The sequence below is a fragment of the Phocaeicola paurosaccharolyticus JCM 15092 genome (genome assembly GCF_000613805.1).
GTDB classification, from domain to species: Bacteria; Bacteroidota; Bacteroidia; order Bacteroidales; family Bacteroidaceae; genus Phocaeicola; species Phocaeicola paurosaccharolyticus.
This window is the reverse complement of sequence record NZ_BAJR01000027.1, coordinates 1-45514: the sequence shown is the minus strand read 5'-3', so window position 1 is coordinate 45514 and position 45514 is coordinate 1. Positions and strand designations below refer to the sequence as shown.

General features: G+C 35.8%; 45 protein-coding genes, 3 tRNA genes and 2 pseudogenes. 45 read left to right on the top strand and 5 right to left on the bottom strand.

Going from position 1 to position 45514, the window contains the following annotated elements:
- Positions 1–109: 109 nt before the first annotated feature.
- A tRNA-Thr gene (locus JCM15092_RS10975) sits at positions 110–183 on the bottom strand.
- A gap of 255 nt (positions 184–438) precedes the next feature.
- Between JCM15092_RS10975 and JCM15092_RS15845 the strand changes: the two genes are divergently transcribed.
- The 6 genes and pseudogenes from JCM15092_RS15845 (at position 439) to JCM15092_RS10945 (ending at position 4719) form a co-directional block, all read left to right on the top strand.
- Positions 439–966 (top strand): DUF4199 domain-containing protein, encoded by a 528-nt coding sequence (locus JCM15092_RS15845; protein WP_034541927.1) that lies wholly within the window; start codon positions 439–441, stop codon positions 964–966.
- Positions 967–977: 11 nt separating this feature from the next.
- Positions 978–1931 (top strand): glycosyltransferase family 2 protein, encoded by a 954-nt coding sequence (locus JCM15092_RS10965; protein WP_024994705.1) that lies wholly within the window; start codon positions 978–980, stop codon positions 1929–1931.
- A complete protein-coding gene (locus JCM15092_RS10960; RefSeq protein WP_235782341.1) occupies positions 1931–2470 on the top strand; it encodes a DUF6452 family protein in 540 nt (179 codons plus the stop codon). The genes JCM15092_RS10965 and JCM15092_RS10960 overlap by 1 nt, the downstream gene beginning before the upstream one ends.
- Positions 2427–3127, top strand: a pseudogene (locus tag JCM15092_RS17940) (DUF6048 family protein). The gene JCM15092_RS10960 and the pseudogene JCM15092_RS17940 overlap by 44 nt, the downstream one beginning before the upstream one ends.
- On the top strand, positions 3124–3693 hold the full coding sequence (locus JCM15092_RS10950; RefSeq protein WP_024994703.1) for a manganese efflux pump MntP: 570 nt from the start codon (positions 3124–3126) through the stop codon (positions 3691–3693). Before JCM15092_RS17940 ends, JCM15092_RS10950 begins: the two are co-directional and overlap by 4 nt.
- A 12-nt stretch (positions 3694–3705) precedes the next feature.
- Positions 3706–4719 (top strand): FAD:protein FMN transferase, encoded by a 1014-nt coding sequence (locus tag JCM15092_RS10945; RefSeq protein WP_024994702.1) that lies wholly within the window; start codon positions 3706–3708, stop codon positions 4717–4719.
- Between the two features lie 52 nt (positions 4720–4771).
- Here the strand turns inward: JCM15092_RS10945 and JCM15092_RS10940 are convergent, their stop codons facing one another.
- Entirely contained in the window at positions 4772–5371 is a 600-nt protein-coding gene (locus JCM15092_RS10940; protein WP_024994701.1) for a MarC family protein, read from the bottom strand.
- Positions 5372–5548: 177 nt separating this feature from the next.
- On the opposite strand from JCM15092_RS10940, the gene JCM15092_RS10935 reads away from it, so the two are divergent.
- From JCM15092_RS10935 to JCM15092_RS10910, 6 genes and pseudogenes are all read left to right on the top strand, one after another.
- Positions 5549–6226 (top strand): Crp/Fnr family transcriptional regulator, encoded by a 678-nt coding sequence (locus JCM15092_RS10935; RefSeq protein ID WP_024994700.1) that lies wholly within the window; start codon positions 5549–5551, stop codon positions 6224–6226.
- A gap of 96 nt (positions 6227–6322) precedes the next feature.
- Positions 6323–8364 (top strand): annotated as a pseudogene (locus JCM15092_RS15835) (M3 family metallopeptidase).
- Positions 8365–8375: 11 nt separating this feature from the next.
- Positions 8376–8858 (top strand): DUF4847 family protein, encoded by a 483-nt coding sequence (locus tag JCM15092_RS10925; RefSeq protein ID WP_024994699.1) that lies wholly within the window; start codon positions 8376–8378, stop codon positions 8856–8858.
- On the top strand, positions 8858–9292 hold the full coding sequence (locus JCM15092_RS10920) for a deoxycytidylate deaminase (RefSeq protein ID WP_024994698.1): 435 nt from the start codon (positions 8858–8860) through the stop codon (positions 9290–9292). The genes JCM15092_RS10925 and JCM15092_RS10920 overlap by 1 nt, the downstream gene beginning before the upstream one ends.
- Before the next feature lie 14 nt (positions 9293–9306).
- Entirely contained in the window at positions 9307–11049 is a 1743-nt protein-coding gene (locus JCM15092_RS10915) for a S41 family peptidase (RefSeq protein ID WP_024994697.1), read from the top strand.
- Positions 10970–11503 carry a 5-formyltetrahydrofolate cyclo-ligase gene (locus tag JCM15092_RS10910; protein ID WP_235782338.1) on the top strand — a complete coding sequence of 178 codons (534 nt, stop codon included), beginning with the start codon at positions 10970–10972 and terminating at the stop codon, positions 11501–11503. Before JCM15092_RS10915 ends, JCM15092_RS10910 begins: the two co-directional genes overlap by 80 nt.
- Here JCM15092_RS10910 and JCM15092_RS10905 read toward each other — a convergent pair whose 3' ends face one another.
- On the bottom strand, positions 11504–11794 hold the full coding sequence (locus JCM15092_RS10905; RefSeq protein WP_024994695.1) for a DciA family protein: 291 nt from the start codon (positions 11792–11794) through the stop codon (positions 11504–11506).
- A gap of 2 nt (positions 11795–11796) precedes the next feature.
- Positions 11797–12906, bottom strand: a complete 1110-nt coding sequence (gene recF, locus JCM15092_RS10900) for a DNA replication/repair protein RecF (protein ID WP_024994694.1) — start codon at positions 12904–12906, stop codon at positions 11797–11799.
- Between the two features lie 141 nt (positions 12907–13047).
- On the opposite strand from recF, the gene JCM15092_RS10895 reads away from it, so the two are divergent.
- The 4 genes from JCM15092_RS10895 to JCM15092_RS10880 all read left to right on the top strand — a co-directional run bounded on the left by JCM15092_RS10895 (position 13048) and on the right by JCM15092_RS10880 (position 14540).
- A complete protein-coding gene (locus JCM15092_RS10895; protein ID WP_024994693.1) occupies positions 13048–13725 on the top strand; it encodes a tetratricopeptide repeat protein in 678 nt (225 codons plus the stop codon).
- Between the two features lie 84 nt (positions 13726–13809).
- A complete protein-coding gene (gene ribH / locus JCM15092_RS10890; RefSeq protein ID WP_024994692.1) occupies positions 13810–14304 on the top strand; it encodes a 6,7-dimethyl-8-ribityllumazine synthase in 495 nt (164 codons plus the stop codon).
- Positions 14305–14376: 72 nt separating this feature from the next.
- Positions 14377–14459: transfer RNA gene (locus tag JCM15092_RS10885), tRNA-Tyr, on the top strand.
- A gap of 8 nt (positions 14460–14467) precedes the next feature.
- Positions 14468–14540 (top strand) — tRNA-Gly (locus JCM15092_RS10880).
- A 186-nt stretch (positions 14541–14726) separates the two neighbouring features.
- Here JCM15092_RS10880 and JCM15092_RS10870 read toward each other — a convergent pair.
- Positions 14727–14990: a GNAT family N-acetyltransferase gene (locus JCM15092_RS10870; RefSeq protein WP_024994691.1), complete on the bottom strand. Its 264-nt coding sequence runs from the start codon at positions 14988–14990 to the stop codon at positions 14727–14729.
- Between the two features lie 139 nt (positions 14991–15129).
- On the opposite strand from JCM15092_RS10870, the gene JCM15092_RS10865 reads away from it, so the two are divergent.
- The 29 genes from JCM15092_RS10865 (at position 15130) to JCM15092_RS10730 (ending at position 45319) form a co-directional block, all read left to right on the top strand.
- Positions 15130–16323, top strand: a complete 1194-nt coding sequence (locus JCM15092_RS10865; protein WP_235782337.1) for a site-specific integrase — start codon at positions 15130–15132, stop codon at positions 16321–16323.
- A gap of 28 nt (positions 16324–16351) precedes the next feature.
- Positions 16352–17509, top strand: coding sequence for a site-specific integrase (locus tag JCM15092_RS10860; RefSeq protein ID WP_024994689.1), 1158 nt, complete (start codon positions 16352–16354; stop codon positions 17507–17509).
- Between the two features lie 180 nt (positions 17510–17689).
- Entirely contained in the window at positions 17690–18493 is an 804-nt protein-coding gene (locus tag JCM15092_RS10855) for a type IV toxin-antitoxin system AbiEi family antitoxin domain-containing protein (RefSeq protein WP_024994688.1), read from the top strand.
- Complete coding sequence (locus tag JCM15092_RS10850; protein ID WP_024994687.1) at positions 18490–19287, top strand: nucleotidyl transferase AbiEii/AbiGii toxin family protein; 798 nt, start codon at positions 18490–18492, stop codon at positions 19285–19287. The genes JCM15092_RS10855 and JCM15092_RS10850 overlap by 4 nt, the downstream gene beginning before the upstream one ends.
- Positions 19288–19303: 16 nt before the next feature.
- Complete coding sequence (locus JCM15092_RS10845; protein ID WP_024994686.1) at positions 19304–19942, top strand: hypothetical protein; 639 nt, start codon at positions 19304–19306, stop codon at positions 19940–19942.
- On the top strand, positions 19939–20340 hold the full coding sequence (locus JCM15092_RS10840; protein ID WP_024994685.1) for a hypothetical protein: 402 nt from the start codon (positions 19939–19941) through the stop codon (positions 20338–20340). The genes JCM15092_RS10845 and JCM15092_RS10840 overlap by 4 nt, the downstream gene beginning before the upstream one ends.
- Positions 20341–20586: 246 nt before the next feature.
- On the top strand, positions 20587–20823 hold the full coding sequence (locus JCM15092_RS10835; RefSeq protein WP_024994684.1) for a helix-turn-helix domain-containing protein: 237 nt from the start codon (positions 20587–20589) through the stop codon (positions 20821–20823).
- A gap of 7 nt (positions 20824–20830) precedes the next feature.
- Entirely contained in the window at positions 20831–21586 is a 756-nt protein-coding gene (locus tag JCM15092_RS10830) for a DUF7833 domain-containing protein (RefSeq protein ID WP_024994683.1), read from the top strand.
- The gene (locus JCM15092_RS10825; protein ID WP_235782336.1) at positions 21498–22172 is read left to right on the top strand and encodes a P-loop NTPase family protein; all 675 of its coding nucleotides are present in this window, start codon (positions 21498–21500) and stop codon (positions 22170–22172) included. The genes JCM15092_RS10830 and JCM15092_RS10825 overlap by 89 nt, the downstream gene beginning before the upstream one ends.
- A gap of 122 nt (positions 22173–22294) precedes the next feature.
- Positions 22295–22900, top strand: coding sequence for a hypothetical protein (locus JCM15092_RS10820; protein ID WP_024994681.1), 606 nt, complete (start codon positions 22295–22297; stop codon positions 22898–22900).
- A 269-nt stretch (positions 22901–23169) separates the two neighbouring features.
- Positions 23170–23619, top strand: coding sequence for a hypothetical protein (locus tag JCM15092_RS10815; protein ID WP_024994680.1), 450 nt, complete (start codon positions 23170–23172; stop codon positions 23617–23619).
- Between the two features lie 72 nt (positions 23620–23691).
- Entirely contained in the window at positions 23692–24060 is a 369-nt protein-coding gene (locus tag JCM15092_RS10810; protein WP_024994679.1) for a hypothetical protein, read from the top strand.
- Between the two features lie 189 nt (positions 24061–24249).
- Positions 24250–24618: a plasmid mobilization protein gene (locus JCM15092_RS10805; RefSeq protein ID WP_024994678.1), complete on the top strand. Its 369-nt coding sequence runs from the start codon at positions 24250–24252 to the stop codon at positions 24616–24618.
- Between the two features lie 15 nt (positions 24619–24633).
- Positions 24634–25881, top strand: a complete 1248-nt coding sequence (locus JCM15092_RS10800; RefSeq protein ID WP_024994677.1) for a relaxase family protein — start codon at positions 24634–24636, stop codon at positions 25879–25881.
- 23 nt (positions 25882–25904) lie between these two features.
- A complete protein-coding gene (locus tag JCM15092_RS10795) occupies positions 25905–26552 on the top strand; it encodes a hypothetical protein (protein ID WP_024994676.1) in 648 nt (215 codons plus the stop codon).
- 72 nt (positions 26553–26624) lie between these two features.
- Positions 26625–27830 carry a site-specific integrase gene (locus tag JCM15092_RS10790; RefSeq protein ID WP_034541922.1) on the top strand — a complete coding sequence of 402 codons (1206 nt, stop codon included), beginning with the start codon at positions 26625–26627 and terminating at the stop codon, positions 27828–27830.
- A gap of 381 nt (positions 27831–28211) precedes the next feature.
- Positions 28212–31289 (top strand): virulence factor SrfB, encoded by a 3078-nt coding sequence (locus JCM15092_RS10785; protein ID WP_024994674.1) that lies wholly within the window; start codon positions 28212–28214, stop codon positions 31287–31289.
- The gene (locus tag JCM15092_RS10780) at positions 31249–34116 is read left to right on the top strand and encodes a virulence factor SrfC family protein (protein ID WP_235782335.1); all 2868 of its coding nucleotides are present in this window, start codon (positions 31249–31251) and stop codon (positions 34114–34116) included. The genes JCM15092_RS10785 and JCM15092_RS10780 overlap by 41 nt, the downstream gene beginning before the upstream one ends.
- Positions 34117–34118: 2 nt before the next feature.
- Complete coding sequence (locus JCM15092_RS17605; protein WP_235782334.1) at positions 34119–34652, top strand: hypothetical protein; 534 nt, start codon at positions 34119–34121, stop codon at positions 34650–34652.
- Between the two features lie 74 nt (positions 34653–34726).
- Entirely contained in the window at positions 34727–36820 is a 2094-nt protein-coding gene (locus JCM15092_RS15830) for a S8 family serine peptidase (RefSeq protein ID WP_235782333.1), read from the top strand.
- Between the two features lie 10 nt (positions 36821–36830).
- Positions 36831–37892 (top strand): hypothetical protein, encoded by a 1062-nt coding sequence (locus JCM15092_RS10770; protein ID WP_024994672.1) that lies wholly within the window; start codon positions 36831–36833, stop codon positions 37890–37892.
- Positions 37893–38493: 601 nt separating this feature from the next.
- Positions 38494–38607: a DUF805 domain-containing protein gene (locus JCM15092_RS18080; RefSeq protein WP_369384656.1), complete on the top strand. Its 114-nt coding sequence runs from the start codon at positions 38494–38496 to the stop codon at positions 38605–38607.
- Between the two features lie 11 nt (positions 38608–38618).
- On the top strand, positions 38619–40061 hold the full coding sequence (locus tag JCM15092_RS10760; RefSeq protein WP_024994671.1) for an outer membrane protein assembly factor BamD: 1443 nt from the start codon (positions 38619–38621) through the stop codon (positions 40059–40061).
- A gap of 11 nt (positions 40062–40072) precedes the next feature.
- Positions 40073–40231: a hypothetical protein gene (locus JCM15092_RS17235; RefSeq protein ID WP_159101391.1), complete on the top strand. Its 159-nt coding sequence runs from the start codon at positions 40073–40075 to the stop codon at positions 40229–40231.
- A gap of 2 nt (positions 40232–40233) precedes the next feature.
- Positions 40234–42111, top strand: coding sequence for a hypothetical protein (locus tag JCM15092_RS10750; protein WP_024994670.1), 1878 nt, complete (start codon positions 40234–40236; stop codon positions 42109–42111).
- A 15-nt stretch (positions 42112–42126) separates the two neighbouring features.
- Entirely contained in the window at positions 42127–42999 is an 873-nt protein-coding gene (locus tag JCM15092_RS10745) for a hypothetical protein (protein ID WP_148296649.1), read from the top strand.
- A 7-nt stretch (positions 43000–43006) separates the two neighbouring features.
- Entirely contained in the window at positions 43007–43738 is a 732-nt protein-coding gene (locus JCM15092_RS10740; protein WP_148296648.1) for a hypothetical protein, read from the top strand.
- Positions 43735–45114 carry a hypothetical protein gene (locus tag JCM15092_RS10735; protein WP_024994667.1) on the top strand — a complete coding sequence of 460 codons (1380 nt, stop codon included), beginning with the start codon at positions 43735–43737 and terminating at the stop codon, positions 45112–45114. The genes JCM15092_RS10740 and JCM15092_RS10735 overlap by 4 nt, the downstream gene beginning before the upstream one ends.
- Before the next feature lie 4 nt (positions 45115–45118).
- Complete coding sequence (locus JCM15092_RS10730; RefSeq protein WP_034541919.1) at positions 45119–45319, top strand: helix-turn-helix transcriptional regulator; 201 nt, start codon at positions 45119–45121, stop codon at positions 45317–45319.
- Positions 45320–45514 lie beyond the last annotated feature (195 nt).

Here is a 45514-nt window from a genome sequence, read left to right as displayed (position 1 = left end):
TCTACAGTTTAAATCATTCTAGTAAAGGAATATTACCATCTGAAAAGAGGAATATTTCGGGTTAAAATAAAAATAGAGACATCCAATAATTTGGATGTCTCTATTTTTGAGCCTCTTGTCGGATTCGAACCAACGACCCCGAGATTACAAATCACGTGCTCTGGCCAACTGAGCTAAAGAGGCGGGTGGGTAAGCTTACTATATCGCGCCGCTACAACCAACTACCTTTGCTGCGATCAAGCCCTGGAGGATTCGAAGGGAGCTGGCCGTATAGGACTTACCCATTTTTCATTTGCGAGTGCAAAGGTAACGATAATTTTCAATTATGCAATATTGTACATATTTTTTTTAAAAATTAATCAAGCTTTCATAATTCCACATCAATAGTTTGAGGAATTACTACAAAATAATGTATTTTTGTATCCTTATTAAATGATAATGGACGATACAAAACCAACATTACAGGAAAGCGCGATGCGCTATGGCACAATAATGGGACTTTTTTGGGCTTTTAAATTTGTTTTAATCCCTATTGGATTTAAAATACCGATTATACATATTGTGTTTTTTATTTTGACAATTTTTGTTCCAATACTTGGATATATTTTTGCTAAACGCTATCGTACAAACTGTTGTGAGAATAGAATAAGCTTTGTAACAGCTCTCTCTTTTACACTTTTCATGTATATGTTTGCCTCACTATTAGTGGCAGTAGTACATTACATCTATTTTCAGTATATAGACAACGGATTTATCTTTAGTCAATGGCTGAATCTAATAAATCAGTCGGCTAGCATGACAGATTCACAGGAGTATCTTCAGACTATAAATCAGTTGAAAGATGCCATGAAAGTAGTTATGTCCCTGTCTCCTATTGAATTGACTTTTCAACTTATAACTCAAAATGTATTTTATGGCTTGCTCATGGCTCTACCCACAGCAGCACTTATTATGCGTAAAAAATAAAATTGTTAATCATGGATATATCTGTTGTAGTACCTTTGTTCAATGAAGAAGAATCTCTTCCTGAATTATTTGAGTGGATAAAAAGAGTCATGAACGAAAATCATTTCAGCTATGAAGTGATATTTGTAAATGATGGAAGCACTGATAATTCATGGAAAGTTATTGAAAATTTGCGACAGGCCAATCCTGCTGAGGTAAAAGGTATAAAATTCCGTAGAAATTATGGAAAATCACCTGCTCTATATTGCGGCTTTGACAAAGCTGAGGGAGATGTTGTAGTTACCATGGATGCAGACCTTCAGGACAGCCCTGATGAGATTCCATCACTATATAGTATGATTATGAACGACGGGTACGACCTTGTATCCGGATACAAACAAAAAAGATACGATCCGCTCTCTAAAACCTTGCCTACAAAACTGTTCAATGCAACAGCTCGTGCAGTATCTGGGATAAAGAACTTACACGACTTCAACTGCGGTTTGAAAGCGTACAAGAGAGATGTGGTAAAGAACATCGAGGTATATGGAGAAATGCACAGATATATACCTTATCTTGCAAAAAATGCAGGATTCAAAAAAATTGGTGAAAAAGTAGTACAACATCAAGCAAGGAAATATGGAACAACAAAGTTCGGTCTGAATCGTTTTGTAAACGGATATCTTGACCTACTAAGTTTGTGGTTTCTCTCCAAATTCGGGATAAAACCTATGCATATGTTCGGATTCCTTGGCTCATTGATGTTCATCTTCGGTTTCCTTGCAGTAGCAGCAATAGGTATTAACAAGCTATACGATATGTCACATGGTCTGCCATATATACTTGTCACCGACTCACCATATTTCTATCTGTCGTTGACACTGATGATAATCGGTACCCAACTATTTCTTGCAGGATTTATTGGAGAACTCATAGCTCGTAATGCTCCTGAGAGAAACAACTATAAAATAGAGAAAGAACTTTGATGATGAGAAGATTTCCTTTTTTAATGATATTATTGCTTTCATTAGTTTTCATGCTTAATGGATGCAATAGTAACAACTGCCCATTGACAACAGTCTCATTTGCTCATTTTGAATTTCTGAACAGTACTGACAGCAAACAACATACTATGGGTGACAGCGTTGTTATTACAGGATTTACTGTAGCTGATGTGACTGTAAACGATACTCTGAAAGATGGCACTGTGACAACACGCATAGTCAAAGATTCACTGCTTAATGAGATTCTTTATAACAAGCCAACAACAAGCATGAGTCTGCCTTTGAGCTATAAATCGACTACAACTTATGTAATCCACTACAGCAAAAAAATGAGAGACACCATTGTTGTTGAACATAAAAACATTCCATATATTGAGAGTATTGACTGTGGAACTATGATGTTCTATAAGGTCAACAATATAAGGTATACAACTAATGCACTAGATTCAATCGAAACGGTAAATCCGGATATTAATAATGAAGAAAAAATTAATTTTAATATTTATTTTCCTACTAATTAGCATATTGCCATCTATAAAGTTAATGGCACAGGATGTTAAGAAACTGGTAGATACTCCTAAGGAGGAAGAGCCTCTTTTTAAAAGCATCGAAATTGGTGTTGATGTAGGCGGTCTTGCACAGAAAGTATTCGGAAGCGACTATACTTCAGTATCTGCAAGCATCACTGCAAATATCAAGAACCGTTATATGCCGGTTATTGAAATTGGATACGGTAAGATTAATACAATCAATGAAAGCAATTCTGTAGCATACGATACAAAGGCTCCATTTATCAAGGTGGGAGCCGATTATAATTTTTTCTATAAGAAGCCATACCTTCCAGGATTCCTATATGGCGGCATAAGAATCTGCACTCCTCTTTTTCATACAATATATCTGCACCAGAGATGGGAGATCCTGTATGGGGAAATATCACAATTCCGTACTCTTACAGCGGTGTAAGTGGAAGTTCTACATGGTCAGAATTTGTAGTAGGCGTAAAAGCTAAGATTTTTAAGAACTTCCATATGGGCTGGTCTGCTAGATACAGAGCAATAATAAGCAATAAGAAGACAGAAAACAGTGAACCATTATACATTCCTGGATATGGAATGAGCAACTCATCTAAATTCGGGTTCACCTATAACTTAATATATAATCTTCCGTTTAAAAAATGAACAATTTTGACATTTGGCTGCTTGCTATAGGACTTGCAATGGACTGTACTACAGTATCAATAACTAGTGGAATAATACAAAAAAAGATAGTTTGGCGATCAATACTTAGAATGGCATTTTTCTTTGGACTATTCCAAGCTATTATGCCACTTATAGGATGGTTATCAACAAATTACTTTAACAGACAGATAGAATCTTTCGATCATTGGATTGCCTTCTTCCTGCTTGCCTTAGTAGGTGGCAAAATGTTAAAAGATGCCTTCAGTAAAGAAGAAGAATGTAATTCATTCAATCCCAACAGCATTAAGGTTATAATAACATTGGCAATAGCTACAAGCATAGATGCTTTGGCAATAGGTATATCATTTTCATGTCTCGGTATGAACATGATATCCGACATACTCTACCCTATTGCAGTTATAGGATTTGTTTCTTTTGCACTGTCCATTGTAGGTAATATCTTAGGAGTATTTTTTGGGTCTAAAATAAATCTTAGAGCTGAGCTACTTGGTGGAATAGTACTATTAGCTATAGGTATTAAAATTCTTATTCAACATCTAAACTAACAACTGAGAGAAATGAATAAAAAGAAACTTATTTGGCAATTGCCATTTCTAGCTTTTCTTATTATTGGAACAATATTGATTATTAAGAATCAAGCTCCATATCAAACTGACCAAGGATTGGCTTTCGGTACTGTCTATAAAGTGACATACCAGTCTGATGATAATCTGAAAAATGATATAGAAGATGCACTAAAAAATGTAGATTCGAACTTTTCAATGTTCAATAAAAGTTCTATAATATCTAAAGTAAACCTTAACGAGGATATAAAAGTTAATGAGGAATTTATTAAGGTCTTCAACCTGGCTCAAAAGGTATCAAAAGAGACTGACGGTGCTTACGATATCACTGTAGCTCCTTTGGTTAATATTTGGGGGTTTGGTTTTAAGAGCTCTAAAGGTGTTGACTCAGCAAGTATTGATTCTATACTTAAGTTTGTAGGAAATGACAAGGTGGTAATCAAAAATGCTAAGGTGATAAAAAAAGATAGCCGTGCAATGCTTGACTTCAGCTCTATAGCAAAAGGTTATGGAGTAGACGCAGTAGCAATGGCCTTGGAGAGAAAAGGTGTAAAAAACTATATGATTGACATAGGCGGCGAGGTAGTAGTAAAAGGTAAGAATCCAAAGATGAAAAGTTGGAGAATTGGTATCAACAAACCTATAGATGACTCACTTTCAGTAAATCAGGAGTTACAAACCATACTTGAAATTAGTGATATAGGAATGGCAACCTCGGGCAACTACAGAAACTTCTATTACAAAGGAGGAAAGAAATATGCCCATACCATAGACCCAAGAAATGGATATCCTGTTCAGCACTCAATATTATCCGCTACTGTGATAGCCAAAGACTGTGCTACTGCAGATGCTTACGCAACAGCATTTATGGTAATTGGAAAAGAGAAGGCAATAAAGCTATGCGATGCACACCCTGAACTTGATGCATACTTCATTTGTGATAACCATAAAGGAGGGTACGAAATTGTGATGACTGACGGAATGAAACGATACATAGTAAACGAATAAAAAAAGTGGAATACTATAGAAGTATTCCACTTTTTTAAAACCATATATTTATTTATAGATTTTTCTGGAACTGTTCTATTAACTGCGTTACATTTGCTGTAAAAAGACGGGCAGAAATAGCTAACAATATTATACCAAAGAACTTTCTCAATACATAAATGCCACCTTTCCCTAAAAAGTGTTCAATCTTGGTAGTAAGTTTGAGAACTATATAAACCCATACCATATTAAAAACAAGAGCTAAGATGATATTTATAGGAGCATACTCTGCTCGTAGAGATAGAAGTGTGGTAAAAGCTCCTGCTCCAGCTAAAAGAGGAAATACCAACGGAACAAGCGTTGCCTCCTTTATAGGTCCGGAATTCTTAAAAATCTCTACATCCAAAATCATCTCAAGAGACATCAGGAAAATTACAAAAGCACCTGCTATAGCAAATGAAGCAATATCTACTTGAAAAAGTTTCAACATCATATCTCCGGCATAGAAAAAGCCTAGTAATAAAGCAAAAGATAAAATAGTAGCTTTAGTTGCATTCACGTTCCTACCATTCTGCTTTAAGTTTAGTATAATAGGAATTGAACCTATTATATCTATCACTGCAAATAATACAATAAATGCACTGACAAACTCTTGAATATTAAATGATCCCATCTTGTATATAAAAATTTTATGCAAATATATTCATAATTTATTCACCGCACAAACAGATAATCAAACTTTGTAATTATAAAATAAATAATAAAAATCTAAAAGTGTCATAAACTTTTAAGATATAATTTAACTAAACTGATTATTTTTGTGTTATCTTTAAAAACAGGAATAAAAGATATGAGAATAACAATGTATGACACACTCTTGCAGCTGCCTTTATTTCAAGGATTAAGCAAAAACGACTTTACTGAAATTATTGGTAAGACTAAATTTCATTTTACTAAATATTATGATAATAAGTTGATAGCAAACCAAGGTGATGTGTGTAACAAACTGATGTTTCTTTTAAATGGAAAAATAAAATCTCTTACTGTTGACTATGATAATGTATACTCATTAAGTGAAACCCTTAATGGTCCAACAGTTATAGAGCCATACTCACTATTTGGTATGAAGCCATGTTATCAGGCAACGTATACGACTGCAGGAAATGTAGAGATGGTAAGCATCAGTAAAACTGCTATTCTTTTCGAACTTAACAACTATGATATATTCAGAATAAATTATCTCAACATATTAAGTAACCGCTCTCAGATTACTTTCGACAGATTATGGAATACTCATATCGGAAATACAAGAGAAAAAATTGTCAATTTCATTCTTATAAGATGCAATAGAGCTGACGGCGAGAAACTTCTAAATATAAAAATGAATGATTTTGCACATCTAATCAATGATACAAGAATAAATGTATCACGCGTATTAAACGAGATGCAAAGTGAAGGGTTGGTTGAACTTAGCAGAAAAGAGATTTATATTCCTGAACTCAGCAAACTTACCATCGATCTTTTTTGATTAACAATCTTATATATTATTTGTTAAATATGTAAATGAGATAATAAGAAAAATACTTTTTTTTCTCATTTTTGTATTTAAAAGCAATATAGAAACATGCGAGATAATCCTTTTATAGCTGAATATAATACAATACATAATACTACTCCATTTAAATTAATAGAGACTGAGGATTATGAGCCGCTATACTTGAGGGAATAAGAAAGCAGAACGAAGCAATACTGCAAATTACCGATAATATAGAGAAACCCTCTTTTGATAATACCATAGTAGCATTAGAGCGTTCAGGTGAACTTCTTGACAGAGTAATTACTGTTTTTTCAAATCTTCTTAGTGCAGAAACTAATGATAAATTACAGGAATTGGCAGAGAGATTAATGCCAATGGTTTCTGAACACAGTAACAATATTCTTCTAAATGAAAAGCTTTATGCAAGAATAAAAGAGGTATACAACTCTGACGCAAGTAGCAATTTGAACTACGAGCAGACAATGCTACTCAATAAGACTTATGATAGTTTTGTACGCCACGGAGCTAACCTAAGTAATTCTGAAAAGGATATATACCGTAGTCTGACATCTAAGCTTACCACACTGACTCTTAAGTTCTCACAGAATATTTTAAAGGAGACAAACAACTTCCAATTGGTTATTGACAATGATGATGACCTTCAGGGACTTCCTGAATACAGTATTAGAGCTGCAAAAGAGCTAGCAGAAAAAAAAGGCAAAACTGATAGTTGGATTTTCACACTTCATGCTCCTAGCATGGTTCCTTTTTTGAAATATTGCAATAAACGGGAATTAAGAGAGACAATATATAAGAGTTACAATACTATTTGTACTCATGGTAATGAATACAATAACCTTACTATTGTAAAGGATATTGTAAACACTCGCTTTGAGATAGCAAAAGTTTTAGGATACGAAAGCTTCGCCGATTATGTTCTAAAAAATAGAATGGCTAAGAGTTGTGAAGATGTTTACAAACTACTTGATGAACTTTATGACGCTTATATGCCTGTTGCTAAGAAAGAGGTCAAAGAGGTCGAAGATTTGGCTAAATCGTTGGAAGGTGACGACTTCGTACTTATGCCGTGGGATTGGTCATTTTACTCAGAGAAACTGAAGAAGAACAGATTTGACATAAATGAAGAGGTTCTTCGCCCATATTTTGAGCTCAGTAAGGTGATAGATGGCGTATTCGGTCTTGCCAGCACACTTTATGGCATTCAGTTCAGAGAGAATAATTATATACAGGTATATAATGAGGATGTGAAAGCATACGAAGTATTCGACAATGATGGAAAATTATTATCTGTGCTCTATACTGACTTCCACCCTAGAGATGGGAAACGTTCGGGAGCATGGATGACTAACTATAAAGAACAATGGAAAGATAAAAGCGGAGACAGTCGTCCTCACGTTACTATCACCATGAACTTTACAAAACGAATTGGAGATAGTCCTGCTTTACTAAGCCACTCAGAAGTAAATACATTCCTTCATGAGTTCGGGCACGCCCTTCATGGAATTTTTGCTGATTCAACTTACCAAAGTTTGAGTGGAACAAATGTTTATTGGGATTTTGTTGAGTTGCCTTCTCAAATAATGGAAAATTACGCTAATGAGAAGGATTTTTTGAATACATTTGCTAATCATTACAAAACAGGTGAACAAATACCTTCTGAAATTATTCAGAATTTGATAGATGCTTCAAATTTCAATGCTGGATATCTTTGTATACGCCAGCTGAGTCTTGGGTATCTTGATATGGCATGGTACGGGAGGAGAAGTAAATTCGAAGGAGATGTGATGGTATACGAGAAAGAGGTATTCGAGAAGACAAAGCTTCTGCCATCGGTTGATGGATGCTGCATGTCTGCACAGTTTTCACACATTATGAGTGGAGGCTATTCTGCAGGATATTACAGTTATAAATGGGCTGAGGTACTTGAGGCTGATGCATTCTCTGTTTTCAAGAATAATGGAATATTCAATAAATCAGTTGCAGCATCTTTCAGAGAAAACATCCTATCTAAAGGAGGAACGAAAAATCCTATTGAGCTATATAAATCATTCAAAGGTAGCGAACCTACTATTGATGCTCTATTAAGGCGCAACAATATTATTAATTAACCTTTTGTAATATGAAACTTAAGTATCTCTTAGCTCTTATATGTATGCTCCCTTTTATTACGGCATGTAACAATGAGGATGATGTAAACGCTATATTCTGTAGTGGAACGTGGACTCTGTTGAATTTTTATGAGACAACTGACTGGGAAGGCCAAACGCCCAAAAATACGGGAACAACATATAACCCTAGTATTAATCCTACTGATGCAGCAAAAATTCAAGAGTTACAGAAGTTTACAATACTTTTCAAACAAGATGGTTCATTTACAGCCATAGCAAACAGCAGTACTTTATCGGGTACATGGAGTGCTGACGGAAAGAATAGATATATTACTATAGGCTATCAAAGTCAACCAACCGGTTCTACAATGGCAAAGCTCTTTTTTGAGACTTTGAAAAACGCAAAATATTATAGAGGAACGGGAGGAGCGAATGGATTCTTACAGTTGGCTCCAGAAGGTAAAAATACTTTTATACAGTTTAAACACGAATAATGAGTATACAGGAAGATAAACAATATAATCTAGACAAGCGATATATACGTATGGCTGCTATATGGGCTGAAAATTCATATTGTCTGCGTAGACATGTCGGAGCATTGATTGTAAAGGATAAAATGATAATCTCGGATGGTTACAATGGCACTCCGGTTGGATTTGAGAATATTTGTGAAGACAGTGACGGCTTGACAAAGCCATATGTGTTACATGCAGAGGCTAATGCTATAACAAAGATTGCCCGTTCCAACAACAGTAGCAACGGGGCAACTATGTATGTTACCGCTTCACCTTGTATAGAATGTGCAAAGCTGATTATACAGGCGGGCATCAAGCGTGTAGTCTACTCAGAAAAATATAGACTGGAAGATGGACTAAATCTCTTGAGAAAAGCCAATATTGAGGTGGTATATATTAATTTGAATGAATAATATTATATAAAGAAATGAGTAATAATCATAGATCGCGTTTCATTCCTATCATTACAGCAATAAGCATTGTGATTGGTATTTTGATTGGAACTTTTTATGCAAACCATTTTTCAGGCAACAGACTGGGAATTATTAACACATCATCTAATAAGCTCAATGCTCTTCTGAGAATCATTGATGACCAATATGTAGATACTGTGAATATTGCTAATCTAGTGGAAGATGCCATGCCACAAATTCTTGCTGAGCTTGACCCCCACTCTTCATACATAGCTGCAAAGGATGTGGAAGCTGCAAATGCAGAACTTAAAGGTAGTTTCAGTGGAATAGGTATACAGTTTACAATACAAGAAGATACCATACATATTAATAGTGTCATACCAGGAGGACCTTCTGAGAAGGTTGGATTGATGGCTGGCGACAGAATTATTTCTGTTGAGGGAAAGCCTTTTGTTGGAAAGATTGTTACCAATCAGGAAGCGATGAGCAGACTGAAAGGTCCTAAAGGAAGTGAAGTTAAGATAGGAGTCTTGAGACCTTACGGGAATGAGTTACTATCTTTCTCAATCACTCGTGGCGATATTCCTGTAAAGAGCATAAACGCTTCGTATATGCTTAATGAAAACTTCGGATATATTAAAGTCGACAAGTTTGGAGAGACTACATACCCTGAACTTCTTATTGCTCTTGCTAAGCTTAACCAGCAAGGCTGTAAAGGTCTTGTACTCGACCTAAGAGGAAATACAGGAGGATATATGGCTGCAGCTATACAGATGGTAAATGAGTTCCTTCCTAAGAACAGACTTATAGTATATACAGAAGGAAGAAAACAACCTCGCGAAAACTTCTCGTCTAATGGTACAGGTAGTAGTCAGAGTATGCCAATAGTAGTGCTTGTTGATGAAGGATCAGCTTCTGCTAGTGAAATCTTTGCCGGCGCTATTCAGGATAACGACAGAGGACTTATCATAGGAAGAAGATCTTTTGGAAAGGGACTTGTACAACAGCCTATAGACTTTAGTGATGGATCTTCAATACACCTCACAATAGCTCGTTACTACACTCCTTCTGGCAGATGTATACAAAAACCTTATGTAAAAGGTAATGATACAAGCTATGAAATGGATCTTATTACAAGATATCAACATGGAGAGTTCTTCTCACAAGATAGTATAAAACTTAATAAATCTCTTGTATATCACACAAGCTTAGGGCGTACTGTATATGGTGGCGGTGGTATTATGCCTGACATTTTTGTTCCTCAGGATACGCTTGGTGCAACTTCATATTACACCACAGCAGCTAACAAAGGGCTGATATTACAGTTTACATTCTATTATACTGATGCTAACAGACAAAAACTCTTGAATTACGAGAATGAAGATGAACTGCTGAATTATATTAAGAAACAGAATCTTCTTGATAAATTTGCTTCTTTTGCAGATAAGAAAGGATTGAAGAGAAGAAATATACTTATGCATAAATCACATAAGTTGTTCGAAAAAAATATCTATGGCAATATAATATACAATATGCTGGGCACTGAGCCATATTTGAAATATCTCAATCAAAGTGACCCTACTATTTTTAAGGCTATAGAGATGCTCGATCAAGGCAAATCATTCCCACAACCTCCGGCAAAAGTCAAAAAAGATGCAAAAAAAAGATCAAAAGCAATTGCTCAGACAACAGATAAAAGATCGGAAAAGGTGTCACCAAAAGGAACAACTTTCGATCTGGTCATTAGAACTGCTTAAGAAAATAGAGACTATTGCTGCCTTCAAAGAGGCAGCAACAGTTTTATTATATTACTCCATTGCTGATGAGGTGCAAACTGCCGAGTTCATAAAGAGATGGTGCAAGGAGAAATGTATACTTCTTCCTGTAATCTGCGGAGATGAACTTGTACTTAGGAAGTATGTAAATGAAGAGAAGTTAACTGACCAAAACAGTTTCCGGATAAAAGAGCCAAGCGGAAATGATTTTACAGAATTTGATAAAATAGACATCGCAATAATTCCAGGTATGGCTTTCGATAGAAATCACAATAGATTGGGACGTGGCAAAGGATTCTACGACAGACTGCTACCAAAGATTAAGGCCCCCAAAATAGGAATATGTTTCTCTTTTCAGGTTGTTGACGAAGTACCTGTAGATGAACTCGACATACCTCTGGATGAGGTATGGACTGAAAACGGCAAACTGCTATAATTATCGGAAAATGATATTAACTATAACCTGAGCACCTACCTTATTATTAAGATTTTTCACCAACAGCTCTCTACCCATCATTAGCTCCTGACGCAATACAGAGGAGGTGAGATGTACATATAGTATCTGATTCTTTATATACATATCACCAGTATAGCGAGCTATGGCAGGACCAACAACTTCGTTCCATGACTGGATAAGCCTATACTCGTTCAAGGGTGACTCCATTCCGTTCTGCCTCATGAATTGGCGTATAAGCAATCCTATTGACTCCGCGTTACTTTTTCTCATAGCTATCCTCTAGTTATTTCGTTAATATTGCCATCCTCTACAAAGAAGATTTTATACTCATCATCATTATTAGAAAGTATCTTGTCGAGGTGGTCACGATTTGTATCTGTAATAAATATCTGACCAAACTTATCACCTGAAACAAGTCGTACTATCTGCTCTACTCTTGTAGCATCAAGTTTGTCAAATATATCATCAAGAAGTAAGATAGGTACAGTATTGCTACCTGTTCTTTTAAGGAAATCAAACTGTGCCAACTTTAGTGCAATAAGATATGTCTTGTTCTGTCCTTGAGACCCTTCCCTCTTTATTGGAAAATCTCCAAGTCCCATAATCAGATCATCCTTATGTATACCTTTAAGCGAGAATCCCATAATTCTATCTTTCTCCCTACTCTCCTTTAATAAGAGTGAAAGATCGGCTAATTTGGCATGAGATTCATATTCAAGGCTAACTTTCTCTTTGTTCTGTGATATTGTGGAATATATCTCCTGGAAGACCGGAATAAACTCTGATATAAATTTCTCCCTCTTCTCAAAGATTACTTTTCCTGTCTGCGACATAACATCCTCTAGAATATCCATTACATCTCCATCAGGCATGTTGTCAGCCTTAAGAAGCATATTTCTCTGAGTAAGGGCTTTGTTATATTTCATCAATGCTTCAAGATACCCTTTGTCATATTGAGATATAACAAGATCCATGAACCTACGTCTCTCATCACTCCCTCCAGAAATAAGAATTGAATCTGATGGTGATACCATAATCAATGGGATAAAGCCTATATGGTCAGACAGACGTTCATACTCCTTTTTATTACGTTTGAACTGCTTCTTCAGCTTTCGTTTCAATCCACAATATATCACCTCCGGGTCACCGGAATCAGTCGAGTAGAAACCTTGTACTACTACAAACTCACGATCATGCTTAATATTCTGAGAATCAATAGAGTTAAAAAAGCTCTTACAGAATGACAGATAATATATAGCATCCAGTATATTGGTCTTTCCCATACCGTTGTGACCAATAATACAGTTTATGTTTTTTGAAAAATCGAGTTCTACTTGTTCTAGATTTTTAAAATTGAGAATTGATATATGATTCAGTATCATTAACAGTTTATTTTATTCATAGACAAAATTAGCGAGAAAAAAGAGAATTAGTAAAAAAAAACTCTCTAAATTTCTTTAATACACATAATTCTACTACTTTTGTTCTCCATAAATTATTAGATAATAATAAAAAAATATAAAATGGCAGAAAAAAAACATACTCATCAACCTTTAGATCTAGACGAGGTTATGGGTTCTTCAGAAGCATTTATTCTTAAGTATAAGAACAAGCTTATTGGCGGTATTGCTGCAGCAGTTATTCTTGTTGGTGGCTACTTAGGATACAGACACTTCATAGCTGAGCCAAAAGAAGCAAAAGCAACTGAGGCAATTTTTAAAGGTGAACAGTATTTTGATGATGGTAATTTTGAGTTGGCACTTAACGGTGACAGCGTTGGTTACAAAGGATTCATAAAAGTAGCTGAAGAGTTTAGTGGAACAGATGCTGGTAACTTAGCTAATGCTTATGCCGGAATCTCTCTTGCTCAGCTTGGCAAATATGAAGATGCTATAAAGTATCTTGATAAATTCAGCGCAGATGATCAGCTTGTAGGTCCTGCTATTCTTGGTACAATTGGTAACTGCTATGCTCAGTTAGGACAACTTGACAAAGCTGCTTCTACTCTTATTAAAGCAGCAGATAAAGCAGACAGCCAAGCATTAAGTCCAATATACCTTATCCAAGCTGGAGAGTTATATGAAAAGCTAAACAAGAACAGCGAAGCAGTTGAAGCATATACTTTAATTAAGAATAAGTACTTTGAATCATACCAGTCAATGGACATTGACAAATATATTGAACGTGCTTCAATCAAGTAAGTAAATCATAGAACAAAAATATAAAGGTTGTCTGCACCAAAAGTACAGACGACCTTTTTTTTATAAAATATAAAACATAAATAAATGGCAACAATTTATCACAACCTATCAGAATATGATTTTAATTCTGTACCATCTGCTGAAAAGATGCGATTTGGAATTATTATGGCAGAATGGAATGATAATATTACCATACCTTTAATGGAGGGTGCAGTAAAAACATTAAAAAAACATGGTGCTAAGGAAGAAAATATAATTATTCAGACTGTTCCCGGAAGCTTTGAATTGATTTTTGGAGCACAACAAATGATTAAAAGCGGAAAAGTTGATGCAGTTATTGCATTTGGTTGCGTAGTTAGAGGTGATACTCCACATTTTGATTATATATGCCAAGGAACTACTCAAGGTTTGGCTCATCTTAACACAATTAGCGACATACCAGTTATTTACGGTTTACTTACCACAAACAACATGGAACAAGCAGAGGACAGATGTGGCGGGAAGCTCGGTAACAAGGGCGATGAATGTGCAATTTCCGCAATAAAAATGTTGGATTATATTTGGAAAATCAAAATATAATCGTACCTTTGCATCGCAATTGAGAAACAAACGTAATCAACACAAAAGTTGAGAAGTTTTTCAAGAGCAAAAGGGCAAATACCAGAGTGGCCAAATGGGGCAGACTGTAAATCTGCTGTCTTTCGACTTCGGTGGTTCGAATCCATCTTTGCCCACAAAATTTGCGGAAGTAGCTCAGTTGATAGAGCATTAGCCTTCCAAGCTGAGGGTCGCGGGTTTGAGCCCCGTCTTCCGCTCTCAAAGATAGGATTTTCAATAAAATGAAAATCCTATCTTTTTATACTCACACCAATTATATAATGTAGTTCAGGATCAGGGATCATACCGAAATTCTGAGGGATTCCTTTTTTATGCATATATAATACTAATTCTGGATCAGTCTCAAAAGTCTGTGATTGTATTCCTGCTACTAAAGAAAGCTTTCATTCTTTATCTCTATTCTTGATACAATAAACCTTAGTCTTAATGTTTATCGGATCATGATACTCATCAATAAGCGTCATACCACACTTTTCAGCAACACGACATGATGGAACATTGGTATATTTCATATAAGAGTATAAAGCCGGAATATTTAAAGAGTGAAAGGCATAATCTATGCATAGTCGCGCTGCTTCACTTGCATACCCCATTCCCTGATACTGTTCATGTATATGGTAGCCTATTTCCCATTTGCTAAAAATCAAGAAAAATCAAAGGAAGCGATAAGAACTTATAATGCTTTATATCAACGCATTATGTAAATTAATTGTTCTTCTTATGAATTACTCTCACTTCTTATTTTTGCTATATTTTGTTACTCGTTTCTGCGACTAATTCAGGGAATTGTGTTACCTTTGCGCCGGTAACAAAAATAATACGGATATGGAAGCATCAAAAATCACCTATAAAAAGGAGCCTGTCAAGTTCTACTTTAAGAATAAAGCAGATGGACGCAAGTCAATATATCTGGAGATATACGAGAATGGGAAACGTACTTATGAACGTATCCCTGATTTATTTATGCTTATGGAAATTGACGATGCTTCCATCAAGAAAAACAAAGCCACCTTAAATAAAGCGGAGAAACTTCGCAAAAAGCGTATGCGTGAATTGCAGGGGCAATCACAGGAGCAAAGCAAGTATATTCAATCAGATGATTCAAAACAGAGTTTGGCACTTGCCGATTGGATGGATCAGTATTATGAGATTCAAAAGAAACGAGGCGTTCGCAATCTCATTCCTATCAAGAGAGTGAAGGCACTGTTACAGCAATATAATGCAGATGTCACATTGGATGATATTGATAAGGATTTCTGCCTTGGCTTTGTTGATTTTCTAAGAACCGGCTATACTTGTTCAAATGGCAATCACCTAAGTCCAAAGTCAGGATTCAATACTTTATTAGAGTTCAGTACGGCATTGACGACTGCCGTTCGGGAAAACATCATCCCCATGAATCCAATGACCCTATTATCGGCTGGTGACAAAATCCAACCGATTGAACAGATTCGTGAATACCTCACTATCGAAGAAGTCAAGAAGTTGATAGCGACCCCTTGTAAAAGCGAAATCGTAAAGCAAGCCTATCTGTTTGCCTGTAATTGTGGATTGCGCCTTGGTGATATTAGAGCTATGTTATGGAAGGATATCTCATTTGAAGATGGTATGTGGCGAGTAGCAATCAGAATGCTCAAAACAGAAAAGATTATCTATATTCCATTACCACAACAAGCTATACAATGGTTGCCAACCGATGAAAGAATCCCAGACAATTTAGTTTTCCCTACTTTGACTGAAAATAAGATTGGTCAATATCTAAAACCTTGGGTTAAGGAAGCAGGGATAATCAATAAGGATGTATGTTTTCACACAAGTCGCCATACGTATGCAACTATGTTACTGACACTTGGCGTTGACCTTTATACGGTTTCAAAACTATTGGGACATACAAGTATTCGTCACACCCAACGATATGCAAAAATCATTAACCAAAAGAAAGATGACGCCATCGCTCTATTGGATGATGCAGAAATTTAAATCACAAACCTCAAAACTAGATACCACTATGGCAAAGAAAATTACAGTAAAATCCACAAAAGAGCCAATCAGACTCAGATTCAAGAGTCTGGCTAAAGGTGTCCAATCTATATATCTGGACTGCTATCTTGATGGCAAGCGCAGTTATGAGTTCTTGAAACTATACCTTGTACCAGAGACTAATGCGATGACGAAGGCTCAGAATGAGGCGACCATGCAAGCCGCCAATGCAATCAAGCTCACCCGAATACTTGAATACACCAACAACAAAGCTGGATTAAAAACTACCACGCTGAAATCCAAACAGACATTGTCTGAATGGATGGAAACATTCAGACAAAAGCAGGAGCAGAAAGGTGTAAAGGACAAAAAGTTGATTCATAATACGATTCATGCCATCACCGCTTATAACATCAATATCCCATTGGCAAAGATGGATCGCAAGTATTGTATCGGACTGACCAACTTCCTGAAAAATGATTATCGTTCCCCGAATGGTAATCCCATCAAGACATATACGGCTATCAACTACATGGCTTGTTTAAGAAATGCCCTGAATATGGCAGTTCGTGAAGATGTTATTCCAGATAATCCTCTGAATAAGTTATCCTTGCAGGATAAGATAAAAGTACCTGAAAGTAAACGTGAATTTTTGACGATTGAAGAATTGAAAAAGATAGAAGCCACCCCACACGATTATCTTCACATCAAGCAAGCATTCCTATTTGCCTGCTATTGTGGGTTGCGTATCAGCGATATTCGCCAACTTACTTGGAAAGACCTTATCAAAGATGGTGATAAGTGGCGCATCAACATTATGATGCAGAAAACGACAACCCCATTGTATCTTCCCATCTCCCAAAAGGCAATCAACTGGTTGCCAGAGCGAGGAAATGCCAAGGATGATGACCGTATCTTTGTAAAATTGCCGGTCCAAGTAAACACGAAACAGTATATAAAGCCATGGATGGATGCAGCAGGTATCACCAAACCGATAACTTTTCATTGCTCAAGGCATACTTTCGGAACAATGATGCTTACCTTAGGCGTTGATATTTATACGGTTAGCAAGCTGTTAGGACATAGCAAAATAGAGACCACGCAAATCTATGCAAAAATCATCAATAAGAAGAAGGATGATGCAGTCAGTTTGATTGACGAAGCATTCGGCAAACTAAACGGATAAAGACATCATTATAGATGGTATCCATATTATCAACCTATATAAGTTTAAACACAAAATTCAACTCATATAGGTTGATTTTTGTGTCAATCATACATTATTTTGTCGTAAAGTTGCATATTTCGCCTTTTTTAGTGCAGTAATCAGCAGATAATGCTTATCTTTGCACCAAAACAGACAGATATGACTATAAGAAGTTGGATAAAGCAACGTGAAATTGCAGGAAGACCTACATTTTCCATAGCGGACGTAAAGGAGGAATTCCCCAATACGTCTGTTAGGGTTATTACCTCTGAATTATATCGTTTGTCAAAGCAATCGATAATTGTATCTGTATATAAGTGCTTTTACACAGTAATGCCAGTGCAATATTCTGCTCGTGGCGTTGTCCCACCTTTATATTATATAGACCAATTGATGTCCTATTTAGGCAAGCCTTATTATATAAGCCTACTTAGTGCAGCCGAATTGCATGGTGCAGCACACCAACGACCACAGAAGTTTTCTGTAACAACTATACTACCGAAGACTACTACATCCAGCCAATATAACAATCAATTAATGTGGAACTATCGTCGCGAGATACCAGAGAATCTGCTTATGCAGAAAAATTCTGAGACTGGCAGAGTGAAATTCTCTTCCCCGGAGCTAACTGCTGTCGATTTAGTTCAATATAACCAATTGATTGGTGGACTTTCCATGGCTGCCACTGTTTTAGAAGAACTTTTGGAATATACAGATTTCAACAAGCAGTTCGAAACCCTACTTTCTGTAACCAATATTCCCACATTGCAACGATTAGGATATATTGCAGAAGTCATTTTAGAAGAGACTGAACAAGCAAATACATTGTTCAACCTTCTTAAATCAAACAACAAACGAATGAAGAAAGTTCCATTGGATTCTGACCATTCTACAGATGGATGCCAGATAGACAACCGATGGAACGTTATAATAAATCAAACAATAGAACCAGACGATATATGATAGACAGAGCATCTATACAGGAATGGAGCATACAGGTTCCATGGAAAGAGAATGTGCAGGTTGAGCAAGATTTGCTCATATCACGTGCGTTGGTCGCAATTTTCAGCGACGAGTTTTTGGCTAGTCAATTAGCATTTCGTGGAGGTACAGCCCTTCACAAACTCTATATGTCTCCACAACCAAGATACAGTGAAGATATTGACCTTGTCCAGATAACATCAGGGCCAATCAAACCCATCATGTTTCGTCTTGGTGAGGTTCTGGACTTTATGCCTGACCGTGTTACCAAGCAAAAGAGGTACAATAACACTATGCTATTTCGTATGGAGTCCGAGATACCGCCAATCATGCCTATCCGTCTGAAACTTGAAATCAATTGTTTCGAGCATTTCAATGAGATGGGACTCGTAAAGCACCCTTTTACGGTTGACAGTCAGTGGTTCAAAGGTTCATGTGAAATCACCACCTATCATTTTGCCGAATTGCTCGGCACGAAACTTCGTGCACTATATCAACGCAAAAAAGGTCGTGACTTATTCGACTTGTATGAAGCATTAACCAAAACAGATGTAAATTTGGATGATGTCATACGCTGCTATCGTAAGTACATGAGTTTTGTGGTCAGCCAACCACCTACACATAAGCAATATATCCTCAATATGGAAGAAAAAATGCAAGATCCAGACTTTCTTGGCGATACACAATTGCTTATTCGCCCGGAGATGTCATTTGACCCAATTGAAGCATACGAATTGGTGCGTGAAAAACTGATTGACAAGCTATTGATCAAGTAATTAAGTCAGAATCACAATGACAAACCTATCATCCATAGCAACCGACCTTCAGACTATCAATAATCTTTTGGTCAAATACGAGAAGAACAAGGCTCTTGAATATGAAGAGTGTCTTGTTCTATCTACATTCTATCTCCATTACAAGGATACCAATGCCATTATTGCGATGGCAGAAGATGAGCTGAATACCAATGCCGAGCATTTGTTTGACATTGCCAAACAGCTATCTGAGGCAGCTACATCATTCATTGTCATTTATAATCAGTATTCAGATTTCTTTCAATCGTTTGACCCAAAGCCAATTTGTGATGCCTACCTCAAACCTTTTGAAGAACAATATCAAGAAGCTAAGGGTATATCTACCCAGCTTTGGAAAGATTACTCTTCACTAAGCAACCGTTTGGACTTCATGGCTTATGAGGATGATGAATATCAAGCTACCGAAGACAAGTGTGATAAGGCAAAGGCTGAATACGACAAGGCTCATGCAAAAACAGACGAGCTTTTCACACGTTTCGACAAGGAGCGCAGAAAAACGGTCTCACTTTATTATTTCGACATGATGTTTTTGGAAGTATTGGTCACTCGCATTGACTGCATAGCCAAGAGTATCATTACAGATATTGATAATCTCAAAGCACAAGGCGTACTATGAGCAGACTATTTCTACAGGAAACAGCCAAGTACAATGACCTTGTGGACTTGACTTTGTGTTGTATGCTTTTTAAAGTATGCAACTGCCGACAGTTTGAGCAAATGAAAGGTACTGAATTTGCCGACTTCATGAATCTGAAACAATCAACGACAAAGATAACTGTCCGTAGTCGTGAAAACAATCGTGTCTGCTACCTATTATATATAGTGAGCAAAGAGTTCTGTAATCCGGATGTAGGTATGGAATGGGTAATGAAGATGCTTGATTGTTGCAATATCAGCCTTGAATATTACAAATCACATTATAAAGATGCTGAGTCTATCGGGACCAGTAAAGCTAATAAAATATTTGTTGAAGACGTTCGAAAAGCCTTCAAAATAGCAAAAGAGTACATGTAAACCACACAGGATTACAAACCAACCACAAACTTATACATAGTTTAATATTAGCATTTGGTTATATTGTTGTTTTTCAATGATATAACCAAACGCTTTTTTATGCTCAACCACAAATTATCCACAAATCCCCACAGATAAGTAGCCGTACATTTGCATCGAAACAAAAAGGAAAAAATGAGCCGCAGAAATGCAGCTTAGATTCCAAAAGGTTTCACGAATAGAATATCAATTAAAAACAGAAATACGATGAGAAGTGAACTACTCACGACGGTTGAAGCTGCCGAGTATCTGGGATTAAAGAAATCCTATCTACATAAGCTTATGATGCGTAAGGAAATTGTGTTTTACAAGCCAAATGGCAAATTATGCTTCTTTGACAAGAATGATTTGGACCAGTGGCAGCGTAGAATCCGTGTGTCATCACAGGAAGAAATCGACAGAGAAGCTATTGCCTATGTCACCCAGAGAGATCTTTTAAAATAGGATTGATATGAATCTGTACGAGTTAACCAATCGTTTCTGGCAAGAAGGTGAATATGAGCCATACTCTTCAACAGAGGTAGCGCTTTACTTCTTTCTTCTTTACAGAGCCAATGCACGAAGATGGCAGATGCCCATCCGTTGCCCAACTGAGATGATTTGTAACCGAATCAAGACAAGCAAGCAGAATTTGGTAAAGGCCAGAGAATGTCTTAAACAACGTGGCTTTATCAGTTTTGTTCCCGGAAAGGGTAAGGAAGTAGCTCCAACTTATACCATCATGGAGCGTATATCCCCATTGTCGGTGGAGATGTCGGTAAAGTTGTCTGAGCAATTGTCGGTGCCGTTGTCGGTGGAATTGTCGGAGCAGTTGTCCCCTTATAATATAAAAGATAAAGACAATAATAAAGATAATTCTAATAATAATGCGCGTGAGAATGAGTCTGGGTTAGATGAATTGGAATTGCGATTATCGAATGATACATCATGGCAAGAATCTATCATTTCCCTACTGTCATCTTCTCAACAAATGGAGCTCAGTCATACGGAGATAGAGAACTATATCAGCCAGTTCTTCCAATACCTCAAAATATCTGGCATTGAAAGAAGGGAAGAAAAAGAAGTACGAACTTATTTCTTCAACTGGTTAAAGAAGACAATTTTAAATAACAAGAAGAATGCTTATAAACAACAAGAAACCACAACCCAACGTAGAAGCACTGATGTACCGGTTGCTTCACCAAAGGAGTATCAAGGAACGTTTTAGACTTCCATTATCAAAAGATGATGCACGAGCAGCACTGAAGACGGCAGTTCAGGCGGAAGTACAGCACCGTCATCGTGAGTTTATAACGAATGAGGCTTTTGAAAAGCAATTGGATTGCATGGCAGAGAACCTAACCAGCAATAATGGCAAGTTTGGAATAGCATTGTGCGGATATTGTGGCAATGGCAAGACTACCTGCGTGAAAGCATTGCAACAGCTAATCAATGCCTTGCAAATCCATGATTCCTATGACAACTCCACCTACGGATTGCGTATCATGACTGCGAATGAAATCGCATGGAAGAACAAGAACGACTTTTCGTCCTGGGAACGAATCAAGACGATTCCACTTTTAGCGATTGACGACCTCGGAACGGAACCTCGCGAGATTTTAGATTATGGCAATGTGCTTAATCCAATTGTTGACCTGCTGACAAAACGCTATGACGAGCAGCTATTCACCATTTTTACGACGAACCTGACATTGGTTCAGATACGTGAGAAGTATGGCGACCGCATAGCGGACAGGCTCAACGAGATGATGGACATTATCGAGTTTACAAACCCAACTTATCGAATGAAGTAGCCATAGCTACAGACTCATTCAGCCCTTCACATTCTCTGCTCAGGTTGATATACAACGGAGCATGAAGGATTACAAAATCAATAGATCTATCGGGAATGTAGGTCTACAAACACAAAATAAATATGAAGGCTAATATTGAGCTTTACGACAGCGTTCAGTCTGCTTTGGATGCAATTTTTCAAAACACTATTGAAACAGAGATTATTTATGCTCAGAATGTGGCTTCTGGAGAAGACCTTGTAGAGCAGAGCTCAGAAAACAAAGAAGCTATCCATAAGTTCGTGGATATGGAAGTGGAATGTCCACCGAAAGATGAAGCCGAGTGCTATGAGTATCGCCATGAACTTTTTGTGAATCTGTTCGCAGCATTTGCACGCCAAGGTCACTACTTTGACCAGTTTATCATCACTTGTACAAAGAACCCAGAAACCTTGCATTGTACTTATCATATCCTAATCACCTTGTATGATGGAGCCGGCTATGTGGTGAATATGGATTCTGTGGGTAAACATTTGGGCAATGCCTGGTTTGAGGTAGCCGAGTATTATGGTTTGTCTGGACGTGCTAAAATCACAAGCCCGTTCATGAAATTACCCGGTATCGAGAATCCTCTGTTCAAGGAAAGTGGTATGCAGTATCGACTTACCAATATCTACGAAGATAAGCTTCTTAAAGAATTTCGCGAGCCTATCCTCAGAGAGTTGATGAAACGATTGGCAACGTTCTAAACCATTGATGCATTCAGCTATCGGCTCAGAAAAATAACTCTGTGTCGATGACTGAATTGCCACCATCCTGTTATCCTCTTGTATGTTGACTATTCTTGATGAGCGACTATTATCATGCCTAACAATCTTCTTGGATCAAATACCGATTGACCACTACAATTGTTTGCTTGAGTTATACGAATTGAATCAGAAGCATGAATCGGTAAGCAAGAAGGTAACAGGTATCGTGGCTAACCCAAAAACTCATTTATAAACGAAACACGGAGTATATGAAAAACGACTACTACTATTGTATCGTATTGTCTGACGAACAACTGAAATTCTTTGCCGAGAGCAAATATCACATCGATCGGATGAAGATTCTAAAGCTATTGATTGATAACGCAGTCACAAAAGAGACCACCTATAAGATTACAGGTTTCACCACTATTCTTCATGTAGGTCAGGTGGCTATCTCCGCAGTGGAACTGGGCAACCAATTGGACTATGACAAGAAGACTGTAACCAAACTGCTCGATTGCATGGTGCAGCTAGGTGTTATCACATCTGAAAAGAATAACAGAACAAGTATCCATACTTTACATTGCGTATCGGCATGGTATGTGAACAATCAGCAGATTCTTAATCCTCACTACATTCATATAAAAGACCGGCAACAGAAAAGTACGACTGCTGATGAATCAACTACGAAACTCGTGGCAAGTACAGGCAATCTATAGGCTGGTGAGAGTACACCTACTTCTGAGCTATCTGGTCAATCCAACTTCCACAGCAATTACACACAATCTTCAATGAATATCGAGAATCAGTCTATTGAATCTGTAGCGACCTCAATCCCTATCGTCCAATCTAACGAACCAGCAAACGATGATGCAGATATTACAACGAATAAGTCGGCTATGAATGCTAATGAACCAATCTGTTCTTCACAGCTATCCATAGTTCAATCTGCCAACAATGATGATAATATGAGGTTATCCTCTTCCGCTGATGATGATTTGTACACCTCAAGGCAAGACAATGGAAATGCAGATAGAACAGAGCATAATGACAGCCTATCGGCAACGCTATCCGTTAACGATGACGGCACTAATACTAGTCCATCAACAGACACCCAGCAACCACATGAAGAGGAAGTTTACACTCCCCATCAAGGTTAATGGATGCCGAAAACCTGAAAGTAAAACACCCCGTAGTGACCAGAACTTTTGTTGGTATTTACAAGAAGTGCCAATGTCGTACAAATTCGCTTCGCTCGTTCATACCACATTAGCTTTCTTGCAACGCTCGCAGGCTCGCATTGAGTTGGTCACTTTTATAAAACCACAAACACAAAAACCTCTTTTTAAATGAAGAAACAAACCAAAAATGAAGTCCCAAAGCGCATCAAGCGATTGGAGGCAAGAGTAACCAAAGCAGAATATGAAAAGATAGAAGCACTGGCAAAAGAGTGTGGCTTATCTGTAAGTGAGTACACCAGACAAGTGGCATTAGGCCAGCATCCACGCAAGCGATTGGATGACCGTGAAATAGATGCGTTGTGTAGTTTGTCCGATGCACGTGCAGACTTGATCAAGATTGCAGCAGCTGTGAAATCTATCCAAGCTGATAAGCGAGGTTTAGTATTCAAAGACCCTGCATTTGTTGAACGATGGATGCGAGCTTCCGTACCATTGATTCAACGATGGAGTGAGATTATCATTTACATGAAGAACTAATTTCCATAGCCAATTATGGTAGCCGAAGCTATAAGCATAGACCATGGCGCAAACGCCGTGCATTATGCGGTTGATCAAGACCGTGCCGACCTGATAAAAGCGAACCACTTGCCCGAAGGTATTTCAGCCGAAGCCATGTGGCAACGTATGGATCTCCATTTGGCAAAGGTGGCTGGTGACAACCCTAAGCGAAGACCTATAAAAAACACGGTGATAAGAATGGAAATATCCCCAACCAATGAAGAGACCGCAGGATGGACGATGGCTGATTGGGAACGTTTGACAAACGAGTTCATCCAAGCATTTGATTCTATAGATCTGTCGGATAGCACACAGCGCGCCAGTTCTAAAGCTACCAATTTGGCTAACAGCCAGTATGTGGCAGCGCTTCATCGTGATAGTATCTCTGGCATTCTACATCTTCACATTGATGCCAGTCGTGTGGACATGGAAGGCAATGTCAATGATGACCATCTTGTCGGGAGACAAGCTGTGATGGCTGCCCAAATCATAAATCTAAGACGTGGATGGGAGAATCCTGAAGATATTGAGCAAGCCCATATACAAGAGATTTCGGATGCCTGTATTCAGATACTGACAAACATGAATTCGTTCACTTGGGAAGAATATGAACGTAGGCTTGAACAACATGGATATAAACCGTACTTGCATCGTGATACCAAAAATAAAGTAACCGGTTATGCCATCATGAGGGGCAACTCCAAATATAAATCATCGAAGTTGGGTAAAGGTCGCAATCTTATGCCATCCACTATTTTGAAAACTTGGGCTAAGCTTCATGCTGAGAATGATGCAAAGGTTGCAGCTTCTAAAGTTGAAGATAGAACTTGGACAGCACCTGCTAGGACTGCAAAAGTGAATCAATCACCTCCCGTGCCAGTACTCAAACCTGTTATACTTAAGCCTGCACCTATCATAAACCACTATACAATCTCAACTGATGAGTATCACGATTATGATGTGGACATACCTGCATCAGCAGACGATATTATTGCCAATGAATGTTCAGTACCAGATGGCAATGAATATGCAACGCTTGAAAAAGTTCAGGCTACTGCCATGCTTCTATTCGCAGGTTATCTTGATGGTGCATTGAGTATGTCAATGTCTTGTGGTGGTGGAGGAAATGATATGAGTGGTTGGGGAAAAGACAAAGATGAAGACGACCTCAAATGGGCATATCGTTGCGCTCGGATGGCTCATCAAATGTGTAAACGTCGCTCAAGAGGTATGCACAGATAGCAACAACAAAACTTGAAAATCCTATGGGAATAAGAAACAGCAGAAAAGATAATATCAACTTGGATGGTTTGAATGAAACTTCTCAACAATCGGCAGAAGCAACTATTCAGTTGTCAGCAATCTCTTATGCCACCTTGAAATACGACTTTGCGACCACCGTCAGTCTTGGTGTAAAAGAACTGATGGATATGCAGGAGAATCGGCTTGTGGCAAATATGAAATCAGTAAAGGTGGAACATCAAGAACGTATCGTAGATAATACCAATGTAATTCGCAGAATCTTGGAACAGAAGCAGGATGAGACAAGGGCATCCAATCCAAATGAAACGAGTACCGCCGATAAGATATATGAAGAGATTACCAAACGGCTACGAAGTATAGAAGATAAAGTTGATGCATTTAAGCCAAACGCTAATTCTATCTTGCCTCCTATTTGGCCACCAGTAGATGGTGGCTTGAAGAGGTACATTTGGAAGTACATCAGTTATAAAGCCAAATGCTTTTGGTTCGATACATATCTTCAAAAATTCATTCGCCTATGTGTGCGATTGATGATTATTGTTGGAACATTCCTACTTGGCTTTATGATTGCCGAGAATGCTACTTTGAGAAAAGATAATGCGAAAGCTGTGCAAATCATACAGATGATGAAAGCTGTTCAAATCCCATAGGGTTTATACTTCAAAGCAATTGAGTACCACTTACTATATATGGTATACTTATGTCTTACGAAAAAAGAAACTATGTCAGTAAAATTAAAATTCAGAGCATCTACAGATGCAAACAAAGAAGGGGCTTTGTATTTTCAGGTAATTCATGATAGAATTGTCCGTCAGATACCGACTTCTTATCACATCTTTACAAGTGAATGGAATGAGGACGTTGGTAGAATAATCATACCCGATGTTGAATCTTTACGAAAAGACCAACTTTGCCTTATTAAAGACAAAGTCACTTGGTTGCAGTGCAAAATTCAAGGTGTGATAACTACATTAGAGAAAAATGGAGGTCACTACACAACCGACGATATTGTGACAATGTATCAGCAGGCATCGAATGAATGTGATTCGGTATTTGAATTTATGAGAAAACAAGTTGAGCGATTAAAGAAGTTAAACAGAATCAGGACAAGCGAGACCTATCAAGCCACGCTAAACAGCTTTATGCGTTTTCGTGAGAATGTGGACTTAACATTTGGTCGATTGGATTCTGATTTAATGAAGCTTTATGAAGCCCACATGAAAGTCAAAGGTTTGAAACGCAATACATCATCCTTTTATATGCGTATTTTGCGTACCATTTATAATAAAGCTGTAGAAGAAGGGCTTACCGGTCAAAATGAGCCATTCAAGAGAGTATATACAGGAATCGACAAGACTGAGAAAAGAGCTATCAGTTTGGCTGATATAAAGAAAATCAAAGAGCTGGACTTAACAGGCAATTCTTCTCTTGACTATGCTCGTGATATGTTCCTCATGAGTTTCTATCTTCGAGGAATGCCTTTTGTCGATATGGCATATCTCAAGAAAAAGGACTTACAAAATGGATTCGTAAGGTATAGCCGTCAGAAAACAGACCAACAGCTAATCATCCAATGGGAAACTCATATGCAATCCACGATGGCAAAATATCCAGAGAATGCAATCCAATATCTACTGCCCATTATTTCAGCAGAGAATGGGACAGAACGAAAGCAATACTGCCGCAAGGGACTTTTCATAAATCGTAAACTAAAAGTGATTGGGAAGATGGTAGGTCTTGACATTTCTCTTTCTATGTATGTAGCAAGGCATAGCTGGGCAAGTGCAGCCCGAGATAAAAACGTGCCATTATCTGTAATCAGCAAGGCTTTAGGGCATGATTCGGAAGCTACCACGCAAATCTATCTTTCTTCAATCAAGACTTCTGTAATAGATCAAGCAAACGATAAGATACTAAAAGATTTGTAAGAAATCATTCAATTTGTATCATTCAAACACTGTTTATCAGAATAGAAAATCTCTTCGGAAGAGTCAATCATCCGCCACAAAGTTACCTATTTTATTTCTTATGGCTTCCTATTTTACAAGAAATCTACTAGAAAATGTGTGTTTTAATGAAAAAAGTTTTGCGAATTGCAACATAAATATGCTGTATAGCATAGAAAATCAAGCTGTTTCTTAAAACAGACCAACTCTTCCGAAGAGATTATCAACAAAACTAGTTAGAATAGTTAAAGAGAAAAAACGACGTTGTCATTGGAAAATGTTCAATCCAAAAGCTTCTCCAACGCCTCAAAGATAACTGGTCAAATCTGAGTTGCTATAGACCACCTTAAATTTAACGACTATATGCCGACAGAACATACTCTTATAGCAAATTCTGGCATACAGATAATGACTTTCAAATTGAGTATTAATACTCAGGAAAAGTTTAAGATGTGGTACCATGAATGGTATGACACTGACAATGGAGAGTGGCGCTTAGACCCTGTCTATGAATTAAGGACAGAGGATGAATGTGTTTATTACAATAAATTGAAATTACACAAGGGTGGTTATTTAAATGACCCTTCTATTGAAATTGATGTCAACGACTTAAAAAACGATGACATTCTTCCACTTCGTGTTGACGAAGTGAATTGTACAGGAATTAAAGGTGACATATTCAATATGACCTTTTCTGATAGAGATAATAAATTATCTTGTTTCGAAAATGTCTGGCTTCCTATCCCTTACTTCTTTAAGCGTACTCCTAAACGCTTCAAATTTGGGCCTCTTAATTGGGCTCGTTTTAAGATGATTCCTCTAGGGGAGGAAAAAGGAACAAAGCTGTATAATATCATTCTTGCTTTTGACACAAAGGCTAAATATGAAAATGACGAATACAATGAATGTCCTATTTTCCCAGACAAGTTCAGAGAAGATATGGACTTTGAGCTTTGTAGCAACGAGTTCTATTTAATGGATTATTGCTCTCCAGGAAATAATTGGAGCTATATAGATGATTATCTTCTTCATATTGTGCATCCAGGAATCCAAAGAGTATCTCAAATCAGAGGCGCAAATATAAGACGTATGTCATATGTTGCATCATACACATTTTTAATAAATTACCTTGCAAGTAAGGAAATCTTCCCTAAAATCAAACTCTTCAAAGATACAGATGTTGAGATTAAAGATGTTGACATGGTTATTGATATCGGCAACTCTAGGACAACGGCTTTGCTTATCGAAGACAATACGAACTTCAATCAAGTTCGTCAACTAGAACTTATTGACTACACTAATTTTATAAAAGAAATTAATGGTACAATCGATATAAATAAATATGATGAACCTTTTGATATGCGTCTTGCATTCCGAAAGGTGAATTTTGGCGATTTTGGAATAAAAGATAGCAAACAATTTGTATACCCTAGTTTAATACGTCTAGGGCAAGAAGCCAATAGCTTGATTCATCTTGCTACTAATAATGTTGATGACGCAGAATCACTTTCGACATATTCTAGCCCCAAACGGTACTTATGGGATTGGCGACCAAATAAAGAAGAATGGAAATATTTGGTATTGAAAAAAGAGACTGATGATCATATACTAAATCTTAGAGGTATAACAAACCAGTTAAAAAGTGATGGTTCTCTTGATATAACTGGGAATAGCGGCAGTTCATTTCATTATTCACGCCGTTCTCTTATGACATTTTCTTTTTTAGAGATGCTTGTACAGGCAAAGACTCAGATAAATGGAGAAACGCATCGTTCTAATCGAACAGGATTTGGAAAACCTTCCATACCAAGAAAGGTTCGTAGAATTATTGTAACTTGTCCTACAGCAATGTCAAAAGTTGAACGTGAAGCTCTTGTCCATTGTGCAAAAGATGCTGTAATTCTTTTGGATAATTTTGACTATTCAGACCCTTCTGAAAATCTTAAGCCAGGAAAATCCGTAGATGTTATTCCTGCCATTCAGTCAAAAAAAGATGATGATGGTATTTGGTACTATGATGAAGCTACATGCTCTCAGTTAGTCTATATGTATGGAGAAGTTGGTCATAAATATAAAGGGTGTTGCAGTGAGTTCTTTAATCTTTATGGTAAAATAGAGGATAAAGACAATCAACCTACAATTACGGTTGGCTCACTAGATATTGGAGCAGGAACTACGGATTTAATGATAAGCAAATATTCATATATTAAAGGCGACGTCACAACAATTACTCCTGATCCAAAATTTTATGATAGCTTCTACTTCGCAGGAGATGACATGCTTTATGCTCTAATAAAAAACATATTGATTCTTGATGAAAATAGTGCCTTCAGGAATGAACTAAGGCTGAATTCCACAAAAGAATATCGCCAAAAAATGAAGAACTTTTTTGGGGAGGATTACAATGGACAAACAATTGCGGACAGAGTTCTCAGGAAAGATTTTAATATACAATATTCTGTTCCACTAATGTGTCATTTCCTTGAATTACTTAAGAGAAATAGTAAAGATTGTTTAGTAAAATATTCTGATGTGTTCTCTGAATGTCCACCTAATGAATCTGTTATAGAGGGATTTAAGGAGAAATTAAATATTGATGTTAGACAGCTAGCATGGAAGTTTGATAAACAGTCTGTTTCAACCATAGTACAGAAAGAGTTTGAGCCACTTTTAAAGAAAGTAGCTACTATCATGTATTCATATGCATGTGACGTAGTTTTGCTTTCAGGTAGACCTGCATCATTGCCTGCTATTCGAGACATTTTCTTAAAATATTATTCTGTATCTCCAAACAGACTGATTGTACTAAACGATTATTACGTTGGTGATTGGTATCCATTCGGAGAAAATACTGGCTACATAAAAAACGTCAAAACAATTGTAGCTATGGGTGGAGTTATAGGTCACTATGCCTCTGAGTTATCAAATTTGAATAAGTTTATAATAAACTTAGATTCATTGAAAAAGAATCTAAAATCAACCGTAAACTTCATAGAAGCATCAAGAGAAGGACAACCGATTGAATACTTTATCACTCCAGATAAAAATAGAGGTGACTTAACAGTAAGCAATATTCCTGAAATTCTTAATGTTCGGCAGGTCGGTATGGATTCTTATCCTTGCAGAGCCTTATATTCAATTGATTATAACAGATATAAGATTGCTGACAAAATAAGAAAAAAGGCTATTTTAAGTAATGAAGAATGTCCAACTGATGCTAAAGTTCTAGGATTAGTAAATGAAGCTCTAAATACACTCAAGAAGAAAATGCCTTTCAAAATTACAATAGAAAGAGATGCAGAGGACAAAGAAAATCTTGAAATTGTATCTATTGTTGATCGTAATGGAGAAGATATTCTTGATAGCAACCTAGAGATTCACATTCAAAGTCTTGGCGTTGATGAACAGTATTGGCTTGATTCTGGCGCTTTTGATTTCTAAATTATTGGAGAAGAGTAATATGATACAAGATATTAACAAACATATAAAATTGATTGATCAATCAATAGCATGGGCTAAAGAATATGGTAAGGAGTCTTTTCCTTATGATGTATTTAAGGAATATCGTCGAAAAATAAGACGAATTCGTTCTGCTCTTGGCGAAAACTGCTCGGCAGCTGCTTATGGAGAGAGTCAAGTGGGTAAATCTTACTTGATGAGTAGTTTGTTGTCTTCACCCGATTCACCTTTTGTCATTACCAATGCAGGGAAATCATATAGTTTTATAGATGACCTCAATCCCAGTGGAGGTAATAATTCTAAGGTAGAATCTACTGGTGTAATTACCCGTTTTACAATCGCTTCTGACAGTAATGCCATGAAAGATTTTGTAAAAGTCAGAAACCTATCAGTTGTTGATATAATTCTTCTTTTAGCTGATTCGTATTACAACGATATAAAAATTAATCAAGATAATGTGTTGAAATATGATGACATAAACAAATCGTTAGAGAGTATCAGTAATCATTGGGCTTCACACATTGTTCAACAAAATGAAATTGAAGAAGATGACATTAAAGACATCAGTGATTATCTTCATGATGTAATCGGTAACGCTGCTTCAAGTATTAATCAGTCAAATTTCTGTAAAATAGTCTCACCTATTATTCAATTTGTTTCCTACGACAAATGGGTGGATATTTTTAGTCTTCTTTGGAATAAAAATACTGAACTCAGTAAATTGTTTTGTGTATTGATAAATGAATACAAAAAAATCAACTTTCAAACTGAGGTTTATATTCCCTTTGATACTGTTTTAAGAGACAAAGGCACTCTTCTCAAAATAGAATGGCTTGATACCGTTTGCGGCGTACAAATAGAAACAGGAAATGATGAAATATATACAGATATTTTAGATAGTAACGGTAATATATTAGCTCATGATTTTCACAAGGGAAATCTTTCAGCCTTGATTGCTGAATTAACATTTGAATTACCTACATCAGTAGCAAATGAAAGAAAATTTCTACACAAATTGGATTTATTGGACTTTCCTGGTGCTCGTTCTCGTGAAAAATATAAAGAGCAGGATATCAAAACTGTACTGCCTAAAATTCTTCGTCGCGGAAAAGTAGCTTACCTTTTTAATAAATATTCTCGTTCATTACGAATAAGTAGTGTCCTTTTTTGTCACCACAACGATCAGAAGGCTGAAGCTACGATTGGTGAAACTATCAATAGTTGGATTGAAGATAATATTGGTAATACATCACAAGACCGTGCTGAGATGCTAAGCAATACAAACGGTATAGCTCCATTGTTTTTTGTAGCAACAAAATTTAATATTGATTTAGAGAAAACAAAAACGGATTCTCCATCCACTATTGATAAACTCGATTCTCACTGGAACCGCTTTAACACGGTATTCCCTGAGATTATAAAACCTAATCGTTGGTTGGATGATTGGGTTAAACCTGGTGGTATATTCACATCAGCATCATTCCAAAATATTTATCCATTGCGTGACTTCTACTGGTCTGGTAAAAATAATTTATTTGATGGCTACAGTGATGGAACTATAAAATCTGAAGAAAAATCTATTCATAATTATTCAGACTATCCAGATTATTTCAAAAACCTAAGAAAAAGTTTCTTACAAAATGATTTTGTGAGGAAGCACTTTGCAAATCCTGAACATACATGGGACGACGTAGCAACATTAAATAATGATGGCTCAAAGGCCATAATAAGGAATTTAGATTGCATTGCAAGCGTACTAGATGAAGCTAGAAAAAAGAAATATTTAGCGCAGTTACAAAATATCAAAGAAGATATGTATAACACTCTTTCTGTCTATTTTGAACCAGAAGATAAGGATGCAAAAAATCAGAAAGTTAAGCGTATTGCTAGTGACATTAGGATGTCATTAATGCTTAGTGTCGGAGAAAGACCTGAAGTGTTTGGAAGAATAATTGACAATCTTATGATTCCTGTAGGAGACCTACGAGATATTGCTTATGATATAATTATTTGTCATTCTGACACACCAAAGGATTTTTCAATTATTAACTTTATACGTAAACAAGTAGGTATTGATTCTACTGATAATAAAGCAACTAATATTCAGAAATTATGCGACTTTTTTGGATGTGATGAGCCAAGGTTAGAAGAAGCATTAAAAGAACGTGGTTGTACAATTTCAGAAGTCGTTTCAAGCGAAACTGAAACTTTGACGACTGTTGCAGATGTTTTAACCAAGCATATTATTGATTATTGGAATTCTTTCATAAATAACCAAGTGAAAGTTTTGGAGCCAATGCTACCTCATTCTGAAGATGTCATTTTTATGTTGGCCGCGCTATTGAAAAAATTAAATATAAAGAGAATTATTTCAGAACGAATTGATAGATATTGCAAAGTGTTCAGTTTGAACGAACAGCCAAATGCCGTTGCTGATTATGCCGCATTGACCCTGAATAATTTTATAAGTTCTGTGGGCCGAAATTACATCAATAATGATGAAGTTGAAAGCATTAAAGCAAAGGCTAATAAATGTAATATTAAAGTTGATTTATCTTCGTCTGCTTGGTACACTGATAGAAAACCTCAGCCTCTTCTGCAGGCTCTTAAAGCGTTTGATGATGCAGCTAATATTGATGCTATTGATAATAGCACCTTACTAAAGTTACCGCTTTGGGATAATTTCCAAAGATGGGAAAATCTAGTTACTATTGGTCTATTATACGCAAGTGATATATCTCAGGTTGACCCCATAGCAAATGCAAAAATTAAGGAACTAGTTGATACTTGTGAACTCTTATACAAATAAATATGGCAGGACATACATTTTTTGGAAAACAAAAGCTTTGTTATACAGAAGTTTCCGACTTCACTGATATACAAGGTATAGGTCATGACCCGATATATAAACGTTATGATAGTGTTTTTAGTGTGGTCAAACGTTCTATCCCCACTGATTATCAACATTTCTTGTCTACGCCAGAATACTTGGAGGATGAAGACCAAATTTGCTGGCATATTGACAAATGGATTGAGCATCCAATTAGAATAACAGAACTTACTGGAGTAGAACAGAACAAATATAAAGCGATTCTTGAAGATACAATCCGGATATATAGATCTTCTGTTGTGAAACTCAATGGTGAAGATCTTCAGATATTGGCTGCTTCTATCAAGTATATTGATGAATCTAGAGTTTATTGTTGCGACAATAAAGTTTATTTGGTTGCTTGGGGAATGACTCCAGACACAAAGCAGCACAAGGTTGTTGGATCGATCATTCATGAATATGAAGAAATAAAGAGGTATAAAATTACTTCGATCCAGGAGACCATGGCTCATTAGTATCTAAACTAGACAAAAGCATTAATAAAGCAGAAGGAACAAGTTTGACGCTGAACGATTTCCCAAAAATTGTTGTGTCTGACGGGTACAGATTTGATGCTTGGTCACCTTCTTTCTCTGACTTCATAGTAAATGCAGATACTACTTTTGTCGCAAAATACATTAAGGAAGAAATTGATGTTCAACCAGAACAGCCAATAATTCCTTCTGAAATTCCACCTGTCATTCCACCTATAGAAGAGCCAGATGAATATTTTACCTGTAGCTTTGACTCCGGGAAACATGGCGTTATTGTCGGTAATTCTACTTTAAAGAAATTGGCAAATTCTACTTTAAATTTAGGAGAAATACCGTCCGTTTCACCCAACAAAGGGTATAAGTTTAAAGGTTGGAATACTAATCCGTTAGGAACTCAAATAACATCAAATAAATTATTCACTGCTCTATACGAAGAAAACATTCCTTGGTATAGACGTTGGTGGTTGTGGTTTACAGGCTTATTCACAGGAAAAGGATGCCTTAAATGGCTTCTATGGTTACTCATTACCATACTTTTATTGTGGCTTTTATCATGGTTTCTAAGAGGTTGTGGAGGATGTTCTTGGTTCAACCATCCTGTAAATGGGGTTGTACCAATTGATACAATTTCTACAACGGATGGCAGACATGTTGATGATAATGGCTTTATTCACCCTATAACAAACGGCAATGGCAGATTGCCTGAAAATGGCAATGTAGTAGCTCCTACTTTAGGTGAGGGTGGTAGTGAAATACCAATTATTAGACAACCTGGTGTTCCAAATACAATAGCAAATAGATTGTTCCTTTTTCTTGAAGATGAAAATGATAATATTGACGCATTAGCTCAAGATTTTAAAAAGGCATATCCTACAGACAATTATTCTGTTATTGGCTATGACAAAGAAGTAAAGTTGCTTGTTATTCAGATTCCAGAATATGAAAGAGAACAAATACGAAAAACAATAAACAGCAAGATACCAAATCATGATTTCATTGTTTTCGATGAAGAGATATATGAATTGCATGGTAATTTGAGAACAGAATCAGATAATCCTGGTTGGCATCTTAATGCTATCCATTTACAAAAAGCATGGCAAATAACAAAAGGCTCAGCGGATGTTAAGATTGCTGTAGTAGATGATGGCATACAATCTTCGCATCCAATGTTCAGTGGGCGAATTGTTGAAGCTTATAACGTATTCACACAAGATAATAGACTTAGTTTAGGAGATGGTCATGGAACACATACGGCAGGCTTAGCTGCTGGTAATTCAGAATTTTATAATAAAGGCGCATCAGGTGTCGCACCGAATTGTAAATTAATGCCTGTTCAAGTATTTGATAACAAGCAATGTCCGTTGTCTGCTTTAGTTGCTGGCGTAATGTATGCGATTCATCATGATGTCGATGTCGTTAACATCTCTATAGGCCCTTCATTTACTGGTTTGAATCAGCTACCCGTAGAAGATCAAGACCAAATTGCAAGGCAACAGTTTAAAAATGTAGAAAAACTATGGTCGAGGGTATGTTCGTTAGCAGCTAAGAAAAATACTATTCTTGTATTTGCGGCCGGAAATGATGACATCCTATCAAGCATACCGCCAGAAAACAGAAACTCATCTGCTATAGTTGTTGCAGCAGTAGATAAACGATTATATCCTACAGACTTCACAAATTATGGTCCATGCTCGGATATATCCGCCCCAGGCAAAGATATATTGAGTTCATATCCTAATAGTACATTTAAGTCTTTTGATGGAACAAGTATGGCAGCGCCTATAGTAACTGGTACTATTGCATTAATGAAGTCTCTCAAAAAGGATATTACAGTTACACAAGCAAGAAATGTTTTATACAAGACAGGTTCAGACGTATATGGCTTTATTCCACCAATGGTTTTAGTTGATAATGCATTAATAGGTGTAAAACGAGGTGACTTTTCTACTCCAAAAGAACGTCCTATTCGCCCTGTACCAAATGGAGATGGTGATAAAGCATCTGGAGAATCTTCGTCACCTTCAACTGATGAATCTGTTAATACTCCGCCTACTCAAAAAAATGAAACTGATTACGAAGCTATCCGTCGAAAAATAGCTGAATACAAGAAAAAAATAAGTGATTTAGAAAGACTTTTACCAAATAAATAAAAAAAGTAATATGAACAATAAATATTCATGGAATGAGACTCTTAAATTCTCATGGGGACATATAATTGCATTTCTTGCTATTATATTTATTAGCTACGTTTGCTATATGGGTAACTTTTATCAAAATGGAGGTGATTTTAAAGCTGCTGCAATTAAAGTGTTATTCATAGATTTGATTCTGTTGTCAACTTTTATTGGGGCTCAAATAGCAAAAGGAACCGATAGTAAATTTGAAAGAAATATTATAATCGAAAGAATACTAATTTGTTTATGTCCCTTATTCTTTTTGGTGGCAATGTTATCCTATAATCATTTTTGGAATGTCTTTAGAGAAAGGAAACAAATAGAGACAAAATTTACTACTTCAATAGAAAAGTCCAAACAGATGTTTATTGACTATGATAATTATTCAAGTGAACGTATTGAAAGATACAAGATTACGCTTAATAAAATCATTCAAAGAAAAGATATTGACACTAAAACATATTATGATTGCGGTTTTAATGGAAATAGTGATGAAATTAGAAAAAACAATCTTATTATGACTATGCACTTACAATTGCAATCACAAAACACCGATAGTCTTAAATTGCTTGCAAACCAATGGATAAATAATGCGAATCAGGGAGCATCTGTTTGGAATGCATTCTTAGTTGGAAACGTTGATAAAATATCTGACGCTATTAAAACTTGGAATAAAACATTAGTTGATTATTCATCACCTGTTTTAACAGGCGAAACCACATACGGGCAAACAGTTAACTCCTTTGCGTCTGACAACGATGCTATTACGAACGCCAACAATGGGCTTAAATCTTTAACCCAAATATATCAGAATTCAACAGGTATAAAGGTTACTTCCTTATTAACATCTATGTTACTATTCCTAATGCTTCTGTTCCCCTACTTTTTACAGAGAAGAAGTACTAGGGCTAATGGACTATATTACCTTTTACCCAATAATAAAAGGAAGAATATTAAGAATAAAAGTTTTAATGATGAAAAAGAAACACCAGAAAGCGAAGAAACAATTTATACCAATTCTGATGATATCTATGGAGGAACATTTTAAAATAAAAGAAATAATATATGAACAAGAAAGACTTAATCAAAAATTTTAAGGATTACAGCCCAGAACAAATTGCAGAAGCTATTAAATCTGATATTGTGACGTCTTACGAGTTACTTCATGAGACTGGTGGTGCCTATACACCACTTCTAAAAAAGAAAGTTAATTTGGCTTTAGAGCGAATGGAATCATCACAAAATCCCGATATAAGTTCTACGGAACAAAGTGTCGATTCAGATAATGAGGTGGTTAATACTCCATCTCAGCCTATTGAAGTAACTCCTATTTTAGAAATACCATCATTAGAGGTGCCAGATTTAAATACTTCATCAAGTTCTATCCAAAGTGATTCTGCTAAGGAGGAAACCAAGGCGACGGATAATTCAAAATCGGCAATGTTTAGTGCTCCATTTTCATTTAAAGGGAGAATTCGTAGAACTGAATATGGTATCTCAATGATTATCTGTTTTTTTATTAGCCTAGGATTAAATGCAATTATAGACTCTGCTAATAATTCTTATTCAGACCCAACAGGATTAATCGTACTATACTTTGTTTTACTCATTCCTTATTTGTGGTTTGTTTGGGCACAAGGAGCAAAGCGATGCATGATCGGGGGAATTCTGGGTGGTACCAAATTATTCCATTTTACGGTTTTTTGATGCTATTTGCAGAAGGAGACGCAAATACAAACGAATATGGTAATAGTCCTAAATAACTACACTACTTATGAAAGAACGCATACTAGATAATGTCGCAGAATATTCTGCTCAGCAACTCGTTAAATATATTCAAGACGGAGTTATATCCCTAGATGAATTGATTAATGAAACAGATGGATTCTTTGATGCTTCAAAAAGAAAAGAAGTCGAAGATTTTCTAAAGAATGGTGATGATAATGCATGGAATGAGGCATATGCTTTGAGAACTATTGATGCTGCTAAGCAATATTTAAATACTTACCCTAATGGTAAGCATAGAAATGAAGCTAGAGACTTGATTAGTAATATTAAAGAGGAAAACGAGAGTAATTACTTAAAATCCACAACGGACGATGCTTGGACATGCGTAGATAAAAATGATATTGACGAATTAAGGAATTTCGTAAAAAAGTATCCAGATAGCAATCATATTAATGATGCTAATATTTTAATCAATAATATTTTATTGAATGAAATAATGGGAGTTGACGCAGAAACTTTAGTTAGTCAAATCCGTCAATTTCAAACAGACATATCACTGACACCAGCTCAAAAAGATAATAATATTCTTGATACAATTGAAAGATTTTTGAAAGAAAAAAAAATTACAAAAGAAGACTTTCTAAACACTATTCGAGATGATCATAATTTACTAAATGCTAGTGTCGTAAAAACATTGATTAATAAAGGAGTCATTACTCATGCAGATTTAATAGGTATTGGTATAGATAAGTTGTTCATTAGAAAAATGTTTAATGGAGATTGTGCTCAATCATTTAATATGCCAGAGAAACTTGATAAAATTCACAAGCAATCAACCGAGATATATTTTTGGGGCATCCCATCTTCAGGCAAGAGCTGTGCCTTAGGAGCTATTTTAAGCGTTGCAGCTTGTGGGCGTGTAGCTAAATCCATGGATCCTGATACTGGCTCTCAAGGCTACGGGTATATGACTAAATTGATTAATCTCTTTAAAAATGGACAAATTGGAACTCTGATGGAAGGAACTTCTGTTGATTCTTTTTATGAAATGGGATTTGATTTGGTAGATAAAGAAGATAAAATACATCCAATTACGTGTATAGATATGGCTGGTGAATTGATGCGTTGTATGTATAAGGCAAATGCCGGAGATTCTATGTCTGACACAGACGAGATTATGTTAGATACATTAACAAATGTTCTAATTGACAATAGATCCATAAACCGCAAGATGCACATTTTTGTAATTGAATATGGGGCTGAAGATAGACTGTATGAAGGATTACCTCAGAGGGTTTATCTTGATGGTGCGCTTTCATATATTAAAAACACGGGTATCTTTAAAAAAGACACAGATGCAATTTATATTATGATTACAAAAGCAGACAAGGTAAAAGAGCAATCAAAAGAAATATTTTCCAATTATATAAATAAAAATTATTTGGGTTTCTATAATGGTCTGGCCAAATCTGTAAGGATAATGAAATAAATAAAGGAGTTGTGGAGAAACTAGCTTTTTCACTAGGAGAAGTATGTTTCCAAAATTATTGTCGCTTTAATTCTCGTCCAGCAGAGAATGTTGTTGAACTTATACTAAAACGTTCTGCCAGTTTTAGAGGTGGAAAAAGAGGAATGTTTGAAAAAATATTTAGAGGATAATTATGAAATTAGGTTTAGTAATTAAAATTACAAACAATGGTGAATCAGAGTACCCATTGTCTTTCAATAAAAATGGTCAGTGGGAGAAATTTGCTGCTGATGCGAGATCTTCAATCAAGGAATTAATAGGATTTGACGAAACGGAAAAAACTGTCAACCTAATAAAGTTTCTTGGTCCTGCGGGTTATCTAATTGGAATAATAAAGTCACGCCCAGAAGGAAGTGGAAGAGCGTTTGATAATGTTGCTGCTTGGGTACATTTTCCATCAAAAATTTCTATTTCAGATCAGGAAACTATTGAAATTATTGATAATGTCGAGAAAGCAATATCTGGTCGTTCTGGAGTCGATGATATATTGCTCAGTAAAACTTTTGAAAAAGAGTATAAATCAAACGATTATCTATATTGCGCATCTGACTTTATATCTTCAAATTCAAATGGGGCTTTAGGTATAATGTATTACGGAAACAATACACAATATGAACTAAAAGAACTTTTGGGAGAGTATATAGCTCAACCTGAATATAAGAATTTCAAAGGTATTTTCTTGGTTAATAAGAATTCAGATATCTCAATAAATGGAATTCAGGAATTAAAAATTAAAGTAAAGCCTGAATGCTCAATAAATGCGCCAAAATCTATAGATGGCTTTGAAGCATACATTGGCAATGCTATTTTTAATAAAGGTATTTCAGTTACAACTGGTTTTAAATTTGCAATTGTTTGGAAAAAAGCTGGTTTTGAAGACATAAAAAGGGATATCGTAGCAAATACAAATATCAGCGATTTAGATATAGCTATTTTCCGCAAAGACTATAAAATCATTGTGCAAAGACAGTGGTTTATGATTTCCGATGAAACTGGGAAAAGAGTGGATAAAACAAACATTTCTATTGATGGTAAACAGCTAATAGATAGTTTGGCTATTGCATATGATTCTCTATTAGAAGGCACTAGGCTTTATGTGTCAAAAGAGGGATATTCTACATTCAAAAAGGAGAATTATTCTTGTATTGAGAACGGAAAAATCAAGAATTGTTATACTATTACTCTTAAAAAAAATATTCATCATTATGAATTCGGATTTAATAGAGATAGCATAAATATGGATTCATATGAGGATGTGCGTCTTATTGTCGAAACTCATCACAAATTAAAGGATTCACCTTTGCGTGGTTTTAGCTCTGATAGTATATCGGAATCTCACAATAATGAGCTTTATCAAAGCAATTTTAAACTAAAGCTTAGATGTTTTCTTTACTGTTTCATTATTTGTATATTAACTATTATTCTTGTTGCTGGATGGAACGCTATTGATGATTATGAGTTTCAAATAGGATGGCCTCCTTTTAAAAAACATATAACTATCAACAACGAGGTAGCAGAAACTGGGGGTGAATCGCCGCAGTCTGATGAAACTGGTGCCCCCGTTGAATACAATGTAGATTCTCTTGCAATTGCTTATCTTGATAATAATAATAGCTGGCAAAAAGATTCTTTGAATCGCTACTCTAAAACGCAAGGAGTTTTTGAAGCACTTAATAGCTTTGACATCGAAAAATTAAGAAATTTGAATTTAGGATCGGAAAAGCTTGATAAAGTGATTGATGCTTATGATAACGCATCAATTCGTGGTCTAAAACCCGTCGGTAAGGTTGGCGGCAAATACAATGCTTCGGACGATGTTGTAATCTCTATTGATAATTACATCAAGTGGATTTCAGAAAATCATAGCGAGAAAAAAGAGGCTCCTTCAGAATCTAAAAAATCTTTAGTTAAAACCAAAAGCAATATTACAGGCAAAGGTACTAAAACCACTGAGACACCTGCGAACTCAACAACCAACTCTACTAACAAAAATAGACGTGGACAAGAATAATAATACTAATAAGCTATGAAAGTAACAATTAAAATATTCTTTCTTCTTTTAGCTATATCATTAGCTATAGGAGGAGTCATGGTGTATGCTAAAACAAAAGTGGAGCCGCCAATGACGATAAAGCAAGTGGATCAATACGCTGAGGATATTGCAACAAGTCGAAAAGCTTTAGTTTCTGTTAAAAACGAAGTTATGGAAGATTCAATATTCTTTACAGCCATAGACAGGATTAATGTATTTAATTTAGAAAACAAAATACAGTCTGATAGATCAGATAAATATTTAGATAATTGCATGAATGCTTATTGTTCTCTTTTTATGAACAGATGCTTTTCCGAATTTAAAAAATCTGTTTGGAATGATAATGAACACAATAACATTTTAAGTCGTGTATCTGTACTTAAATCATTGCTTCATTCTGACAAGTCTATGGCATTAACGAAACAAGAAACTGACTCCCTCAATCTAATTACTCGTGTTATTTCGGACTATAGACAAGCTAGAAGAATTAGCAGAAGCACAGTGTTCTCTGGAGTTGCTAATGCTCAATCTGTAATATCACAAGCAAATAGTTTCTCAAACAATGGATACTTAAGAAATTGCACAGACTTGATGAGTTCTTTACGAAACGTGAAATCTGAAATTGCAACATCGCATTACAATTATGTTTCTACACAAGTCGATAAATTATCTCAGTATAGATATTTCTCTAAAACCTATTATGAGAATACTTTGATTCCACATGTAGATGCTGTTACGACAGAATATGACAATAAAGCACAATCGTTATATGGAAGTAAGCGTGATGTAAATGCATTGTGGCAAAGAGCAAGAGGTTTTTATGATCAAGCAATGTCGTATTATGGTAATACCGAAACTAATAATTGAGCGTAATATGAAACTAAGAGTAATAATTCTATCATGTGTGATAATGTTAACTACGAACATAAACGCACAGGAAAAAGATTCTGTCAATAATGACACCGAACATGTTTCTATAACAATTGATGCGTTATCAAAATTAAATAACGAAAAAGACTTGGCTGTTAGGGATTTACAAGCGATGAAAGATTCAATAAACAATCTTATAATCGAACTAAAACAAATAAGAGAAAAAGCTTCGAATCTTGATTTACAATTAATGCAAATAAAAAGCACTAATCAAGACTTGCTTAATCACGTTAATAAAACGGATACGTGCTTAATTAATATGGCATCAAATTTCTTATATATACCCTATGAGGCATATAGCGTTGAAAAAATAGCGATCCCAGCCTTTGACAATATACATAGCAAAGCTCTTAAAGATAAACGCATTATTAAATATAATCTGCTATGTAATTACCAAAACGATATCAAAGAATTGTCTAAATTTCTAGTTGATGTGCAATCTGAAGTGAAGAAACCTTTTACTAAAGATGGAAAATCTCTGTTATTGATTTTTAAAGAAAAAGAGGTTTATAAGAGTTATATTAAATATTCAGATTACAAATATACATATCTTGGTAAATTCATAATACAGATTGTTAATAATTTGAACGCATTTAAAAAAGAAGCGATATTGACTGAATTTTCTGCTATAGATATTGAATTAAATAATTGTCTTAAAACAATGGAGGATTTATGAAAACCGGAATACTATTAAGAACAGTTGCACTATTGTTATTGTTTTCCTTACATTCAGTCTTAAATGCACAAAAGCTTACCGACTATGCAAAGCAACGTAAGCAAGAACTAATCGAGATGCAGAAGATTGAGAAACAACATTATGATAATGCATGTAAAAAAGGTACATTGGAAGCATTTCAAGAATATGTAAAAATGTACCCGAAAGGAATATATATTAAAGATATATGCGAAAGAATTACAGATTTCGATATGTGGAACTCAGCAAAAGCTAGAAACACAAAGGAGTCATATACTTATTACTTGAATAATTCAAAATATCAAAGTTTTAAGTCAAATGCTAACTCGGCCATTGCAGAACTAAATTCTATTGAAAAATGGAACTCTTTAAAAACAAACGGAAACATTGAAGGTATTCAGAACTTCTTACAAGAATATCCAACTTCTTCATGTATGCCACAAGCCAAAAAGAGAATACATGAATTAAAGGCTATAAATCTATATAATGGTAATGAATATTTACTGGCATATAATGAATTTATAGCAGCTGGTGGTAAGAATGAGTTGGTTTCAAGTAGTATATTCATGTTTGACAAATGTGTAGAAGCTTATGATTATTCAAAACTTAGTTCGTATTCAAAAGAAGTTGATTTACAGGTTTTTTTAAGCAAATATCCAAATAGTAAAAAGTTCGATGAAGTTTCAAATTGGCTTGCAATAAGCAAAGCCAAATCATTGAACATGTATTCTGGAGCATATTCATATAATGATGCTTTAAAATTTGCCAAGGATGAATCTACTAAAAATTTTGTTAAATCATATATTGAAAAAAGTAAAAGAGAATACTCTTCTTATCAGAGCAGGCAAAGGAAAGCACGAATTAAAGCTAATGGTGGCATTATTCTATTTGGTCTTGAATTAATGGATTTTGGATGGAATTGTCTGTCTGAAGATAAATATTTAGAAGTATATTATTACAATGTGGGTGCAAGCGTCAAATTGGGAAACTACAAATCACCTATTCAATTGGAAGTTGGATTAAAACCTGGAGTTATTTGCTATAAGACAGCAGACGATGATGACTATTATGATAGTGAAGAAAAAGCCAAATTTCATATGCCTGCTTATGCAAAACTAAAAGTTAATATTTGCAATTTAGATGCAAAAAATAAGCAATCAAAATTGTATATTTGTGGTTTAGGAGAATATAATGTTATTCGTGAAGAATACTTAGAAAATGAGTATTCTGTTGGTGGTGGTTTTGGAATGGCTTGGAGACACTGGGATTGGTTAACTCTCTATTATAAACAAGACCTAAATAATAAATATAAGTTAGATGACAAGTTTTTAGGAACTTCATGTGTATATTATTTTTAATAATATGGATATAAACCGATTAAAGATTGTATTGGCTGAAAAGAAAAAGACCAATAAATGGCTTGCCGATCAATTAGGTAAAGATCAAGCTACTGTTTCTAAATGGTGTACCAATTCAGCTCAACCAGGATTAGAAACACTAATAAAAATTGCAGCTGTTTTAGAAGTTGATGTGAAGGATTTACTTCATTCCACAACAGATTAAAACAAATTGTGATAGCAACAAGGGTAAATACTCCTTTTTGCATGAAAACTAAAGAGAATCCAAATGGGTTCTCTTTTTTTTGCGACCATTCTCAAAATGTTACTATTCTGTTACTAAAACATTTATAATAGCCTTCTATTTAATTGATATATAGTTGTATATAATATATTATATATGTATTAGCCTATTTCAGGA

Bases quoted from the DNA above. Each gene is read 5' to 3' on its own strand.
- JCM15092_RS15845 (WP_034541927.1), top strand. From the start codon at position 439: ATGGACGATACAAAACCAACATTACAGGAAAGCGCGATGCGCTATGGC.
- JCM15092_RS10965 (WP_024994705.1), top strand. From the start codon at position 978: ATGGATATATCTGTTGTAGTACCTTTGTTCAATGAAGAAGAATCTCTT.
- JCM15092_RS10960 (WP_235782341.1), top strand. From the start codon at position 1,931: ATGATGAGAAGATTTCCTTTTTTAATGATATTATTGCTTTCATTAGTT.
- JCM15092_RS10950 (WP_024994703.1), top strand. From the start codon at position 3,124: ATGAACAATTTTGACATTTGGCTGCTTGCTATAGGACTTGCAATGGAC.
- JCM15092_RS10945 (WP_024994702.1), top strand. From the start codon at position 3,706: ATGAATAAAAAGAAACTTATTTGGCAATTGCCATTTCTAGCTTTTCTT.
- JCM15092_RS10940 (WP_024994701.1), bottom strand. From the start codon at position 5,371: ATGGGATCATTTAATATTCAAGAGTTTGTCAGTGCATTTATTGTATTA.
- JCM15092_RS10935 (WP_024994700.1), top strand. From the start codon at position 5,549: ATGAGAATAACAATGTATGACACACTCTTGCAGCTGCCTTTATTTCAA.
- JCM15092_RS10925 (WP_024994699.1), top strand. From the start codon at position 8,376: ATGAAACTTAAGTATCTCTTAGCTCTTATATGTATGCTCCCTTTTATT.
- JCM15092_RS10920 (WP_024994698.1), top strand. From the start codon at position 8,858: ATGAGTATACAGGAAGATAAACAATATAATCTAGACAAGCGATATATA.
- JCM15092_RS10915 (WP_024994697.1), top strand. From the start codon at position 9,307: ATGAGTAATAATCATAGATCGCGTTTCATTCCTATCATTACAGCAATA.
- JCM15092_RS10905 (WP_024994695.1), bottom strand. From the start codon at position 11,794: ATGAGAAAAAGTAACGCGGAGTCAATAGGATTGCTTATACGCCAATTC.
- recF (WP_024994694.1), bottom strand. From the start codon at position 12,906: ATGATACTGAATCATATATCAATTCTCAATTTTAAAAATCTAGAACAA.
- JCM15092_RS10895 (WP_024994693.1), top strand. From the start codon at position 13,048: ATGGCAGAAAAAAAACATACTCATCAACCTTTAGATCTAGACGAGGTT.
- ribH (WP_024994692.1), top strand. From the start codon at position 13,810: ATGGCAACAATTTATCACAACCTATCAGAATATGATTTTAATTCTGTA.
- JCM15092_RS10860 (WP_024994689.1), top strand. From the start codon at position 16,352: ATGGCAAAGAAAATTACAGTAAAATCCACAAAAGAGCCAATCAGACTC.
- JCM15092_RS10855 (WP_024994688.1), top strand. From the start codon at position 17,690: ATGACTATAAGAAGTTGGATAAAGCAACGTGAAATTGCAGGAAGACCT.
- JCM15092_RS10850 (WP_024994687.1), top strand. From the start codon at position 18,490: ATGATAGACAGAGCATCTATACAGGAATGGAGCATACAGGTTCCATGG.
- JCM15092_RS10845 (WP_024994686.1), top strand. From the start codon at position 19,304: ATGACAAACCTATCATCCATAGCAACCGACCTTCAGACTATCAATAAT.
- JCM15092_RS10840 (WP_024994685.1), top strand. From the start codon at position 19,939: ATGAGCAGACTATTTCTACAGGAAACAGCCAAGTACAATGACCTTGTG.
- JCM15092_RS10835 (WP_024994684.1), top strand. From the start codon at position 20,587: ATGAGAAGTGAACTACTCACGACGGTTGAAGCTGCCGAGTATCTGGGA.
- JCM15092_RS10830 (WP_024994683.1), top strand. From the start codon at position 20,831: ATGAATCTGTACGAGTTAACCAATCGTTTCTGGCAAGAAGGTGAATAT.
- JCM15092_RS10825 (WP_235782336.1), top strand. From the start codon at position 21,498: ATGCTTATAAACAACAAGAAACCACAACCCAACGTAGAAGCACTGATG.
- JCM15092_RS10820 (WP_024994681.1), top strand. From the start codon at position 22,295: ATGAAGGCTAATATTGAGCTTTACGACAGCGTTCAGTCTGCTTTGGAT.
- JCM15092_RS10815 (WP_024994680.1), top strand. From the start codon at position 23,170: ATGAAAAACGACTACTACTATTGTATCGTATTGTCTGACGAACAACTG.
- JCM15092_RS10810 (WP_024994679.1), top strand. From the start codon at position 23,692: ATGAATATCGAGAATCAGTCTATTGAATCTGTAGCGACCTCAATCCCT.
- JCM15092_RS10805 (WP_024994678.1), top strand. From the start codon at position 24,250: ATGAAGAAACAAACCAAAAATGAAGTCCCAAAGCGCATCAAGCGATTG.
- JCM15092_RS10800 (WP_024994677.1), top strand. From the start codon at position 24,634: ATGGTAGCCGAAGCTATAAGCATAGACCATGGCGCAAACGCCGTGCAT.
- JCM15092_RS10795 (WP_024994676.1), top strand. From the start codon at position 25,905: ATGGGAATAAGAAACAGCAGAAAAGATAATATCAACTTGGATGGTTTG.
- JCM15092_RS10790 (WP_034541922.1), top strand. From the start codon at position 26,625: ATGTCAGTAAAATTAAAATTCAGAGCATCTACAGATGCAAACAAAGAA.
- JCM15092_RS10785 (WP_024994674.1), top strand. From the start codon at position 28,212: ATGCCGACAGAACATACTCTTATAGCAAATTCTGGCATACAGATAATG.
- JCM15092_RS10780 (WP_235782335.1), top strand. From the start codon at position 31,249: ATGAACAGTATTGGCTTGATTCTGGCGCTTTTGATTTCTAAATTATTG.
- JCM15092_RS17605 (WP_235782334.1), top strand. From the start codon at position 34,119: ATGGCAGGACATACATTTTTTGGAAAACAAAAGCTTTGTTATACAGAA.
- JCM15092_RS10770 (WP_024994672.1), top strand. From the start codon at position 36,831: ATGAACAATAAATATTCATGGAATGAGACTCTTAAATTCTCATGGGGA.
- JCM15092_RS18080 (WP_369384656.1), top strand. From the start codon at position 38,494: ATGCATGATCGGGGGAATTCTGGGTGGTACCAAATTATTCCATTTTAC.
- JCM15092_RS10760 (WP_024994671.1), top strand. From the start codon at position 38,619: ATGAAAGAACGCATACTAGATAATGTCGCAGAATATTCTGCTCAGCAA.
- JCM15092_RS10750 (WP_024994670.1), top strand. From the start codon at position 40,234: ATGAAATTAGGTTTAGTAATTAAAATTACAAACAATGGTGAATCAGAG.
- JCM15092_RS10745 (WP_148296649.1), top strand. From the start codon at position 42,127: ATGAAAGTAACAATTAAAATATTCTTTCTTCTTTTAGCTATATCATTA.
- JCM15092_RS10740 (WP_148296648.1), top strand. From the start codon at position 43,007: ATGAAACTAAGAGTAATAATTCTATCATGTGTGATAATGTTAACTACG.
- JCM15092_RS10735 (WP_024994667.1), top strand. From the start codon at position 43,735: ATGAAAACCGGAATACTATTAAGAACAGTTGCACTATTGTTATTGTTT.
- JCM15092_RS10730 (WP_034541919.1), top strand. From the start codon at position 45,119: ATGGATATAAACCGATTAAAGATTGTATTGGCTGAAAAGAAAAAGACC.